Raw genomic sequence first — 56,687 nt, forward strand, 5'->3', positions numbered from 1 at the left:
CCTGCGCCGCGGCCGCGGCGCCGCCGAGGTCGCCCGGCTCCTGGCCGAGGCCGGCCGGGAGGACCGGCGCGCGGAGCTCCGGGCCACGCTGCGGCGGTACCCGGGGAGCGTGCACGTCATCGTGGGAGCCGGCGATCCGCTCACCGCCGAGGGCCGCATGCTGCTGGACACGCTCCCACAGGCCACGGTGACGGTCATCCCCGGGGCGCGCCACCATCCCCAGCTGACGCACCCGGCCGAGCTCGCCGATGCCATCCGGATCCCCTCGGCGAAGGCACGGGAGTCCAGCCCTCCCGTGATGCCTTCGTAGGCGGCGCGGGCGTGGTCAGCTCAGGCCGTGCCTGGCGGCCCATCCGGCGAGTTTGTCGCATTCGGCGCCGGGGCAGCGTACGAGGTCGCCGCTCCGGACGTACAGCCTGTTCTCGCTGTAGCCCTGCTGGCCCGCTTCCAGCAGCCGGTGGAAGGTCTCCCGGCGGCCACCCGACGTGACCTTGCTGTAGAAGGGCGTGGAGCTCGCGTCACCGGTAAGCCGGTCGTAGCGGAAGTCTCCCGCCAGGGTCCTGCCGATGCTGGTCAGGCAGGTGGCGTAGCCGATCTTCGCCGAGATCGGCTTCATCGCGAAGCCGGCCAGCAGGCCATAGTCCTGGTAGCGGTAGAGCTGCGCGCCTCCGACCTCCTTCACGCGGGCCTTGCAGCGCTGGACGGAGGGCGCGCCAGTGGCGCCCTGACGCATGAAAGACGGGGATGGCCTGACACCGCCTTGGAAGGTGTAGGTGAAGCTGGTGACCTTCGACGGTTTGGCGGCGTCGGCGCACTGCGGCGTGAGGTTGAGCGCCGGTCCGGAGCCCGCGTCGCCGATCATGCGCTGCGTGCTGCTCTCCCCCCGCTGCACCAGCACGAGGTGATACTCGCGGCCTTCGACGATGGCGGAGCGGTAGCCCCTGATGTCGGCCGACTTGCCGCCGGCCTGGACGAAGCGGCCGACCCAGTCGGCGCGGGAGGTCCCGCAGACGCCCGCGGCGGCGGCCGCGGAGGTGGTTGCCGGCCCGGCTGCCGCGAAGGTCGCGGCGAACGGCAGGGCGGCCAGGGCGGTGGTGAGGCGACGCTGCACGGCTCCCCAATCTCTGAGAGTGATTGTTCGACTACTCAGAGTATGTAGACGGCGGGGAGAACCATCAGTTCCGGCCAGGCGTGTCACGTCCGCCGTCGCGTCAGAGATCGCGTGAGTAATGACTTCTTTTCCCTTTACTAGTTTTCACCGAGACACTCCCCGAGCTCTGCTGGGAACGTGGTCCTTGTTGAATGAAAAGTTCTTCACGGGAGCGCCTCGCCGCTGTTGGTGCTCGTCCCGCCCCGAGGCGCCCCTGAAGGCATTTTCAGGAGGCCGTCATGGCTCGCTCGCGTATCGTCTTCTCGCTGTCACTCGTCGCGGCAATCGCATTGGTGGCGCTGGTGATCGGGGTGGTGGGCGGCCGGGCGACGAGTTCGGCGGGCCAGGCGGCGGGCGGAGGCTCGGGCGGGGCGGCGAGCGGCAAGAAGATCGACGTGGTCATCAAAGCGAGTGACTCCTCGTTCTGGCAGACGATGGTCGCCGGGGCGAAGCAGGCAGGCGGGGACTTCGGCATCAAGGTGAGCACCTTCGGCCCCACGTCCGAGACGAACGTCGACGAGCAGGTGCAACTGGTGGAGAACGCCATTTCCCGGGGCGTCGACGGGCTGGTCATCGCGCCCAACTCCTCCAGCGCCCTGAACTCGGCGATCGACCGGGCGCGCAAGGCGGGTCTGAAGGTCATCACCGTGGACAGCCGCGTGAGCACCGCCTCGGAGGGCTTCATCGGCACCGACAACCTCAAGGCCGGAATGCAGGCCGGCAAGCGCATGTGCGATCTGCTCAAGGCGCAGAACAAGACGAGCGGCGGCGTCCTGATCGAATCCTCCGTGGCCGGCATCCAGTCACTGGTCGCCCGGGACGCCGGCTTCAAGCAGGGGCTCGCACTCAATTGCCCGCAGGTCAAGGCGGTGCTGCAGCGCTACAACAACAACGACATCAACACCGCGGCGTCGCAGGTCAACGATGCGCTGACCGCCAACCCGGACCTGGCGGGGGTGTTCGCGGACAACAACACCTCGGGAGTCGGCGCGGCGCGGGCGATCCAGGACAACAAGGCGGCCGGCACCGTCCCGGTCGTGGCGTTCGACTCCGACCCGCAGGAGAACGCCGCGCTGGCCGCCGGCACCATCGACGCGCTGGTGGTGCAGAACCCTTACTTCTTCGGCTATCAAGGCGTTCTGGCGGCCGGAATGGCCACGGTCGATCGCATCCCACCGCGTGACATCGACCCGGGCGCCGTCGTGGCGGACAAGACGAACATGAACGAGCCCGATGTGCGGCAGTTGCTCAACCCGCCGACGATGAAGGCCGAATGATGAGCAGGCCGGTTGTCGAGCTACGCGACGTGTCCAAGGCATTCGGCCCCGTCCAGGCGCTCAGCAATGTCTCACTCCGTCTCGTACCCGGCCAGGTGAACTGCCTCGCGGGGGAGAACGGCGCGGGGAAGTCCACCCTGATCCGGGTGCTGACGGGCGCGCTGCGCCGAGACAGCGGCAGCTACGAGATCGATGGGCGACCGGTCACGACGCCGACCCCCGCACATATGCGCGCAGCCGGAATCCAGGCCGTCTACCAGGAGCTCAGCCTTCTCCCGCACCTGTCGGTCGCGGAAAACCTGTTCATGGGCCGCCTTCCCGCACGGAACGGGGTCATCGCGAAGGGTCGGCTGTGGGCCCGGGCCAGAAAGGCCCTCGACGAGATCGGTCTGACGGACATCAGCCCGAACACGGTCGTGGAACGGCTCCCGGCGGCCACGCGCCAGCTCGTGGAGATCGCCAAGGTGCTGAGCGCGGGCTCCGTCAAGGTCATCGTGTTCGACGAGCCGACCACAGCGCTCACCGAGACGGAGTCGGAGCGGTTTCTGGAGCACGTCAGGCGGCTGCGGGAGCGCGAGATCGCGATGCTCTACGTGACCCACCGGCTCGAGGAGATGTTCGAGATCGGCGACTGGGTGACAGTCCTGCGGGACGGGGGCCTGTCAGAGGAAGGGCCGATCGGCGACTATGACGAAGATCGCCTGATCACCGCGATGGTCGGCCGGGAGATCAGCTCGCTCTACCCGGAGGCCCACCGGCACGCCGGAGCACCCGCGCTGCGCGTTCGGGGACTGCGCCGCTTCGAGAACTCACCGGCCATCGACCTGCACGTCGGATCCGGAGAGATCCTCGGCATCGGCGGGCTGCTGGGGTCGGGGCGGAGCGGGCTGCTGCTGTCCATTTTCGGCGCGGCTCCTGTCGTCGCCGGTGAGGTGGAGATCGGTGGCAAGCGCATGAAACCGTCCGGACCGCGCACGATGATGAACGCCGGGGTAGGACTCCTCACCGAGGACCGCAAGGTGCTGGGGCTGCTGCCGGAGCTGTCGATCCGGGAGAACGTCACCATAGCCAGCCTGCGCGGCGGCTCCCGGCGCGGTCTCCTGCCCGGTCGCGAGCAGGTCGAGGAGGCGGACCGGCTGCTCGACAGCCTGCGGCTGCGGGCCGGTTCCTACGCCCAGCCGGTGTCGACACTGTCCGGCGGCAACCAGCAGAAGGTCCTGCTCGCCCGATGGCTGCTCACCAAGCCGAACGTCCTGATGTTCGATGAGCCCACGAAAGGCATCGACGTCGGGGCCAAGGGCGAGCTCTACACGATCATCGGGGACCTGGCCGCGAAGGGGCTGGGGATCGTCGTGGTCTCTTCGTATCTGCCGGAGCTGCTGGGGCTCGCAGATCGCATCCTGGTGCTGCGCGACGGGGCGGTCGCGGGCGAACTACCCGGATCCGCCACCGAGGAGGACGTGCTCCACCTGGCAAGCGGCACCAGAGGCCCGGAGGCGACAGAAGAGCCGCCGGCCTCGGGGACGGGAGCCTCGACGCCACCGACCCAGACGGCCCAGGAGGGGTGAGCCGGGATGCCCAAGCTGATCTGGCGTGAGCCGATCGAGACCACGACGATCGTCAGCAGGCCACCGGGCGGCGCGGAAGCGGGGCCGAAAACGGCGCCCGAGCCGACGATCGGGACCAGGCGACGGGTCCTCACGCTGGGGGACATCGCGGGACGGGAGAGCGGCGGTCTCGTCGTCCTGCTCGTGGCGGTCGGCGCTCTCACGCTCGCCAGCGACGAGTTCCTCACCGCCAACAACCTGGCCAACCTCGCCCGGCAGGTCGCGATCTTCGGGATCATCGCGGTGGGCCAGCTCCTGGTCATCCTGACCGCCGGAATCGACCTGTCGGTCGGATCGGTCCTCGGCCTGGCCGGCGCTTCCACCGCGCAGCTCCTGGTGGCCGGCCTGCCGATCCTGCCGTCGATCCTGCTCGGGGTGGGGATCGGCACCGGGCTCGGGCTCGTCAACGGCCTGCTGGTCACCCGAGCCCTGCTGCCACCGTTCATCGCGACCCTGGGCATGCTCGGCATCGCCCGCGGAATGGTCCTGCTCAGCACCGACGCCCAGACCATCCAGGGCGTGCCGGAGGCGTTCCAGATCATCGCCAACGGCACGATCCTGGGCATCCCCAACCTTCTCATCATCGCCGTCGCGGTCACCGCCGCGATGTGGTTCGTGCTCTCCCGGACGGTCTTCGGCCGCTACATCTACGCTGTCGGCTCCAACCCCGAGTCGGCCCGCCTCGCGGGCGTCCCCGTCCGCCTGGTGACGATCTCGGTCTACGTGATCTCGGGTACGCTCGCCGGTCTCGGCGGGGTGCTGCTGGCCTCACGGCTGGGAGCGGGCATCCCCACCGCCGGCACGGGCTTCGAGCTCAGCGCGATCGCCGCCTGTGTCATCGGGGGCGCGAGCCTCTTCGGAGCGAAGGGAAGCGCGATCGGCGCCTTCACCGGAGCGCTGATCATGGGTGTCCTCAACAACGGTGGCAACCTCCTGGCGATCAACGCCTTCTACCTGCAGATCGCCATCGGTGTGCTCATCCTCGTCGCGGTCGGGTTCGACCAGCTCAACACCAGGCGGTCCTCCGCCGGCGGTTGACGACGGATGTCGCTCGTCCACCGCCATGCCCGTCTGCTCGAAGCCGTCACGTGAGCGCTCAGCCGAGCCAGGCGGTGATCTGGGTCATGGCGGTGGCGGACCAGCCGAGCTTGAGGTGGTTGAGCGCGAGCGTCGCGGTCGCGGCCCGGTTCGCGATGCCGTCGCCCGCAGCGCAGCTCGCCACGAAGACGGCGCCGTCGGACGGTCCCGTGTGCTCGTTGTGCAGCAGCGCCATGTCCGGCAGGTTGCCGCACAGCTGGTAGACCGGCACGCTCGACGGAGTGCCCGCGTCGATGAGGGGCCGCACCAGCGAGCCCCTGTCGATGGCCCACTGGATCCCGCGGCCGACGGTGTAGAAGCCGGTGCCGCCGTAGTAGGTGGTGTACCAGTCCTGCTCGGTGGTGGGCAGCGGGTAGACGTCGTCCCAGCGATAGAGCATGTCGTCAGAGCCCGGGTAGGCATCGCCCTCGTAGCTCAGCTCGGGATGGTTGCGCCACAGGCCGTAACAGACCATCTGGGTGTGGGGCGCGGGCGCGTTCAACGACCCCCCACATTCCGGAAATATTGCGAAATCGTGGGTCCAGCCGTGCCGGTAACCCCAGTCGAAGCCCTTGTTCGGCCCGCCGAGGAGGATCAGCTTCCTGACGTCGCCCGCGTAGGCCGTGCCCCAGGGCTTGCGCAGCGACGAGACGTACATGCGCGCGTTGAACGCGCCCTTGGACCACCCGATCACGTCCACCTGCGCCGCACCGGTCTTCGCCCGGATCCTGGCGACGGCGTCGTGGATCTGCTCCGCCCAGTAGTGGCCGTCCCCTGTGACGTGCGGGAAGCCGATCGCGAACACCTTGTAACCCTGCCCGGTGAGGTGCTGCATGAGCCCCGTGGTCGGGCAACTGGCCTGGCCGCAGCCGTACGAGCCGCGGGCATTGGGATTGGCCCAGGCCAGATCGGCGGTCTGGTTGGCGCCGTGCACCAGCAGCACGGGGGTGGCCTTGGCGCCTGTCTGCCAGCCCGGGGCGTGGTACAGCAGAAACCGCGAGGAGTGCGGCCGGGCGACGTCACCGAACAGGCGCCTGGCCTGCCCCGTCTGATCACCACGCCCGTCGGGCGGATAGGTCTCGGCCTGGAACCCGGTGGAATTGTCCTTGAGGCGCTCGACCAGGGCCCAGCCGTTCTCCAGGCCCGAGGTGTAGGTGGCCTCCAGCGTCACCGACGCCGACGCGGTCGCGGCGGCGGGCGCCGTGAACAGTGCTCCGGCTACCAATGCGAGAGCCGTGACCACTCGGCTGCACGAACGTCGTCCCATCAGACCTCCCACGAAGCTCGGATGAGCCAAGTTCGCCCGATCCAGAGGTGCGGGTCAATGTGAGCCGCACCCATAGCCCTGTGTCGGTCGCATCGATCGTCCCTTCGTAGATAATCCGTTCCGGGATGACTTGGGTAGGCTGGCGGCATGACGGCAATGGCTCCCGCGCGTACTGAAACCGACCTGTCCTTCCTCCTCGACCACACCAGCCACGTGCTGCGGACCCGGATGGCGGCGGCGCTCGCCGAGATCGGGCTGACGGCGCGCATGCACTGCGTCCTGGTCCACGCGCTGGAGGAGGAGCGCACCCAGATCCAGCTCGCCGAGCTGGGCGACATGGACAAGACCACGATGGTGGTCACCGTGGACGCGCTGGAGAAGGCCGGCTACGCCGAGCGCCGCCCGTCGAGCACCGACCGGCGGGCACGGATCATCGCGGTCACGGACGCGGGCGCGGCCATAGCCAGGCGCAGCCAGGAGATCGTGGACGGTGTGCACCGGGCGGCGCTCGGCGCGCTTCCCGGCGACGAGCGCGAGGTCCTGGTGCGTGCCCTGAACCGCCTGGTCAACGGCCATCTCGCCACCCCCGCCGAAGGGCCCCAGCAGGCACGCCGGGCGCGGGAGCGCGGAAATTAGGTCCGAAGAGGATCGTCTATTACGGAACTATCTGCTACGGTCTCTCTTGTCGACTTGAGACGGGAGAGACCATGTCGTACGTGCGTAACTCGCGCTGGACCGCGCTGGGCGTGCTGTCCGCGACGGGACTGATGACGGTCCTGGACGGCAGCATCGTGACGGTGGCGATGCCCGCCATCCAGCAGGACCTCGGCTTCTCGGGCGCCGGGCTGAGCTGGATCGTCAACGCCTATCTGATCCCCTTCGGCGGGCTGTTGCTCCTGGCCGGGAGGTTGGGCGATCTGATCGGGCGCCGGACGATGTTCCTGGCCGGAAACGCGATCTTCACCGCCGCCTCCTTGCTGGCGGGCGCGGCCACCGGCCCCGGCCTGCTGATCGCCGCCAGGTTCCTGCAGGGGGTGGGCAGCGCGCTGGCCTCGGCCGTGGTCCTGGGCATCCTGGTGACGCTGTTCACCGACGCGGGGGAGCGGGGCAAGGCCATCGCGATCTTCAGCTTCACCGGGGCGGCCGGCGCGTCGATAGGCCAGGTCCTGGGCGGAGTGCTCACCGACGGCCTGAGCTGGCCGTGGATCTTCTTCGTCAACGTGCCGATCGGCGTGATCACCATCGCGCTCGCCCTGATGGTGCTGCCCGCCGACCGCGGGATCGGCCTGGCCGCCGGCGCGGACATCGCCGGTGCCGTGCTGGTGACCGCCGGCCTGATGCTGGGCATCTACACCGTCGTCAAGGTTGAGGAGTACGGCTGGCTCGCCGCCCACACCCTGGGCCTCGGCGCGGTGTCGCTGGCCCTGCTCGCCGGCTTCGTGGTGCGGCAGGCCACGGCCAGGGCCCCGCTCATGCCGCTGCGGATCCTGCGCTCGCGCAACGTGGTCGGCGCCAACCTCGCCCAGATGCTGGCCCTGTCGGGCATGTTCGCCTTCCAGGTCCTCGTCGCGCTCTACATGCAGCGGGTCCTGGGCTACGGGGCGCTGGAGACCGGGCTGGCGATGCTCCCGGCCGCGGTGGGCATCGGATCGATCTCGCTGTTCGTCTCGGCCCGGCTCAGCGCCCGCTTCGGCGCCCGTACCGTCCTGATCGCCGGCCTGGTGCTGCTCATCGCGGCGATGCTCCTGCTCACCCGGGTGACGGTGGACGCCGGTTACGTCACCCATCTGCTCCCGGTCATGCTGCTGATCTCGGGCGGCGGGCTGGTGCTCCCGGCGCTGGCCACGCTGGGCATGTCCGGCGCCCGGGAGAGCGACGCCGGGCTGGCCTCCGGCCTGTTCAACACCACCCAGCAGGTGGGGATGGCCATCGGCGTGGCGATGCTGTCCACGATGGCCGCCTCCCGCACCGGTGAGCTGCTGGCCGCCGGCGCGGGCCAGGCCGCCGCGCTGACCGGGGGATACCGGCTGGCGTTCGGCATCTCGGCCGGGCTGCTGGTCGCGGCGCTCGCCGTGGGGCTCGCCGTCCTGCGCCGGCCGGCCCCGGTCGCCGCCGACCTGCCCGTCGCAGAAGAGAAGGCGGCTGCGGTCTGAGACGGTTGTCCTCCGCCCGGCGTGCTACGGCGCGCCGGGCGGCTGGCGTATTCCTGAAGATGCCCGCGTCGGCCGGGTGCTTCAGAGGGGGCCGGCGGGCTGCCAGGAGGCGTGGATCATGGCCCGTTCCGTGGCGGCGAGGTGGGTGGCGGCGGCCACCCACGCCCACGCGTACCGGTCCGGCCCCGCGTCCGTCAACCGCCCGAACACGTCACGGCTGCGGCGATCCGCCTCCGCGGTAAGGCCCGTGACCAGGTCGGCGGCGGTCTGGAACCCGGCGTTGCGCAGCTGGGCGTACGACTCGCCGTTGCGGGCCGACTCGGCCACCGCCCGCCTCCCGCCGGACACGGCCAGCTCGATCAGCCTGCGTACCCGCCAGAGCGGGGCGCCGGCCACCGGGTCCACCTCGTCGCCGTCCGGAGGTGGCGGGCAGGCGTCCTGGGGCGGGAGGTGGGCTCCCTGGAGCCGGTCGTACCCGAGGTCGGCGTGCCCCTGCCAGTCGGGGGGCAGGCGCAGCGTCGCCTCCGTGCCCGGGACCGGGCCGACCGCCAGCGGGAGCAGCGTGGCCACCCGGTCCGGCTCCACCCGGCCCACCACCCGTAGGAGCAGGCCCGGGCGGGAGGCGAGGCGCCGCAGGTTCTCGACGTGGGCCAGCTCGGGATGGTGGCCGGCCGGGACGAGCCGGATCAACGGGCCGTAACCGCGCACGTCACCCACGGAATCGGGAAGCAGCGCGCGGGCCAGTACGTGGTCGCCGGCCGCGCCGACGATGACCAGGTCGCAGCCGACCGGTTCGCGGGCCTGTTCCGCCGTGTCCGACTCGCTCCACGCGTGACCGGAGAGCCGGGCCCCCGCCGCCTCCGCCAGCGGCCGGGCGAACAGGGCCGCCATCGGCCCCTCCGTCCACGGCATGCCGGAGACGGGGGTGGCTCGTACGCCCTTGCCCGCCCCGAGCCGCCCGTCCGGGGAGACGGTGGCACCGACGATCAGCAGTCCGGCACGGGACAGCTGGGAGTGGTTCAGCATGGCGGGGCCGATGGCGACGGGCGCTGTGGCGGCCCCGCGGGCACGGGCCGATCCGCCCGGCTTGACATCGGCCACCGAATACCAGCGGCCGTCCTCCGCGACCACGTGCGTCACCACGCCGCCGTACCCGGTGGCGCTGATCACCGGCTCCCTGAACACCCCGTACACCTTCAGGCTCCCGCCCGGCTGGTAGTCGCGCCGTACGGTACCGGCCAGCGCCGGGTCGGGGTCCGCCCCGGCCAGCCGGCCCGCGGTGAGCAGCAGCTCGCGCAGAGCGGAGACCAGGTCGGCGAGGCGGTGGCCGTCGTGGCGGGCGCGGGCGGCGCGCAGCCCCCGCACCACCCGCAGCGCGGCGGCCTCCGCTCCCGGCAACCCCGCGAGGCGGGCGGTGTGCGCGGCCCTCAGCAACTCGGCCTGGGGCACCGCGCCGGCGGCGGGCACCCCGGCGGACAGCACGGCCGCCGCAGCGGCCCACAGCCCGGTGGCGGCCGCGACCTGCGCCGCCGTGGGCCCCACCGCCTCGGGCGCCGCGACGGACCCGGCCCCGTCCGCGCCCTCGGCTCCACCGCCAGGTGCGCCGCTGCTCCCCGGCTCCGCGGCAGTCCGCTCGCCGCCGGAGCCGGCGAGCGCTGCTCCGTCGGGTGAGGGTGCGGGTGCGGGTTCGGCGTCGGAGGGGTCGCGGGAGTCGGCCTCCTCTTCGGCGGGGAACGCGTCCCCGATCGGGCAGGCGCCCAGTACGGCCGCACGATGCAGACAGCGCGGCGCCAGCAGGCAGCTGCACGACGCCTGGTCACCGTCGTCGATCACCCCGGACGGCCCCGGCGAGAGCGTGACGACCGCGTCCTCGCCGCAGGTGATCCGGACGCCCTCGTCGCCGGCCGTGACGGGCAGGGCGGCGTACTGTTCGATCGCCGCGTCCAGCTTCTTGCGCAGCCGCGAGGTCAGGCTCTCGACGGCGGCGGCGACCACCTCCGGCGTCACCGGTGGCAGCGGACCGCCGCTGGAGCCGGTCGGGGCCGTCTCCGGAGCGGCTTCGGGAGTGGTTGACGTGGAGGGGTTCACCGGTGTTCTCCGCGGAGGCGGTCGCCCACCCATCGGGCGAGGGCGAGCGGGCTGAGCGCGGCCACGGGCATCCCGGCCGCGACGAGTTGCTGGGCGACGGGGATCGAGTAGCGGGGTACGCCGTCGTCGTCCAGGGCGGCGCATCCCATCAGGTGCACGCCGGAGCCGGCCAGCGCGCGCACCTCGGCGAGCAGGCCGCCGATCGGGTAGCCCTCCTCGAAGTCGCTGACCACCACGACGAGCGTGCGGCTCGGGACCGTGACCAGCGTACGGGCCTGGGCGAGCCCGGCGGCGATGTGCGTGCCGCCGCCGACCCGTACCTCCAGCAGGAGGGAGAGCGGGTCGCTGACCCGGTCGGTCAGGTCGATCACCTGCGTGGAGAACGACAGGAAGTGCGTCGACAGCGTCGGCACCCCCGCCAGCACGGCGGCCGTCAGCGCCGACCAGACGACCGACGCCTCCATGGAGCCGGACACGTCCACCACCAGGATCAGCCGCCAGTCGGCCTCCCGACGGGAACGCGTGCTGAACACTGGCCGCTCCGGCACCACCACGAGCCTCCCGTCGTCCAGGCGGCGCGTGTACGGCAGATTGGCGCGCAGGGTGCGCGGCAGGTCCAGCCTGCCGCCCGGGCGGCGGGTCGGGCGCGGTGTGGCGACCCCGGTCATGGCGGGCCGCAGACGGGTGGCGAGCTCGCGGGTCAGCTCGTCCACCAGGCGGCGTACGAGCGGGCGCAGCTTGGCCACCTGCTGCTCCGGCAGGCCGCCGGCCAGGGACAGCACGGAGGTCAGCAGCTCCACGGACGGCCGGACGGAGGCGGGGTCGAGTTCGGTCAGCACGTCGTGGCGTCCGGCGTCGGCGGCGCGGGCCAGGACCTCCTCGCGAACCTCGGAGCCGAACAGCGCCTCCAGCTCCTCCGACCACTCGCGTGCCGTGGGGAACGGCGCCTCCCGGCCGCCTCCGTCCCCTGGAACGGGCTCGAAGCCGTTGGCGCCTTCGCCGCGGCCCGACCCGTACAGCTCGTCCAGGGCGCGGGCGTACGAGCGGGCGCCTGGGGGCAGCTGTTCGGACTCCCGCCCGAGCAGCAGGCGCCACCGGTCCGCGGGCCGCAGCCTGCGCCGGAGGTCGGTCACGGGGACGGCGACCGCCCCCGATTCCTCCGATGCCTCGGTCTGCGGTCCATCCGGCGGTGCCATGGCGCTCTCGATGGGGATGGGGAGCCGGAGCGCTTGGAGGGCCTCGAGCCCGGCCGCGTCGGCGGCGGTCCAGAGGGCCAGCAGCGACGGGGGAGCGTTCAGGGCCACGTCGAGCCGGTCGCCGAGCCGTTCGGACACCACCCCCAGCAACCGGCTGCGCCCGGCCGGGCTGAGCGTGTCGAACCCGCCGCGCAACGCCGGCAGCCGGTCCAGGAACTCCTTGTCCGTGAGCCCGTCCACCCGGTTCATGAGCGGGTCGAGCGCCGCGGGCGCCGACTGGAGCAGCGGACCGGCGGCCGTGAGCACGCCCGTCAGCAGCCGGCTCAGCCGCAGGCGGCCGTCGGGGCCGGTGGCGGTGTCGATCCAGCCGGCCGCCCGGTCTCCGAGCGAGGCCGGGCCGTCCAGGTCCAGCAGCACGCGGGCGGCCAGGGCCGCGCCCTGCATGAGGGGCGAGGCCGTACGCGCGAGCACCGCCAGGGCGTCGTCCATCCGCAGGCCCAGGCGCTCCTCGCCGGCCCGGGAGGCGAGGGCGACCAGGGCGACCGCGTCCTCCGGCTGGTCGCTGCCCGCCAGCCCCGGCAGGGCGCGTACCGCCGCCTCCAGGAGGGTGCCGGCCAGCTCGGCGGCGTGCTCGCGGCCCTCCGGCGTGGTGCCGGGCAGGTGCCGGCGGCGCAGTGCCTCCATGAGGTCGAGGGCCTGGAGCAGCTCGGCGAGGGTGGCGGTGGCGGGCAGCGTGACGGCGGCGTCGGCGAGGCGGTCGTCCACCAGGTCGGGCAGGTCGCAGCCGGCGGCGGTCCGCAGGCCGTCGAGGATGAGGGCGCAGGTCGGGCCGCCGTCCGCCGACTGGCGGCGGTACGTCTCGCGCAGCGTCCCGGCCGCGGCCTGGGCGAGGGTCACACCGCGTACGCCCGCCAGGTCCAGCAGGGCCGGGACCGCGGGGGTCCAGGACAGGCGCCACCTGGTGGTGAGCGCGGCTCCGTCGCCCGTGCCCATCACCTCGATCGGCTCGCCGTAGTTGACGCCGCAGACGAGCAGGCGCTGGAGGGCGACCTCGCGGCGGGCGTCGAGGTCGGAGCGGAGCGGATCGAGACGTACCTCCCGGGGTTCGGGATTGTCGGGACACGGGAGGCGCAGGGCGGCGAGCTCGGTCTCCACGGCAGGCCCGAGCCCGGAACGCGGCGTGCCGGGCGCGGTCCTGCCCCGCTCGGTGCCGACGAACACGGTGTCCAGCGCCCGCGCCAGGGCCCGTCCCCGGCCGAGCGGCTCGCCCTGGCCGAGCACGGTCGTCACCGCCTCCAGCAGCTCGCCGCGTCCGGGGGCGGGCAGCCCCCGCAGGCCGGCCAGGTCGCAGGCGAGCCGCAGCGCCTCGACGGCCTCGCCGGTGCCCGCGGTGTGCCCGGCCGCGCGCAGCTCCCGGCACAGGCTGGTGAGGGCGCGCGCGGCGCCGTCCCGGACCTTCCCGGGGTCGCCCCCGGCCGCGAACACCGCCTGCTGCCAGCGCGGGTCCCGGATGCCGGCCGGATAGCCGGACCGGGAGTCGAGCAGGTCGAACGCGTACGGCACGAGCGAGGTCACGGGCACCGGCCCCGCCACCCCGGCCGATCCCGCAGCGAGTCCGGCGATCTCCTCGGAGGGCGTCCCCGCGGCAGGGGCGGCGGTCTCGCCGGAGGGCGACGCCACGGCGGGTCCGGCGGTCTCGCCGGAGGGCAGGGGCAGGGCGGGGGCGTGGAAGGCGCCGATCACCGCCGCGACCCGACGGCCACCGGCCGCGGCGGCCGCGAGGACGCGGCGCATGTGAGCCTCGCGGGCCAGGTCCATCGCGGGCACCCCGCCCGCGGCCTCCGCGTCGCGGCGCAGGGCCCAGCCGACGCCGAGGGCGGCGCGGCGGACGGCCTCGGGCTCGCAGCCGGGAGCGAGCACCTCGACGGCGCGGTCCCACATGTCGTCGCCGTCGCGCCCGCTGCCGGCCCTGGCCAGCCCCTCGGCGAACGAGACGGCCCGCGGGCCCGCCTCCTCGGCGAGGGGAGCCTGCGCGGTGGCGTGCCAGCCGCGGTCGGACAGCGGAAGGTCGCAGCAGACCACCTCCGCCCCGCGCTTCCAGGCCCACCGGATGGCCACCAGCTCGGGCGAGAAGTCGGCGAACGGGTAGAACCCGAGCCCGCCGTCACCCCGCGCCCCCGCGAGCGCCACAGGGGCCTGCGTCCCCGGGTCGGCCAGGTGCACGAGCCAGGGCTGGAAGTCCGCCGGCAGCTCGACGCAGACCACCTCGGGATCGGCGGCGTCCAGCAGCGCGGGCAGCACCACGGCCAGGGCGGGGCTGTGGTGCCGCACCCCCAGCAGGTACGGCCGCGACGAGGCCGCCAGCGCGGCGACCGCCTCCCGGGGATCCACGTCCGGCACGGGCGGATTGAGGCTCTGAGCGGTCAACGGAGGTTCTCCCGCAGGTCCCACAGGCGGCGCCACATCGCCGACCCGTCCTCCGCGCGCCTGCGCACCGGCCCGTCCCAGTAGCCCAGCAGCCGCCCGTGATCGGCGGGGTCGTCCTTGCGCACGACGCCCAGCAGGTGACCGGGCACCAGGTCCAGCACGTCGCCGGTGGGCAGGTAAGCCGCCGCCACCCCCAGCGAGGCCGCCACCTGCACGGCCTCGGCCGTGGACATGACGGTGCCGGGGCGTTCGACGTCCCAGCCCTCGGCGGAGCGGCCGGAGCGCAGGTCGCGGAAGACGGTGACCAGCGCGTCGAGCACGGCGTCGTCCACGCCGAAGGCCGCGCCCGCGCGCTCGACGACGGCCGTGGCCTGGCGGCGCACCAGGGAGACCTCGGCGTCGGCGTCGGAGATGGGGCCGACGGTCTCGAAGTTGAAGCGCCGCTTGAGCGCCGCCGACATCTCCGAGACGCCGCGGTCGCGCAGGTTGGCCGTGGCGATGACGGTGAACCCGGGCGCCGCCGCGACCTGCGCGTCCTCGGTCCCGGCCAGCTCGGGCACGCTGACCCGCCGGTCGGACAGGATCGACACGAGCGCGTCCTGGACCTCGGGCAGGCAGCGGGTGATCTCCTCCACCCGGGCGACGCGGCCGGAGCGCATGGCGGTGAGCACGGGCGAGTCGACGAGCGCCGTCCGGCTGGGGCCCTGGGCGAGGAGCAGGGCGTAGTTCCAGCCGTAGCGGAAGGCGTCCTCGGTCGTGCCGGCGGTGCCCTGGACGGTGAGCGCGCTGGTGCCGCACACGGCGGCGGCCAGCAGCTCCGACAGCATCGACTTGGCGGTGCCGGGCTCGCCGACCAGGAGCAGGCCGCGCTCGCCGGCGAGGGTGACGACGCAGCGTTCGACGAGGGCGCGCTCGCCGACGAACTTGGGCGCGATCTTCATCCGGCCGCCCAGCGTCTCGTCGCCGCTGCCGCAGATGAAGGTGACGACCGCGCGCGGGGTCAGCGCCCAGCCGGGCGGGCGGGGGCCGGAGTCGTGGGCGGCGAGGAAGGCGAGTTCGGCGGCGTGGCGCTCCTCGGCGGGCAGCACCTGCCGGGCCGAGGGGGCGCGATCTTCGGTCAAGGTCATGAGAAGAGAAGTCCTCTGAGTCATCGGTGGATGGATGGGCGCGCCCCGGAGAAGGGGCGCGCCCCGAGCAGGGTCAGCGGCGGCGTCCGCGCTTCACCTTCAGCTCCTCGAAGCGGGGCGCGTCCCCGTCCCGCACCCGGCCCCAGGCCCTGGCGTACAGCTCGGCGGCGGGCTCGGCGGGGACGAGCGGCACCCCGGACGACCCCGCCACGTCGAACAGCCCCAGCTTCCACTGCTCCAGCGGCAGCCTGGGCGCGCTCTGCGCCGTCCACCCGCCGGGCAGGAACAGCGAGCGCCCCGCCCGCTCGCGGGTGGCCCGCACGACCAGGTCGGTGTCGGCCAGCTCGGCCTGGGCCGACTTGAGCCGGGCGGGCTTCCAGCCGGTCCACCGGGCCGCGTTGCGGTCGGTCGGGTCGGGCATGGCCAGCAGCATGAGGTACGCGGTCGCGGCGTCCTCGCCCAGCCCGAACTCCTTGGCCACCTCGACGACCAGATGGGGCACGGAACGGCTGGGGTCCTGCGGCCACCACGTGCCGTCGGCCCCGCGTTCCCCGGCGAGCGGGTCCCCGGGGTCGGCCAGCAGGGCCTCGAAGCGCGGGCCGCGGACGGTCGCCAGCGCGTCCATGACCGGGAACGGCTCCTCCGACCCGATGAGGGCCCGCAGGTAGGGGTCGTCACCGGCCTCGTCCAGGAGCGACATGCGCACGGCGGGCGCGGGCCGGTCGTCGTGGGTGGCCATGACGACGGCGCCGTACCTTTCGTACCCCTCGCCGGTCTCGGTGGGCGTGCCGGCCGCCTTGCGGAAGGCGGGCAGGTCGACGTACCGGCCGAGGTCGAGCAGCAGGCCGGGGGCGGCCAGCCGGTCGCGTACGGCGGCCAGCGCGCCGGGCAGCGCGGCCCGGATCGGGTCGCCCGCGGGCAGCCGGTGCGCGAGCCAGCGGGACATGACGATGACCGTGTAGAGGGTGTCGGCCGTGAAGCCGGTGGCGTTGTCGTCGGCGGGCCTGGCGCGGTCGCCCCGGATGGCCCAGACCAGGTCGCGGCCGAGCTCCGGCTCGCCGGCCGGGTTGATGAGGGCGCGCAGCGCGCGGCCGGTGTCCCAGCCGGTCCTGACCGCGCGGGACGCCTCGCCGAGCAGCCATTCGGGCACGGCCGTCCGGGGGCCGATCTTGCCGTTCCAGACGGCCGCGGCGGCGGCCACGTCGGGGCCGTCGCTCCAGAGCCGGGCGGGCTCCAGGGGCAGCAGCGCGGCGACGACCGCCCGCCGGATCCCGGCGCCGAGCTTGCGCAGCTCGTCGCGGGCGACGGCGGCGTCGGCCACCTTCACGCCGATCGTGGCGCGGGTCTCCTTGGCGAGGAAGGAGCGCTCGTACGAGTCGACGGCCGGCAGGCCCGCCACGACCAGCCGGGCCATCGTCAGGGAGACGCCGGTGAGCCGGGCGAACTCCTCGGCCGCCTCCGGCCGCCAGGGCGCGGGCCCGCGTTCGGCCAGCTCGGCGCGGAACGCCTCCAGCCACCCCTGCGGCCGGTCCACGCCGACCGGGTCGGAGGAGCTCAGCGTGTACGGCTGGGGCGCCTCGAACCGCCCGGACGGGTCGTGGAACAGCGCCCGCCACCGGGTCCCGGAGACCTCGGGCGAGTCGTGGCTGAGGAACACCAGGAACGCGCCGCCCTCCAGCGGCAGGACCCCGAGCCAGGTGCCGTCGCGCCACTCGCCGTCGGGCTTCTCCAGATACCGCTTGGGCAGGTGAACGCTGACGCGGCGCCACCGCGAGGGGCCGGCCGCCATGGGCAGCCCGGCCTCGGCCAGGGCCTGGAGCAGCCGCTCCGACGTGACGCGGTGCTCCTCCGGGATGGTCGCCGATCCCGTGCGGTAGGCCACCGCGGCCAGGTGGTCGAGCATCGGCTCCCAGTCCAGGCTGGAGTACGGCAGCTCCGGCAGGTCGAGGTGGATGCGGCCCACCCCGGCCGGAGCCTCGTCCGCCAGCGCCTGGATCCTCCGGATCTGCTGGAAGGCCCCGTCGGCTTCGTGGCGCCAGTAGTAGTAGGAGGAGGTGGAGACCTCCAGCCCGCTGAGCGCCTCCTGGAGCGCGTCGTCCGTGGGGCCCGCGGGAGCCTGCTCGCGATGCCCGCCGGCCAGGGACTCGGTGAGCCTGGCGGCGACGGCGTCCAGCGCGGCCTGCTGCGCGCCGGCGAACCGTACGATCCCGGCGATGCCCGCCACCAGCCCGTCGTGGCTGACCTGGGGCAGCAGCTCCCGGATCCGCGCCGGCAGGTCCTCCTCACGGGCCGCGGCCAGCAGCCGCGAAGCGGTCTCCGGGCCGAGCTCGCGCAGGGCGGCCGACCCCTCGGGGTCCCTCGGCCGCAGGTGGTGCCAGTAGCGCAGCGGCGGCAGGATGATCGTGCCCTCGCCGAACGTGCCGGGGGCGGCGTCGGTCTTGGCGGTGGCGACGCACACGCCGTCGGCATCGACCAGTTCGACCCGGTAGCTCCCCTTAAGGACGGCCACGGGCCGGTCGGTGCCGGGGAAGGTCAGGATGCGCGCCGGCTTGCCGCCGCCGGGCGGGAGGGTGATCGCGCGGCCGGACAGGTCCTCGCCGCGCAGCGAACCGTCGGACAGCCGCGTCACCCGCCACCCGAACAGCCCGCCCACGGGCACGCCCCCCGGGGTCGCCTCCTCGGACGGGGCGGGCAGCAGCCAGCCGCTCTCGAACGTCGTGCCGGCGGGGATGTCGGTGAGGAAGGCAGGCATGCTCTTCCTGCCGTGCTGCCCGCTGACCGGGTCGTACTCGTGCCAGCCGAGGGTGTCGTGGTCGGACCCGTCCCAGGTCCACACCCAGTAGGAGGTGCCGTCGGTGATCACGGACCGTTCGGCGGGGACGGCGGTGTCGCCGGGGTGCAGCACGCCGAGCCCGGTGGTGCGGCCGCCGCCGGGCAGCGCCAGGGTGACCGGGTCGTCGCCGCGGTACCAGTCCAGGCGCGTGCCCCGGGTGCTGCCGCTCTGGCTCTCGACGGCGTGGACGCGGTCGGCCGAGGTGTGCCAGTAGCCGCGCAAGGCGTTGTCGGCGGCACGGGACGGCCAGTAGACGAGCAGGTCGCCGTCGACGTAGTGGTAGCCGATGTCGCTCCACGTGTCGTTGGGCGGGACGCGCAGGTCGTGGGTGAGTAGGGTGCCCTCCCGCCCCAGCACGCGGACCTGCCGGGCGCCCGCCGCGATCAGGTACGGCCAGGCGTCGGCGACCACGATGTCGTCGACGTCCTTCCTCGGCACGAGGGTCGCGGCGGCCTCGTCCCAGGCCGGCCAGCCCAGCTCGTCGAAGATCCCGGTCCGCAGCGTACGGGCGAGCACGGGGGAGACGTCGGCCGTGGCGGCCCGGCGTACCTCGTCCTCGGCCAGGACCAGGGCCTCGCCCGGCAGCCAGGACAGCCGTCGCAGCGCGTCGGGCAGCGCGGGCAGCCCGGCGGATGCCGACCGCGCGCAGACCTTGCGCACCCACTCGGCCAGCAGCGGCCGGCCGCCGTCGGAGGCGGCCAGCAGGCGGACGGCGCGCAGCCCGTCGGAGTCGCCGGTGAACGAGTCCGCCGCCCGCTGGAAGGACGGCGTGAACCGGCCGTCGGCGGCTAGCGCGGTCAGGTCGCGCTGCCCCTCGCCCTTCGCCCAGTGCTCCAGCCGCAGGTAGTCGCTCTCGCCGGGGTCGGCCACGGGCAGGCCGAGCGCGAGGAACAGGTCGAGCAGGTCGACGTCGTACGGGTCCGTCAGCCGGGTCGTGGTCCCGGCGAGCTCGGCGCGCAGCCGGCCGGCGGCCCGCTCGACGAGCGAGTAGAGGACCGGCAGCCGCGGAGGCAGGCCCCAGGTGGCGTTGCGGGTGGTGAGGAAGCGCCGGAGCCAGCCGGACACGCCGTCCTCCGGCACCTGGCCCGAGACGAGCTCGTCGACGGCGCCGGCCGTCTCGAGGATGTCCAGCCACACACCGGGCACGTCGTTGTCGTGGCTCTGCGGCATGACGGCGAGCAGCGTCGCGCGCACCTCGGGCTCGCGCGCGGCCAGCGCCCCGATCACCGCGCGGTGGGCCTTCCACCAGCCGGTGGCGGCCCGCAGGGTGGCGGGCAGGGCGAGCAGCTCGCGCAGGTACGCCTGCTCGGTCGCGTCGGCGTCCACGCCGGCCGCCCTGGCCAGGCGGCGCAGGTCGGTGGCCATCTGGGCGGAGGGGGGCATCCCGCCCGCCGTGCGCCGCACGCACAGCTGGGAGAAGCGGCGCAGCGCCTCCTCGGCGGACACCCGGCCGGCCAGCTCCTTGGCGTAACCGGACAGCACCTTGACCGGCAGCGCCCCCGCCAGCGCGAACTCCAGGAACACCGAGTCGAGCCGGTCCTCGTCGATCGCCAGCCCGTGCTCGGCCTCCGACTTGCGCGCGCTGGAGAACATCTGGGCGGCGTAGGTGGCGTTCTCCACGCCGGTGAACACCCGTCCGGCCTGCTCGTAGAACGTGGGCAGGAAGTGCGGCACGGACGCGCCGAGCCGGCGGGCCAGCTCGTGGTAGCCGTCGAGCGCGTTCTTCGGCTTGGACTTGGCCTGGCGGGCGATCCGCTCCAGCTCCGGCACGACGGCGAGCGCGTGCTGCCCGTCGCCGGGGTGGTGCACCAGCACCCACTCGGGGAAGCCGAGCGAACGCCGTAACCCGAGCCCGACCACCGCGGGCTCCCCTTCGGGCTCCAGGCCCAGGAACCCGGCCGCCAGGTCCTCGGCCGCGCCCAGCTCGCCCGCGACCAGGCGCACGACCACGCGGTCGTCGAGCGCGGGGTGACGGTAGCGGCGGACGGTCATCGGCACGGCGCCCTCGACCGCGCTCTCGGTGTCCGGCGGCAGGATCGCCCCGGCCTTCAACAACTGCTCGCTCATGCGCCCTCCTTCGTCGGTCGCATGAGCGAGCCTCGGCTGTGTTCGATTGGTCGCTCGCTCATGCGTCCTTGCCCTCCTCGACCTTGCGCCCCGCGTACAGCGCCGCGGCCATCCGCATCCCCTCCGACCAGGCCACCGGGCCGACCTCGCGTAGCGGCAACGTCCTGCCGTCGAGGTCCTGCCAGGTCAGACCGCCCGTGCTCACCTCGTCGTCCCAGTACGGCTCGCCGATCCAGACGCTCGCCTCGGTGATGGCCCCCGCGTCGCGGACGCGGCAGGTGGCGTAGCCGCCGGTGACCCGGTAGCCGAGCGTGGTGGCCCGGGCGGCCAGGCCGAAGCGGGAGTCGTACGTGCCGCCGGAGAACTCCGTCACGGTCGTCGCCCTGCCGTCCAGGTCGGCGGGCTTGCGCCAGGTGGCGCGGTGGATCTGCTCGACCTTCTGGACCACGCCCAGCTCGGCGGCGAACTCCCGCAGGTCGTCGAGGTCGGGCAGCAGCACCGGGTGGGGCAGCGTCACCGTGCGCGGCGACAGCCGTACGGTCTCGCCGTCGAGGTTGACCACCCGCAGCTCGCCCGTCTCGGTGGCGTCGCGCAGGAAGCCCACCTCGTCGGGGTCGTCGCCGACCACGGCCAGGTCGCGCAGCGCCGACTGCCACGCCTCGTCCGGCCACACCCGGGCCAGCAGCCCGGTCGGCACGGGCAGCGACGACACCATCCACAGGTCCGCCTGCGCCACGCAGGCGGCGGCGTGGCGGTCGAGCCACTCGGCGAACCGGCGCAGCCGGCCCACCTCAGGGTGATCGCGCAGCGCCTTCGGCAGCGATTTCAGCTGCCGTCCCGCCGACCGGCCGGAGGTGGCTCGCGCCGCCACCCGGCCCTCTATCAGGGCAACCTCGTACCCTTCGCCTGCTGCCAGCCAACCCAAGGGGGTTCCCGCCTTCCAGAAGCCCGAATCCGGGCATGAAATGTCGAATGAGCAGGGATTTTCGTGCCCCTGCCGCTGTTGTTGCGCCGAACCTAGCGGCACTGACCGACAAATGCGCGGATCTCGCAAATTATCGGGCGCGTGCCCTTGTCGCGGCCGCGCCTGCCCGTCGATCTGCACGGCCCCGGCCCCTGCCCGTCCGTCACCCGCATGCGGCGGTCGTGACCCCTGACCGGCGGCTCGGCCGTGACGGGACTCCCGATAGTCTGGCGACATGATCTTAGTGACCGGGGCCACCGGCAACGTCGGCTCCGAACTTGTCGCCGCGCTGGCCTCGGCCGGCCGGCCGGTCCGGGCGCTCGTCCGCGACCCGCGCCGCGCCGCCCTCCCGGCCGGCGCCGAGCCCGTGACCGGGGACCTCAACCAGCCGGAGAGCCTGGCCGCGGCACTCGACGGCGTCCAGGGGCTCTACCTCATGCCGGGCTACGCGGACATGCCCGGCCTGCTGGCCCGCGCCCGCGACGCCGGCGTGCGGCACGTCGTGCTCCTGTCCGGCGGCTCGGCCGCGCTGGAGGACCTGAGCAACGCCGTCTCCCGCTACATGACGCTCTCGGAGCGGGCCGTGCGCGAGTCGGGGCTGCCCTGGACGTTCCTGCGGCCCAGGTCGTTCATGTCCAACGCGCTGCGCTGGCTCCCGCAGCTCGAGGCCGGCGACGTGGTCCGGGTGCCGTTCGCCGACGTGCCGGTCGCGGCCGTCGACCCGTACGACATCGCGGCCGTCGCGGCCCGCGCGCTGCTGAGCGGCGAGCACGAGGGCCGGATCCACGAGCTGACCGGCTCCCGCGCGCTGCTGCCCGCCGACCAGGTGGCCGTTCTCGCCCGGGTGCTGGGCCGGGACCTGCGGTGCGAAGGGCTGACGAACAGCCAGGCGCGGGCCGAGATGGAAGCGGGCATGCCGGTCGAGTACGTGGACGCCTTCTTCCAGTTCTTCGTGGACGGCACGCTCGACGAGGCGACCGTCCATCCGACCGTGGAGGAGGTGCTCGGACGGCCGCCGCGCACGTTCGAGGAGTGGGCGCGCGACCACGCGGACGCCTTCCGCAAGAGCTAGCTCGTCAGGTGGGTGGGGGCGAACATGCGCAGGGTCGCGGGCAGCACGACGACGCTCGGCCCCGGCGTCCGCAGCGCCCGCGCGAGGTCGCTCTCCAGGTCCTCCGGAGTGGTGTGCCAGGCGGGCACGCCGAAGGACGCCGCGAGGGCGACGAAGTCCGGTCTGGCCAGCTCGGTCCCCGTGGCGGCGCCGAACGCGTCCGTCATGTACTCGCGCAGGATGCCGTAGCCGCCGTCGTCCACGATCAGCCAGGTCACGTCGAGCCGGTGCTGGCGCAGCGTGGCCAGCTCGGCCAGGCCGTACATCGCCCCACCGTCGCCGCTGACGGCCAGCACCGGCCCGCCGGTGGCGGCGGCCGCGCCGAGCGCGGCGGGCAGGGCGTGGCCGAGCCCGCCCGCGCCCTGCGCCGACTCCATCGGCCGCGGCCAGGCGGACCAGGCCCAGTACGCCAGGATCGTCATGTCCCAGAAGCTCGGCGCCTGCTCCGGTAGCGCGCGGTCGATGGCCGCGAGCACCGACCGTTCGAGCGCGAGGTCCTGCGTGTCGAGCCGCGCGGCGACGCGCGCGAGCACGTCGCGGACCGCCGACCGGGTACCCGACCGTGCCGCCGGCTGGGCCCCCGGCAGGGGTGCCGCCCCGTCCCCGCCGGTACGCGCGCCCTTCACGGCGCGCGCCAGCTCCTCCAGCGCCAGGCGGGCGTCCGCGTGGACGGCCAGCCCCGGATGGTTGGACTCGAGCTTGCCGAGATCGGCCTCGATCTGCACGACCCGGCCCCGCGGCCGCATCGTGTGGTAGTTGCTGGACAGTTCCCCCAGCCCCGAGCCCACGACCAGCAGCACGTCGGCCTCCTCCAGGAACGCCGTCAGGTGCCGGTCCTCCAGCCACGACTGGAGCGAGAGCGGGTGCTCCCAGGGGAAGGCGCCCTTCGCGCCGAACGTGGTGGCGACCGGCGCGTCCAGCTCCTCGGCCAGCTCCAGCAGGGCCGCCTGGGCGCCGGCGCGCACCACTCCGCCGCCGGCCAGGATTACCGGGTTCGCCGCCCGTACCAGCAGGTCCGCCGCCGCGGCGACGAGCTCGGCCCGCGGGACGAGCGGTCTCGGCGCCACCCGCAGCTCGCTCACCGCCGGGATCCCGGTCTCGGCGAGCAGCACGTCCTGCGGGATCTCGACCAGGACCGGGCCCGTGGGCGCGGTGAGCGCCATCTCCCACGCCTCGGCCAGCGCCGGCGCGATCTGCCCGGCCGTCCGCACCACGCGCACCGACTTCACGACGTCCCTGAAGGACGTGGCCTGGTCCGGCAGCTCGTGCAGGTAGCCCTTGCGCCGCCCGCCCAGCCCGTCCGCCGGGATCTGGCTGCTGACGGCCAGCACGGGGACGGAGGCCGCGCGGGACTCCATGAGCGCGGGGAGGGTGCCCAGCGCGCCCGGGCCGGTCGAGACCAGGAAGGGGGTGACCGAACGGGTCGCGCGGGCGTGGCCGTCGGCCGCGAACGCGACGCTCAGCTCGGTACGGCACCCGACATAGCGCAGGTCCGAGCGGCGCAGCGCGTCGAACAGGCCGAGCGCGTGCTGCCCCGGCTCGCCGAAGACCGTGGTGGCGCCGAGCGCGGCCAGCGACTCGACGACCAGGTCGCCGCCCGTCCGCACGACTTGTCCCCGTGACATGGTCGGATCCTCTCGTCTACAGGACCTTGGCCAGGAAGGCCCTGGTCCGCTCGTGCCGGGGCCGGGCGATCAGCTCGGCGGCCGGTCCCGCCTCGACGACCAGCCCGTCGTCCATGAAGACGACCTGGTCGGCCACCTCGCGGGCGAACCCGATCTCGTGCGTCACCACGACCATCGTCATGCCCGCTCCGGCCAGGTCCTTCATCACGTCGAGGACCTCGCCGACGAGCTCGGGGTCGAGCGCGCTGGTCGGCTCGTCGAACAGCATCAGCTTGGGCTTCATCGCCAGGGCCCGGGCGATCGCGACGCGCTGCTGCTGGCCGCCGGACAGCTGGGCGGGGTGGTGGCCGGCCCGCTCCTCCAGGCCGACCCGCCGCAGCAGGTCGAGCGCCTCCTGCCGGACGGCCTCGCGGGGCCGGCCGAGCACGTGCGTGGGCGCCTCCATGACGTTCTCGAGCGCGGTGCGGTGCGGGAAGAGGTTGAAGCGCTGGAACACCATGCCGATGTCCCGCCGCTGGTCGGCCACCTCGCGCGGGCGCATCTCGTACTTCTTCCCGCCCGAGCGGCGGTAGCCGACCAGGTGGCCGTCGACCCAGATCTCCCCGGCGTCGAGCCGTTCGAGGTGGTTGACGCAGCGCAGGAAGGTCGACTTGCCCGAGCCCGACGGGCCGAGCAGGCACACCACCTGTCCGGCGTGGACCGTCAGGTCGATGCCCTTGAGCACCTCGACCTTGCCGAAGCTCTTGCGCACGCCTCTCGCGACGAGCAGTTCGTTCACGATCGGCCTCCGAACCGTCGTTCGAGCCGGGACTGGGCCAGGGTCAGCAGCGTGGTCAGGACGAGGTACCAGAGGCTGGCGACGATCAGCAGCGGGATCTGCTGGAAGTTGCGCCCGTAGATGAGCTGGGCGCTGGTCAGCAGGTCAGGCAGGCCGATGACCAGCACCAGGGAGGTGAGCTTGAGCATCGAGATCGTCTCGTTGGCGGTCGGCGGCACGATCACCCGGGCCGCCTGGGGCAGGATGACGCGCCGGTAGACCAGCGCGGGCCGCATGCCCAGCGCCTCGGCGGCCTCCCGCTGCCCGTGGTCGACCGAGCCGATGCCCGCCCTGACGATCTCGGCCATGTACGCCGCCTCGTTCAGCCCGAGGCCGAGGACGGCCGCGGTGAACGGGGTGATCAGCGCGTTGACCGGCGCGGAGAAGAATTCGGGGCCGAAGGGGACGCCGAGGCTGATCCGCGGCATCACGGCGCCCAGGAAGAACCAGAACAGCAGCTGGACCAGGATGGGCGTGCCGCGGAAGAGCCAGACGTAGGCGGCGGCGACCCGGCGCAGCAGCGGATTGTCCGACAGCCGCATGATCGCCAGCGCGGTGCCGAGTGCGGCGCCCGCCAGCATGGCCAGCGCCGTCAGCTCGACCGTGAGCAGCAGCCCGCGCATGATCGACCGCTCGAAGAGGTAGCCGGCCACCAGGTCGAGCCGGAGCGCCGGGGTGGTCAGCACGAAGTTGACCGCCATCGCGGCCAGCACCGCGAGCACCGCGGCGGCCACCCACCGGCCGGGCCGCCGCAGCGGCACGATCGGCTCCGTCATGAGCCCGCGTTGATCGCGGCGTCCTTGAACGCCTGCGCCTGCAGGTTCCACTTGGCCAGGAGCTGGTCGTAGGTCCCGTTCTCGATGACCTTCTTCAGCGCGGCCTGGACGGCGTCACGCAACTGCGGCTTGCTCTTCGGGACCGGGATGCCGACGGGCAGCGGGTCGATCGCGCTCACCGCGACCTCGAACTGCTGCGGAGCCTGCTTCACGCTGTAGGCCAGGGTCAGGTCGAGCGCGGCGACCATGTCGGCCCGCTTGGACTGCAGGGCCTGCACGGCGCTCGCCTGATCGGGGAAGGGGACCTTCTCCACGGCCGGTTTGCCGGCCCCGGCGCACTTCTTCGTGACGTCGTCCACGAGCAGGTCGCCGGTCGCGGCCTTCTCGACCGCGACCTTCTTGCCGCACATGTCGAGGGTCTCCTTGACGCCCTGCGGGTTGCCCTTGGACACCATGAGCGCCGACCCGGACTTGAGGTAGTCGACGAAGTCCACCTGCTGCTGGCGTTCCTTCTTGTCGAGCATGCTGGTCAGGCCGAGGTCGTAGCGGCCCGCGTTGAGGCCGCCGATGATGCCGTCGAAGCTGACGTTCTCGAAGGCGAACTCCACGCCCAGCACCTCGCCGAGCGCCTTGCCCAGGTCGGCGTCGAACCCGAGCACGGTCTTGTTGTCGGTGTCGAAGAACTCCATGGGCGGGAAGGAGACGCCGGAGGCCACCCGCACCTTGCCGGCCTGCCGGAGGTCGGCCGGGAGCAGCTTGGCGACCGCCTCGTCCTTCGCGCCCGCCGCGATCTCGGTCTTGGGCGCCGCCGTGGTGGTCTCCTCGGGCGCGGCGCAGCCGGTGAGGGTCAATCCGGTGAGCATAGTGATGGCAAGTGCTCTTCTCATGTGCAGCCGTGCCTTCCCGAACAGGGGCGAATGACTACAGAGTGTGGATGCCGCACCCCCAACCTTCAATCGGGGCAGCACTGAAGGCCCGCCATATCCTTTGTGGGTGACCACAAAGGTGTCCGTGGAGGACCTGCTGCGCTCTCCCGCCCTCCAGCTGCGGCTCCTGGCCGGTGAGGCCGGGCTGGGACGGTCGGTGTCGTGGGCGCACGTCAGCGAGCTCGACGACCCCACGCCCTGGCTGCTCGGCGCGGAGGTCATCATGACGACGGGAATCGCGATCCCGCGCCAGGCCGCCAAGCAGCGCGCCTACCTCGAACGGCTCGACGACGCGGGCGTGTCCGCGCTCGCCCTGTCGGCGCAGCTGCACGTGCCGCCGCTGCACGACGCGTTCATCCAGGCCGCCGAGGAGCGGGGGATGCCCGTGCTCGAGGTGCCGCTGGCCGTGCCGTTCATCGCGATCGCCCAGGAGGTGGCCGCGGCCGTGCAGGAGGACGCCAGGCAGCGCCTGGGCGCGCAGCTGCAGGTGTTCGGGGCGCTGCGCTGGCTGGCGGCCGAGGATCTCGACAGCGCGACGCTGTTCAAGCGGCTGGAGCGGCTGTCCGGCTACGAGGTCTATCTGTGCACCCCGCAGGGGCGGCCGCTGCTGCCGGGGGTGCCGGTGCCCGACGTCGCGGTGCTGCCTTCCGAGCCGGAGGCGCCGCCCACCATTCCGGGTGGTTTCGTCCTGCCCGTCCCCGCTCCGGGAGGCCCGGCGGGCTTCCTCGTCGCCTTCGAGCGTCAGGGGGCCAGGCCCGCCGGGCTGGCCGTGGTGCAGCACATCGCCACGGTGGCCGCCCTGCAGGTGGCCATGGCCCGCAACGAGCGCGAGACGCTGCGCCGCCAGGGCGCCGAGACCCTGTCCGAGCTGCTCCAGGACGTCCTCGATCCGGCCGCGGCGCGGCGGCGCCTGGTCAGGCTGGGCATCCCCGTGGACGCGGAGCTGGCCCTCGCCGTGATCAGGAACGTGCCCGACGAGGCCATCCACCGGGCGCTCGACGACGAGCCGCACCTGATGCTCCGCCGGGGCGACGACCGCTACGTGCTCGGCTCGCCCGCCCTCGGCCCGGCGATCGCCGCGCTGCCGGGCGTCGCGGCGGGCATGAGCAGGTCTTTCCCGCCGGGGGAGTCCATGCAGATCCCCAAGCGGGAGGCGGTCTGGGCGGCCTCCACGGCGGCCGAGTCGGGGCGCGCGCTGATCCACTACGGCGACGACACCACCGGCCGGTGGCTGCCCGACGACCCCTGGGCGCTCACCGCGCTGGTCGAGAACGTGCTCGGCCAGGCGCTCGCCTACGACTCCGCGCACGGGTCGCAGCTCCTGACGTCCGTGCGGACCTGGATGGAGCGCGACCGGCGCACCGAGGACGCCGCGGCCGCGCTGCACATCCATCCCAACACCCTGGCCTACCGCCTGCGCAGGTTCGCCGAGCTGACGGGCCGCGACCTGACGTCCACCGCCGCGTTCGCCGAGGTCTGGCTGGCGCTGCGGGCCGGCCGCCAGCTCGGTCTCATGGACTGACGCCGTGACAGCGCCGTGTCAGCGGCGGATCAGCGGCGGCGGCCATCGTCATGCGCACACCAAAGGGACGGCGGCGCCAAGCCCCGGCCTGACGAGAAAGGACACGCATGAGCGGCACGATCGACGCCTCGGTCTATCAGAACGCCGAACGGCTGCATGGGGCCCACCGGCAGGGCCTGATCCCGGGCGGGCAGGTGCGGCCGAGGTGGATCGACGGCAGGGCCCTGCTGGAAGGCGAGTCGCTCCTGATCCACGGCGGCATGGACGACAACGTCTCGCCGCAGCACACGCTGCGGCCGGCCGATCGGCTCCTGGCCGCGGACAAGGACTTCGACCTGCTCATCGTCCCGCCCGAGGGCTACCGCCTCAAGCCGACCCCGCTCGACATGGACCTCATCTCCGGGTTCTTAGGGTGAGCTACCCGGACATGATCCGCTGGCGAGCCCGTGCCGCGGCCGCCACGTTGACGGGCATGCGCCCGAAGACCAGGCCGTGGAAGGGAGAGATCGCCCACCAGTAGAGGTGGCCGAGCAGGCCGCGCGGGTGGAAGATCGCCCGCTGACGGTAGTAGGTGCGGCCGTCGGAACTGGAGACGCCGAGCTCCAGCCAGGCCAGGCCAGGCAGCCGCATCTCGGCGCGCAGGCGCAGCAGGCGGCCGGGCAGCACCTCCTCCACTCGCCAGAAGTCGACGGCGTCCCCCACTCGCAGCCGGTGCTCGTCACGCCGCCCGCGGCGCAGTCCCACACCGCCGGACAACCTGTCCAGCAGGCCACGCAGGCACCACGCGACCGGCAGGGAGTACCAGCCGTTACGCCCGCCGATGCCCTCGATCACCTGCCACAACGCCTCCGGGCCCGCGGCCACCCGGATGACACGGCAGTCGGTGTACAGGCTGCCGCCCGCCCAGTCGGGGTCGGTGGGCAGCGGATCGCTCGGGGCGCCCGGCGTGGAGGCCGACGACCAGCGGGTGGCCACGTCGGCCTCCTTGATCTTCTTGAGGGCCAGCGACACGGCCTCGCGGAAACCGATCAGCCCCTCCTCGGAGTCGGGCACGTACCGGACGATGTCGTGCTCGCCGCACACCGCCTCGTTGCGCAGCGACTCGACCAGCGGCCGCGCGATCCCCGAGGGGACCGGGGTGACCAGGCCCACCCACAGGCTCGACAACCTCGGGGTGAGCACCCGCACCGGAATGATCAACCGGTGGGGCAGGCCGGCCACGGACGCGTACCCCTGCATCATGTCGCCATAGGTCAGCACGTCCGGGCCGCCGATGTCGAACCCGCGGTTGACCTCGCAGGGCACCTCCGCCCAGGCGGTGAGATACCGCAGCACGTCCCGTACGGCGATGGGCTGCGTACGGCTCCGCACCCAGCGAGGCGTCGTCATGACCGGCAGCCGTTCGGTGAGGTGGCGCAGCATCTCGAAGGACGCCGAACCCGAGCCGATGATCACCGCGGCCCGCAGCACCACCGCGGGCACGCCCGACCCGAGGAAGATCTCACCCACCTCGGTCCTGGACCGCAGATGCGGCGAGAGCCGCTCGCCCGGAACCAGCCCGCCGAGGTAGACGATGCGGCGCACCCCGGCCTCCTCGGCCGCCGCCGCGAAGGTCCGGGCCGCCCTGCGGTCGTTCGCGGCGAACTGCCCTGACCCGCCCATCGCGTGGATCAGGTAGTAGGCCACGTCGACGCCGTCCAGGGCCGCCCGCGTCCGTCCGGGATCGGTGGCGTCGGCCGCGACCACCTCCGTCCGCGCCACCCACGGCAGATCCCGCAGCCTGCCGGGCGAGCGCGCCATGCAGCGGACCTCATGCCCGGCCGCGAGCAGCTCGGGGACCAACCGGCCGCCGATGTAGCCGGTGGCCCCGGTGACCAGGCAACGCGCCATCTCCGTGCCCTCCACTGCCGGTGACCCTCTAATGCCCGTTCCATCCGGCGTCGCGGCGAATCGGAAATCGGCGTAAAGATGGCTTTGCCGTGGACCGCCGCCCGGCCTGCTGATCGGCCCGCTGCCGCTGCAGCCGGTCGGCCAGCACGCTCAGACGACGCTGGATGGCGGCCGAGCGGGCACGCCCGCGTGATGGGCACTCGCGCACCCGCGGTCGAATCCGCACTGTGGCGATGACGTAACCAGACCCACATCGTGCACCTTCATGCACACTCAAAGCCCGACGGCTCCAAACCCCTCTGACCGCGCCCGCCCGGGGCCGGCGCGGTCAGGGCTCAGGCGTCCTCGTCCACCTGGATGGCGGCCGCAGGGCAGACGGCGGCCGCCTCACGTACGGCGGCGTGCCGGTCCGCGGCGGGCTCGGCCTCCAGCAGGATGACGATGCCGTCGTCCTCGTTCTGGTCGAACACGTCCGGGGCGATCAGCACACACTGGCCCGCGCCGCAGCACTTGGCCTCGTCCACGACGATCTTCATCCGATTCTCCTCCTCACCAGCGGACCGGGACCTGGCGCAGGCCGCCGACCACGAGGCCCTCGACCCGGTGCAGCTCCTCCACCGGCACCGCCAGCTCCAGGGTGGGCAGCTTGCGCAGCAGCACCTCCAGCACGACCTGCAGCTCGGTACGGGCCAGGGACTGGCCGAGGCAGGAGTGGGAGCCGGAGCCGAAGGCCAGGTGCGGGTTCGGGCTGCGGGTCAGGTCCATCTCGGCGGCCGCGTCGAAGACGCTCTCGTCGCGGTTGGCGGCGGCCATGCTGCAGATCACGGTCGTGCCGCGGGGCAGCACCGTGCCGCTGACCTCGGTCTCCTCCTTCAGGTAGCGGGGCAGGCCGAAGCCGGAGTTGGCGTCGAAGCGCAGCACCTCCTCCACCGCCGTGCGCACCAGCGAGGGGTCGGCCAGCAGCCGCTCCCAGCGGGTGCGGTCGGACAGCAGCATCCCCACCATCTTGCCGATCATGTTGGCGGTGGTCTCGTGGCCGGCCACGAGCAGCCCCATCCCGGTGGCCAGCAGCTCGACGTCCGACAGGCCCTCGCCCTCGGCGGCGCTCGCCTCGATCAGCTCGCTGAGCAGGTCGTCGCCCGGCGTCACCCGCTTGGCGGCCACGTGCTCGGACATGTACTGGATGAACTCGGCCAGCGAGGCGTCGGTCTCCGCCTGGGTGAACTTGGTCAGGTTGAGCAGGCTGTCCGACCAGTGGGCGAAGCGGTCCCGGTCGGACGCGGGCACGCCGAGCAGGTCACAGATCACGTACACGGGCAGCGGGAAGCCAAGGGAGGCCTTGAGGTCGCCGGGGGCGCCGCGCTCGACCATGTCGTCGATGAGCTGCTCGGCCATCTGTGCCATGACGGGGCGCAGGGCGGCCATGCGCTTGGCGGTGAAGTACTTGCCGACCAGGCGCCGCCACCGCTGGTGCGGCTCGCCGCTGTCCGGGATGACCGCCGCCATCTCGCTGCTGAACAGCCCGCCGTCGTCGTTGGCCGACAGCCGGGCCGCGTCGGGCGCGTTCAGCAGGCGGGTGAAGCGCGGGTCGGCCAGCACCTGCTTGACGTCCTCGTACCGGGTGAGCAGCGTGGCCTCGTCGCCGCTGGGGAGCGTGACCCGCGCGACCGGGCACTTCCCCCGCAGCTCCGCCCACTCGGCGGGCGGCTCCAGCGCCGCCTCGCTCGGGATCGGATAGTTCAGGACCTGCTCGCTCTGCGTCATGCGGTATCTCCTCAAAGGGGTACGGAAACAGCGACGTCGCGCTCTGGCGATGCGAGGTCAGGCCGTGGGGGTGAGCTGCGGCGGTAACCGGACTGCATCGTCCGGTTGTAACCGTAGCCCCACCCCCGGCATGTGTCGAGTGGGCGGGGTCGATTACGACCGGAATACCGGACGACGTCGTCCGGTTGCTACCGTACTGCTATGGCCAACACGCGTCGACCCAACAGAGGCCCCAGCGCCGCCGCCGAGAACCGCGCGGCGCTGATCGCGGCGGCCCGAGATTTGTTCGCCACCGACGGCTTCGACGCGCCCCTCACCTCGATCGCGCGGGCGGCCGGCGTCGGCCAGGGCAGCCTCTACCGGCACTTCCCCGACCGCGTGAGCCTCGCGCTGGCCGTGTTCGACGACGGCATCAGGGCGCTGGAGGAGCTGGCCACCGACCCGGCCGCCACGCTCGACGACGTGCTGGCGCTGACGACCGAGCAGGCCATCGCCTCGACGGCGTTCATCGCGATGGTCAGCGCCACCGATCCGCGCATCATGCGCCTGCGCTACCAGGTGGAGGCGCTGCTGGAGGGCCCGCTGGCGCGGGCGCGGGAGGCCGGCCGCGTACGCGAGCACGTCACCGCCGAGGACCTGGTGACGGCCCTGGGCATGATCGCGGGCCTGCTCGCCAAGATACCGGCTGGCCTCCGGCGCGAGACCGCCGACCGCGCGTGGCTGCTGCTCCGCAAGGGCCTGGAGCCCTGATCGGTCCGGTGCTCGCGGGCGGTCAGGGGCGGGGGAGCAGGGCGTCCAGCAGGAGCTCGGCCAACCGGCCGGCGGGGCGGTCGCCGTCGCCGTCGCCGTCGCCGTCGCCGTCGCTGTTGCGGGCGTGGGCGTGGGCGTGGGCGCGGTCGCTGTCGCTGTTGCGGCCGTGGGCGCGGGCGTGGCGCTCCATGGCGAGCGCCCCCGCCAGCAGGGCCCGCAGGTCGGAGACGTCGACGTCGGCGCGGACGGTGCCGGCGCGCTGGGCGGCGCCGAGCAGGGAGCCCAAGGACTCCCACACGTCGCGCTGTACACCGTCGGAAGACTTGACCGGCGATCCGGCGGCCTCCAGGGCGTCGCACAGCGCCTTGTTGAGCATCGCCTGATCGATCATCCGGCCCAGGAGCGCGAAGAACTCCTCGCCGGGCCGCTCGGCCGCCGAGAGCGTGCGGGCATCGTCGGCGAACTGCCCGATCCGCTCGTGGATCACGGCCTCGAACAGCGCCTCCTTGGACGGGAAGTGCCGGTAGATCGTGCCGGCGCCGACGCCCGCGCGCCGGGCGATCTCGTCCAGCGGCACCGCCATGCCCTCCGCCGAGAACGCGGCCTCGGCCGCTTGCAGCACCCGGGCGCGGTTGCGGCGGGCGTCGGCGCGCAGCGGCTTGTCCGGCGTCATCGATGGCTCCCTTCTAGACAAACGGGGCGCGCGTTCCGTATCGTCCGAACATGAAACGGGGCGTGCGTTCCGATTCTATTCCGTCTCTCCGAGGGGATTCACCCGTGTCCGAGAACCTTCAGGCGATCGTCGAGCACCTGCGCCAGGCCCTGGCGAGCAAGGACGCCGAGGCCTTCACCGACGTGTTCGCCGACGACGGCGTCTATGAGCTGCGGTTCGGCATGCCGGGGCGGCCGCGCCGGTTCGAAGGCGTACACGTCATCCGTGAGCACATGAAACAGGGCGCCTCCGGCGGGATCGCGCGGCTGCTGAGCTTCGACGACGTCCATGCCACCGTCTACGAGACCACCGACCCGGAGGTGGTCGTCGTCGAGTTCGAGCCGGAGGGAAGCGCCGGCGGCGCGCCGTTCCGGTTCGCCTCCTCCCTCGGCGTCATCCGCGTCCGCGACGGCGCCGTGGTCTCCTACCTCGACTATCCCAACGCCGTGGGCGCCGCCGAGGCCGCCGGCATGCTGCCCGAGCTGGCGGCCGTGCTCGCGCCCGCACGGCCCGGGAGCGCCAAGGAGGTCGCCGCGCGGCTGATCGAGGCCTCGGCGGCCGGTGACCACGACGCGATGCTCGCCCTGTACGCGCCGGACGTGGTCATCGAGATCCCGTTCGCCCCGCCGGGCGTGCCCACGCGCTCGGTCGGCAGCGACCTCCTGCGCGCCCGGGTCGCGGCGGTGAAGGGGCTGTGGCGATTCGACCGCGCGGACGGGGTCAACCTGCTGGAGACCGCGGACCCGGACGTGGTGGTGGCCGAGTTCACCCTGCACGGGTCCGTCACGGCCACCGGCAGGCCGTTCGCCTCCACGTACGTCATGATCGTGACGGTGCGGGACGGGCTCATCGTGCACTCGCGCGACTACGGCAACCCCATGGTCTCGGCCGAGCTGATGCGCGAGGTGGCCGGCGCCTGAGGGCTCCGGTCAGGGGGCGGTGAGCGCCTCGATCAGCTGCTTGGCGAACTCCTCGGGGGCGTCGGTGAAGCTGTGCCCGCCCGGGAACTCGTCCAGCCCGAGCCCGAGCCGCTCCGCCAGCACCGCGGCGGGCCGGTACGGCAGATGGCCCCTGGTCTCGCGCCCGGCGGCCAGGACCAGCCGGTCGGCGACGCGGCCGAGCGCGTCCAGGTCGGGGACATAGGACGTGAACTGCCGCAACTCATGCTCCATCATGATCGGCGCGTTGTTCATCAGCCGGGTCATCATCTCGGCGGCCCGGGGCGGCAGCGAGGCCGGGTCCGGCAGCGGGCGGAGGGTGCCGCCGATGCCCTCCATGAACCGGGCGGACGCGGCCGCGAGCCCCTCCTCGCGGAAGAGCCGGTGAACCTCCTCGACGAAGGCCAGCTGCGCGGGGGCGTCGGGGAGGACGGCGAAGCACGGCGGCTCGTGGGCGACCAGGCGGCGCACCCGCTCGGGGTGCCGGGCGAGCAGGTCGAGGCCGACGATGGCGCCGCTGCTGCCGCCGAAGACGTAGGCGGGCCGGTCGGGGGTGACGGCGTCGAGCAGCCGGCGGGCGTCCTCGCTCTGCACCTCGACCCGCTGGTCCACGGCCGGGCCGTCGAGCCGGCTGCGCGAGTAGCCGCGCGGGTCGAGGGCGATGAGCGTGAAGTGCTCGGCGAGCGGGCCGGCCAGTGCGTCGAAGATCGCCGCGTCACCGCCGCCGCCCGGCAGCAGCAGGAGCGCGGGTCCGCCGCCGCTGACCTCGTAGTAAAGCCTGGCGCCTGGTGCGTCCAGCGTGGCCATGATGATCCCCTTTCGGTCGTTCCTAGGAATATTAGCCTACTTCCTAGGAACTCTAGGTTTGGTGGGCGCGCGAAACGGGATACCGGGCGTCTGGACGTACCGAGGGGGCTAGTGAGGGGTGAAGGGGAGGTAGACGGTGCGGGCGTCCTTGCGCGCCTGCCGTGCCGCCGGGATGCGGGCGGTGGTGGTGGCGGGGAGCAGTCGCGCCGCCTCGTCCCAGGGAAAGAAGCCGAAGTCGTCGAGCTCCGAGACCTGCAGGACGATCTGGCCCGGGTCCGTGACGGTGCCGCCGTCGAACACGAAGTTGACCATGCTCTGCGGCCTGTCGCCCATCGGCAGCACCCAGTCGACCACCAGGAGCCCGGTCACCGCCACGCGCAGCCCGAGCTCCTCGTCGACCTCGCGGACGGCGCACTCGTGGGGGTGCTCGTCGGCCTCCATGATGCCGCCGGGGATCGCCCAGTAGGGCCGGTAGTTGGGCTTGACCATGAGGACCCGGTCCTCGGCATCGGTGAGCAGCACGCACGCCGAGGCGTAGAAGGCCGGAAGCGTCGCATACCACTCCGCCGGCTCCAGGAACGACTTGCTCATCCGTCCACGCTACCCGTTGCGCCCCCGAGATCCCGGTAGCGCCGGGCCGTCTCTCAGCGCGCCGGCCCGGCCGCCACGCCGGCCGCGCGCTCGGGGCGCCCTTTCCCCGATCAGGATCGCGGTGGCCGCCCCCGTCCCGGCATTGACTCTCCGGCAACGACAGCATCAGGGCGCCGGGGGAGGACGCGAGCACCTCGGCGGGCAGGTGGTCGTGGAACCCGCCGCCGGCCTGCCCGCGCCGGACGACGGCGACGGCGTCGCGCCGCGCCGGGTCCGTCGGCTCCGCGAACCAGGCGTCGCCGAAGCACTGGCGCACTCATCGTTTCCGTCTCCGCGACATTCACCCCGAGCTGCGGCTCCGGCTCGACGAACGCCCCAATTCCTCAGTGTCAAGGGCGGGTGGCTGACCGCCTGGGGCCGGACCCGCTTCTTAAAGAGACTCAAGGGCCGCCGGGCCCGGGTGGGTGGGGCCCGGCGGGTTCGAAACCTGTGTGGAGATACGGCGGGCAAAAGTTGTGGTGTACGGCTTTTGTGGCATTTTGGGCTAAATGTAACTCCCGTGTTCTCAATGGCTGCCCACACTGGAGAGGCAGCCGGGGTGCGAGCCCGGGGCTGCGTTCGAGCCGTGGCGGGTTCGCCCGCCTCGGCACTCCGAACTCGGGGGGATCACAGTGAAACGAGTGCTTCTCGCGGCGGCGCTGGCGCTGGCCGCCGGTGCCACTGGTACCGCCGGCGCAGCTGTCCACACGCGTACGCCGGTGCCGTCGCCGGAGGAAACAACCTCCATGCCGGAGATGTCGCCCTCAACCCCGGAGATGTCGCCGTCTTCGCCAGAGATGTCGCCCTCTCCTCCGGAAATGTCGCCCTCGCCGACCGCCACCGTCAGCCCGTCCGGACCCGGTTGCTCCGCGATCGAGGGCAACCTGGCCGAGGTCTCGGACCAGCCGGTCGGCACCGCCCTCTCCCAGCTCTCCGAGCTCTCCAAGCTGTCGGAGGCGGTGAAGAAGGCCGGGCTCGAGGAGAAGCTGGACTCCGCCACGGACATCACGGTGTTCGCGCCGGACAACAAGGCGTTCGACGCGATCCCGAAGGAGGCCCAGGACAAGCTGATGGCCAACAAGGAAGCGCTGACCAAGCTGCTGTCCTACCACGTGGTGACGGGTAAGAAGGCGCCGTCCGACCTGGTCGAGGGCGCCACGCTCAAGACCATGCAGGGCGGCTCCCTGACCGTGAAGGGCTCCGGGGACAACCTCACCGTCAACGACGCCAAGATCGTCTGCGGCGGCGTGATGACGAGCAACGCCACCGTCTACATCGTCGACAAGATCCTGCTGCCCCACTGACGGGATCTGACCTATCGGGGAGCGCGGTCACCACGGCCGCGCTCCCCGCCGGCTCCCACCACAGCCCATCGAGGCACCCGCCCGGTCGCGCCCGGGTGCCGCGCGGGCTGCCGATGCGTGCGAGCCCCAGGCGGTGCGCCCATCGAGGCGGTTGAGCGATCGCTTAAATCGGTCTATGGTCTGATTAAGCAGTCGCTCAAAAGGGATGTCGGGGGTGCGGGTCGTGCCTGCTGCGGTCGTGGTCGGCGGGGGGATCGGAGGGCTGGCGGCGGCGGTCGCGCTGCACCGGATCGGGTGGCAGGTGACGGTGCTGGAGCGGGCCGGCGAGTTCGGTGAGATCGGGGCGGGGCTGGCGCTCTGGCCGAACGCCACGCGTGCCCTCGCCGCGTTGGGCCTGGCCGAGCAGGTACGGGCGATCGCCGGGGTGGAGACCGTGGGCGGGGTGCGGGACCGGGCCGGGCGATGGCTGTCCAGGACGGACAACGCCGACGTCGCGCGGCGGCACGGCTGGCCGCTGCTCATGGTGCACCGGGCCGAGCTGGTACGGCTGCTCGTGGCCGCCCTGCCGTCGCACGTGCTGCGACCAGGCATCGAGGTCCGGGCCGTCCGGGCGGACGGCGACGGGTCGATGGTCGAGCATCAGATCGGGCAGGTGCGAGCGGATCTGGTGGTGGGAGCCGACGGGATCCGCAGCCGGATGCGGGGGCAGGGGTGGCCGGAGGCGAGGGCGCCCCGGTATGCCGGGTGCACGGCGTGGCGGATGGTGACCGAGCCGCTGGGCGGGCGAGGCGCCGAAGGGGCGCTGTTCTGGGGGCGAGGGGAGCGCATCGGGTTCGCCGCGCTGCCGGGCGGGCGGTTCTACTGCTTCGCGGCGGCCCGGGTGCCCCAAGGCGGTGAGGAGGACGCGTACGCCGGGCTCATGCGCAGGTTCGGCGGCTGGCCCGATCCCGTGCCCGAGATGCTGGCGGCCGTTCCCGAGGGCGCCGTGCTCCGGCACGACGTGTACACGACGCCGCCGCTGGCCACGTACGTACGGGGGAGGGTGGCGCTGCTGGGGGACGCGGCGCACGCGATGGACCCGACGCTGGGGCAGGGGGCGGGCACGGCGCTGGAGGACGCGGTCACGCTGGCCGCCTGCCTGCGTTCGGACCCGGACGTGGACGCGGCGCTCGCGTGGTACGACCGGGCGCGGCGGCCCCGTACCCAGGCGATCGTGCGCCGGTCGGCCCGGCTGGGGACGGCGTCCCTGATGGCGTGGCGGCCGGCGGCGTGGTCACGGAACCTCGCCGCCCGCCTGGTGCCGCCCGGTCTGCTGCTGCGGTCGATGGATCCCGTCCTGGGATGGACGCCGCCTGAGCCGGCGGAACGGGGTGCCGAAGCGGTGCCTGGGCTCGGTGGAAGGCCGGGGAGCGATGCCTGACTGGACGTACCAGCCGCTGCGGGGGATCGCGGGGGCGCTGCTGGGCGTACGGCGGTCGCGGCGGATGGCGCTGCGGACGCTGGCCTGGACGGGGTCGCTGCCCGGCGGCGGTCGCGCGGTCGCGCGGCTGCTCGGGCACCGGCACCGGCACCCGCCCGCGCACCTGTCGGGCACCGTGGGCGGGGTGGCGGTGCACAGCCGGCTGGGCGCGGCGGTGCCGCCGGAGGTGGCCCGGGACGCCGTACGCGCGCTGCCGCCGCTCGGGGCGGGGCTCATCCTGGTGGAGCCGGTCGGGCTCGCGGACGTGCCGCTGGTACGGGAAGCGGCGGCGGCCAGGCGGGTTCCGCTGCTGGTCCGCACGGAGGACCCGGCCGTGGCCGCCGCCCTGGCGGCACACGTGGACGCGATCCTGTCGACGGACGACGAGAAGCAGCACCAGCCGAAGCACGACGTGACGCAGACCGTCCCAGCGCACGCCACGGAGCAGGGCGCATCCGAGCGCCACGTGGGGGAGTGCGTGCACGGGCGTGGCGCGTCGGCGGGACGGTCGGCGTGCGGTGGGGGCATCGTGCGGCCCGCTTCGCCAGCCGTCCGCGCGGCGTGCGGCGGGGACATCGTGCGGCCCGCTTCGCCTGGTGTCCGCGCGGCGGCCCGTATTCTCGCCGATCCCACCACAATCGTGCTCGCCACGCCGGCGCTGCTGATCGAGGCCGGGCCCGGGTGGTTCGGGCGGGTGATGGAGGCGGCGACCCCCACCGCGCCAGCCCCCTCCCTGCGGGCCGCCGGTCGCGACCCCCGCCGGTGGCCCGCCTGGTGGTGGGGGCTGGTGACCGGCGCCGTCATCGCGGTCGCCGGGCTCGTGGCCGCGGCGGTCGCGCTCGGGCCAGTGCTGCTCTGGTACGACCGCGCCTTCCTCGACATGGACCAGGAGGCGTTACACGCGGTCAACCACCACCTGGTCCACTTCCTACGCCATGACCGGATCACGCTGGCGGGCACCATGGTGGCCGTCGGCGTCCTCTACATCGGACTCACCGCCGGGGGCATGCGCCGCGGATGGCCGTGGGCGCGCGAGGCGTACCTGGTCTCCGGAGCGGTCGGGTTCGCCGCCGTGCCCTACCTCTTCACCCACGGGTACGTGGAGCCGCTGCACACGGCGCTGGCCGTCGCGCTCCTGCCCATGTTCCTGGCCGCGGCCCGGCGGCCCCTGGAGCGCCCTCGCTGGATTTCCCGCCCGGACGGACCCGAACGCGAACGCCGCCGGGCGCTCACCGGCCAGCTCCTCATGGTGATCACCGGGATGGGGCTGTTCGTCGGCGGCGTGGCCGTGTCGGCCGTCGGTCTCGGCGGCGTCTTCGTCCCGAGCGACCTGGAGTACCTCGGAACCGGGCCGGACACGTTGCGGGCGGCCGGGACGCGGCTGCTGCCGTTCATCGCCCACGACAGGGCCGGGTTCGGCGGGGCGCTGCTGGCCGCCGCGGCGGCGATCACCCTGCTGAGCGCCTGGGGATGGCGGCGCGGTGAGTCGTGGGTGTGGTGGACGCTGACGCTAGCGGCCGTCGCCGGGTTCGTGCCCGCCGTCGTCACCCACCTGGCCATCGGGTACGTCGATCTGTGGCACCTCGCGCCGGTCCTGTTCGGGATGGCCCTCACCGCGATCGCCCTGACGCTCTCCCGCCCGTACCTGTGCTCCGCATAGACCGCTGCGTCACGGAGAATGGACGGCCGAGGCCGAGGCCGAGAAGAGCAGGGTGGAGAGCGACGGCAAGCCGGGCGGGGAGGTCGCGGAGTTTCTCGCCGCCGACGAGACGCACGGGCCGGAAGAGCTCGCCGACGTGCTCGAGGTGGTCCGCGCGCCGGCCGCGGCTCCGCGACAGGACGCCGCCGCCTCCCTGACCCCCGTTCACTACCCTGACGTGTACGTTTCCCAGACCATCTCGGGCGTGAAGCGGTTGTCGCTGCAATCCTTGAGTCTGAGGAACTCCGGATTTCCCGTCGTGCTCTTGCTCAGACACATAGGGTGCGCCGGGGCGTTCGCGCGGGAGCGGAAGGCGTACTTGTGGGGGCCCATCGGAATGGCCATCCAGACGGTGTTGCTACTGCACGGCCCCAGACCCGCCGCGGTGCCCCCGCCGTCCTGCATGCGCCCGCCGCCGAACAGGATGCACCGTCCCGTCAGTTTGTTCTCCAGTTTGACCTCGCCGATTTTTCCGGTGCTGGGAAACCTCACCTTCCATAGCTGCGAATCCTTGGCGAACGTGCTCGCGTTCAACCGGACCAATCCAGTGATCTTGCCATCGGGGGCCCATTGCACGTCCATGGCGCGAAGGGCGAAGGGAGCAGTCTTGTCCTTCGTGGTGCCCCGCAGATGGAACCATCCGGCGGGCATGGCGTTGGCGGGCGTCGCCGTGAGGGGAACGAGTCCTGCCGCCAGAATCGTGGCACCGATCAGAGCGGTGAATGTTGCGCGACGCACGGGAGTCTCCTCGCACCAGTGGTCCAGCGGGGGCACGCCTTTGTATGGCGGATTGCTTTCATGCGGACTGGGCGGCTTGCGATCTGACTTCCGAGACCGATGCCGCCGGCCGTCAATGACAGGTTCAGTAGACGGCGCAGCCGACACGGACCGCGACCTTGGGCGACCAGCGGCCCGAGGTGACGTCCTGGGCGCGGGCGTAGGCGTTGGCGGGCTTGCCCGGGGCCGAGCAGTCGAACTTGCCGGTCTGCATGCCCCAGCTGCCACCGGGGTACGCGCCGTTCTGGGCGGCTTTGACCGTGCCGCTCCAGAAGAGCTTGCCGGTGTTGTAGTAGATGAACAGTCTCACCTGGCCGACGTTGTAGTGGCTGCCGTTCAGTTTCAGCCGCTCGATGTCATCGGTCGAGGTGGTGGTGGCGGTGCCGTCGCCGTTGTCCTGCGGCCCGAGGCGGTATGTGGTGATCCACAGCTTGGCCGTGACCCTGCGATCGGCGGCCTCGGCGTTGTCCCGCAGCGCCTCGTTGCGGCTTTTCTGGTTGACACAGACGTCGTCACCGGCGAAGGCTTCCCGCCACACCATCCCCTTCACACAGGTGTGCGGGCCGTACGCGCCCGGTATCCAGTTCATGTACTTGAGCCGGTTCTCCAGCGCGGTCCGGTCGCGAACCTTCGGGGTCACACAGACCCGGTCGGTGGGACGCGCCTCCCGCCACACGTAGCCGACCAGGCAGGTGTCCGGGTCCGGTGCGGTGGACGCGGGCGCCAAGGCGATGGTCAGACCGGCGGCCGCCAGCGCGGCCGTGCCGAAGGTGACGTACTTCATGATCTTCTCCTTGGGTCAGCAGTGCTTGCTCAGGGACACGTGCTCGACCAGGTCGAACAGGTCGGAATCGAACCGGCCACTGGCGAGCCAGCGGTACCTACGGAACTGGACGGGCAGATTCTTGACGAACTTCGTGCTGCTACTTCCGGCCACCCGTATCTCACCGAGCACGGCACGGTCCTCATCGAGCAGCCGCGCCCACATCAGCCAGACGTCATCGCCGTCCACGCTGAACACCGTGGCGTCCAGCCGCGCGGTGCCGTTCGAGTACAGCGTCCACGTCGCGCCGGGGGAGATCTCGCAGTCGCCCGCCCTCATGGGGCGGTTCCAGGTGAACGTCTTCTCGTCGAGGGTGGCGGCGCTCGCCCTTTCGGTGGTCGGTAACGCGAGGCCGAGGGTGAGGGCGATCGCGGCTACGGCCGTGCCAATCGTTCTGCGTGCGCTTCTCATGAAACGTTCCTTTCCGTGGGTTTCTGCGGGGAGATCAGGTTGAGCTCGGGGCGGACTGCGGGCGTGCGTGGGTGCCAGTCCGGCTCTGAACGCCGCGGTCCTGCGGAGTCAGCGGCTGCTGAGCGCGGTACGAGGCCCGTACCAGCCGATGGCGGCGACGAGCGACCTGCATGCCGGCCGAGATGGTGATCTGGGTGCCGACGATCGCCAGGTGATCGTGGCGGCACCTGTGGCCCGGCGGGTTTCGTTCACGGAGAGTTCTCTTCGAGGATCTGGTAGCCGTGGCGGGCGGCCACCTCTGTGAGCCGGGCGGGGTCGGGTGGGCCGGCGCCGAGGGCGGCGACGTCGGCGGCGAAGCGCTCGAACCCGGTCGGCCAGGTCAGCTGGAGGAGTCGCAGGGGGTGGTCCTGGCGGTTGGCGAAGGCGTGGGGCCGCCCGCGGGGCAGCAGGACGAAGGCACCGGGGCCGGCCGGCCACGTCCTGTCGCCGCAGGAGACCTGCATGGTTCCCGACAGCACGTAGAAGGCCTCATCGTCGTGTTGGTGAAGGTGCAGGGGAGTGGCGAAGCCGGGCGGGCACTCCTGCTCCATGAGGGTCAGGGTCCCGCCGGTTTCCCGTTCACCCACCTTCACCGTCATGGTGGTGCCGAGGAACAGATGGACGGTGCCGGAGCCGGCGGGCAGGTGCAACGCGCTCATGGCCGCTCCTGGAACGTGTAGAGCCGGATCTCGATGCCGTCGGGGTCGGTGATGCCGCTGATCAGCCACCCCACGCTGCCCTCGGCAATCCCGGAGTGCGCCACGCCCAGCGCCTCAAGGCGGTCGGACCAGGCGTGTAACAGATGAAGGGTCGGCACGCCGAGCGCGACCGGGTCGAATCCGCTCAGGGCGGCGGCTCGCTCGGGCTCCTCGCGGAGCGCGAGCATGAGGCTCTGGCCGGCGTCGCGCAAGGCGGCGCCGCGCAGCGTGCCGTCCTCGACGAATTCGATCGCCACCTCAAGGCCGAGCACGCGCCTGTACCACTCCAGACTCTTGTGGATGTCGGAGACGGGGAGCTTGACGTGGTGGAACCCACTGAGCGCGGTCATGAACCACTCCTCGTTTTTGTAGTGAGACTATAGAGTGACACTATAAAGTGGTACTCTAAATCAATGCCTGACGTCAAGAACCCCAAAGGGCGCTCCGCGCAGACCAAAGGCCGCATCGTGCGGGCGGCGTACGAGCTGTTCGTGGTGCGGGGATATGCCGGGACGACCTTCCAGCAGGTCGCCGATACGGCCGAGGTGTCGGTGCAGACCGTGTACTTCCACTACGGGAGCAAGAGTCAGCTGCTCAAGCACGTGGTCGATGCAGCGTCCGCCGGAGACGACGAGCCCGTGCCGCTCCTGGACCGGCCCTGGTTCGCGGCCCTGCAGGCGGAGCGGGACCCGGTGGCGGTCGTCAGGGGGTGGACCCACGCGAGCGGCATCATCCTCGATCGGGTCGCCCCCGTGCTGGCGGTCGTCCGTGACGCGGCAGCCGTCGATGCCGACATGGCGGCCCAATGGGCGGCCAACAGCGAGCAGCGGCAGACCGCGCACGGGGCGTTCGTCGCCATCCTCTCCGGGCTGCGCGCCTTGCGGCCCCGCCTGACCAAACGGCGAGCCACCGACATCACCGTCGGGCTGCTGTCTCCGGACCTGTTTCTCGTGATGATCCGCGAATGCGGATGGACGACAGGGCAGTGGGAGAGCTGGGCCGCGGACCAACTGGCGCACGCCCTGCTGCCGCACTGACGATCAGGGACCGTTCCCGCCGCCAGGACGCTCTCGTGGGCGGCGGTGGTCTCCACCCCAGGAGAACCACGGTTGCGAGCCGCCCGATACGAGAGGCTCAAGAAGCGTGGGTCAGCGGTGCGACTCCACGTGCTCAAGGAGGCGTTTGAGCAGCCCGTCCAGCGTCTCCTGCTCCTGCGCGTCCAGCACATAGACCATCTCCGCCTCCACCTCCCCCCGAATCCGCATAGCCTCCAGCCACAGCTCATGGCCTTTGTCGGTCAGCTCCACGTCCACCCGCCGCCGGTCCTCCGCGCTGCGCAGCCGCCGTACCAGCCCGGACTTCTCCAGCGTGTCCAGCCGCCCGGTCATCCCGGCGGGCGAGAGCATCAGCTCGGCCGCCAGCTCGGACGGCGTCGCGGCCCCGCCGTGGGCGACGAGCCGGTGCAGCGTCTCGAACTCGAAGTCCTGCATCCCCACCTGCGCCAGCGCCGCCTCCTTCGTCTGGCGCAGGTGCTTGACGAGGAACTGCATCCGCGTCACGACCGCCTCGACCCGCTCGTCGTACGGCGCCTTGCCCCGCCAGCGGGCGAGATGGCGATCCACTGAGTCCACAGGGAGCAACGATACGCCGACGAGTATTTTGTTGACGAAATATTAGCTGGCGAAATACTCTGGCGGACCATGAGACTGCTGATCGGCCGGGCCGTGTCCGCCCTGGCCACCGCGTTGATCCCGACCACGATCACCCTCGCCGTGCTGCGCGCCACCAGTGACGCCGGGGCCGTCGGCACGGTGCTGGCGTGTGAGGCGATTCCGCTGCTGGTGTTCCTGCCGGTGGGCGGGGTGGTGGCCGACAGGGTCAGACCCGAGCGATTGGCGCTGGTCACCGACCTGGCGCGCGGCCTGACGCAGGCCGCCATCGCGATCGAGCTGCTGACCGGTGCCGCCGGCGTGCCTCACCTGGCCCTGCTGGCCGTGCTGGCGGGAGTCGCGGTCGCGTTCGGGCTGCCGGCGGGACCGCGGCTGGTGGCGGCCTCGGTGCCGGGGCCGGAGCGGCTGCGTGTGAACGCCCGGCTCGGCGTCGCGACCAGCCTGGCCGCCGTGCTGGCTCCCGCCCTGGCGGGCGGCGTGGTGCTGCTGGCCGGTCCCGGCTGGGCGGCGCTGCTCACGGCGGCGCTGTTCGCCTGCTCGGCGCTCACCCTGGGCGGAGTACGTACGGCCAAGCGCCCCAGCGCCCAGAACACCACGTTCCTCAAGGACCTGAGAGAGGGATGGGGCGAAGTACGGCGGCGGCCGTGGTTCCTGGCGGCGGTCCTGGCCCACGGCGTGTGGCACTTCATGGCCGGGCTGTTCCTCACGCTCGGCCCGCTGGCGGCGGTCAAGGAGCTGGGCGGTGAGGCCAGCTGGGTGCTGATCGTGCAGAGCGGCACCGTGGGGCTGGTCGCGGGGGTGTTCTCGGCGCCGAGGCTGCCCATCCGGCGGCCGCTGGTGGCCGTGCAGGTGGGCGCGGCGCTGTACGTGCTGCCGATGGCGGCCCTGGCGCTGCCGGCGAGCGCGTGGGTGATCGCGGGGGCGTACTTCGTGGCGATGTTCGGGCTCGGCGTGCTCAGCCCGCTGTGGGAGACCGTGGTCGCCGAGGAGATCCCCGAGGCCGCGCTGGGCCGGGTGCGGTCGTTCGACCAGCTCATCTCGTTCGCGACGCGGCCGTTCGGGCTGGCCATGGCGGCGCCGCTGGCCGGGCTGGCCGGTGCGCGGGGGCTGCTGCTGACCGGCGCCGTAGCCGTCGCGGTCGCGAACCTGGCCGCGATCGCCACCTTCCCCCGCCGCCGCGGCCAGGCGGCGACCCCGGAGCATCCGAAGCGGGTAGCCACGTGACCGTTGGCCCTCCGCCGCGCCCCGCGATGGGAGGCGGGGTGAGCCGGCGCATGCCGTTCACCGAGTGATCAGGCGCATCCGCTGGATGTCGAGCCCGACGGGGGAGATCGTGGCCTGCAGGCCGTCCTCGGGCACGTGCCAGCGGCCGGGGAAGGCCTCGCGCAGCGCCCGGATCGCGACGGCCGCCTGGGTGGCGGCCAGTCGCAGGCCCAGGCAGACATGGATGCCCGTGCCGAAGGACAGGTGCGGGTTGGGATCGCGCGTGGCGTCGAACGCGTCGGGGGCGGCGAACACCACCGGGTCCCGGTTGGCGCGGCGGATCGAGGTCATCACCCGCGCCCCGGGCGGAAGCGTGACGCCGTCCACGTCCACCCGGGTGGTGGTGAAGCGTTCGGTGCCGCCCACCGGCGGCAGGTAGCGCAGCACCTCCTCCACCAGGCCGGGCGTCGGGGCCGCGGGGAAGCGTTCCAGGCACAGGACCGCGTGGTAGATCAGCCTGGTCGTCGTCTCGTGGCCCATGACGATGAGCGTGGTGACCAGATCGAACAGTTCGCTCTCGTCGAGCGCCGCCGCCAGGTCCGGGATCATGCCGCCCCTCGGCTTGGCGACCACCTCGCGGAGGCAGCTGCGTAGTTCGGCCAGGTCCTGGTGGAAGCGCGCCTGCCGTACGGGGTCCGCGGCGTTGGCGCCGGCGAACTCGGAAATCGTGACCGTCCAGCGGACGAAGTCGGATCCGCGTTCTGGTGAGATGCCGAGCAGCCCCGCGAGCGTGGCGACCGTCAGCGGTGAAGCGAACCCGTCCACCACCTCACCGGACCCCTCGGCCAGCAGCTTCCTGGCGGTCTCGGCGATGGAGGGCCGCAGGGCCGACACCGCGCGGGGAGTGAAGACCCTGGCCACCAGGCGGCGCAGCTCGTGATGGCGGGGCGGATCCAGCGACGGAAGGCTGCGCAGCACGGGATTGTCGTGGTGAGGGGCCGGATGTGCGCCGTGGGTCAGTTCATCGGAGGAGAAGGCGCCGTGGTCGCTGAGGATCCTGCGGACATCGGCGTGCCGGGAGGCCACCCACGCCTCGAACCGCTCATCGAACTCGACCGGGCCGGGCGCGGGTGGACGGGCGAAGATACGTTGCTTGACGGACATGCGCCCACGATGCGCGTACGGCCTGGCAAACCGCTGCCAGATCGCTGCCGGCGCCCCCAGGGCGGTGGCGTTCACGCGCTCGTGAGCTCCCGGTCGTAGGCGTCCTGGGCGGCCACGATGTCCCCGGCGTGGTGGTGGCGCAGGCGCCGGCGCGGCGTTCCGTCCTCGGCAGGATGCTCGAACCCGAGGACGTGGCTGCCGTGACCGCGGAATGCCGAATATGGCGGAATCCCTTGAGCTATGCATACTCAATATGCATACTGTGTATCCATGTCGATCAGGCACGGCTTGCTGGCTCTGCTCAGTAAGGGGCCTCGGCACGGCTACCAATTGCGGTTGGAGTTCGAGGCGTCGACGGGGGCGACCTGGCCGCTCAACATCGGCCAGGTCTACACGACGCTGTCCCGAATGGAGCGCGACGGCCTGGTCGAGCCGGGCGAGTCGGACGAGCAGGGCCGGGTCGCCTACACGCTCACCGCGGCCGGCCGGGCGGAGCTGGCGCGATGGTTCAGCACCCCCATCGTCCAGTCCGACCGGCCGCGGGACGAGCTGGTCATCAAGCTGGCCATGGCCGTCGAGGCCAAGGAGGTGGACGTCGCCGAGGTCATCCGCCGGCAGCGTACGGCGACCATGCGCGCCCTCCAGCAGCTGACCAAGGCCAAGCGAGCCGCGACGGGAGGCGCGGCTCAGCGGTTGGTGCTCGATTCGATGATTTTCCGGGCCGAGGCCGAGCAGCGGTGGCTGGACCACTGCGAGGCCGTTCTCAAGGAGGAAAGATGACGGTCGTACGGCTGGCCGAGGTGGCCAGAGTCCATGGCGAAGGGGCGACGGCCGTACACGCTCTCAAAGGCGTGAGCCTGGAGGTCGACGCGGGGGAGCTGGTCGCGGTCATGGGGCCGTCCGGGTCCGGCAAGTCGACCCTGCTCAACCTCGCGGGCGGGCTGGAGCGGCCCACGTCGGGGACCGTGCACGTCGACGATCAGGACCTGGCCGCCGTACGCGACCTGGCGGCGTTACGGCGCCGCAGCGTCGGCTACGTCTTCCAGGACCTCAATCTGATCCCGTCGCTGACAGCGGCGGAGAACGTGATGCTGCCGCGCGAGCTCGACGGCGTGCGCCCACGCCTCGCCCGCGAGCAGGCCACGGCCGTGCTGGCGGAGGTCGGGGTGGAAGACCTGGCCGACCGCTTCCCCGACGAGCTGTCCGGTGGCCAGCGCCAGCGGGTGGCGATCGCCCGCGCTCTGGTCGGCGAGCGGCGCCTGCTGCTGGCGGACGAGCCGACCGGTGCGCTCGACACCCGCACCGGCGATGAGATCCTGCAGGTCCTGCGCGCCCGCTGTGACGTGGGCGCGGCGGTCCTGCTCGTCACCCACGAGCCGCGCTACGCCGCCTGGGCGGATCGGGTGGTGTTCCTGCGCGACGGGATGATCGCCGATTCCACGGACGGGTCGCTGGTGAGCGCCCGATGAGCGCCGTTCGTGTCGCGCTGCGCATCGCCCGCCGCAACGCGTGGCGCTCTCGGGGGCGAAGCGCGCTCATCATGGTGATGATCGGCTTACCCGTGTTGGTGATCACGACGGTTCTCACCCTCATCGAGACCATGAACGTCAACCCGCAAGAGGGGCTGGTGGCCCAGCTCGGCGCGGCCGACGCCCGCCTCATGCAGGCGCCCGAGGGTACGGTGCTCCGCCAGGAGCCGAACGGGACGAGCTGGAGCTCGGGTGGCGGACACCCGGCCGTGGCCAGGCGCAGCGCCGCCGAAGTAGGGGCGCTGCTCGGCCCGGGCACCCGGGTGATCCCCTTCGACACCGGTGTGCTCCAGCTGGGCACCGAGCGGGTCGAGGCGCTGAGGACCGACCTGCGCGATCCCCTCACCAAGGGGATGCTGCCGCTGAGCGAGGGCAGGTTCGCCTCGGCCGCCCGCGAGGTCGTGGTGACCTCCGCGTTCGGCCGGCGGCCGGGCGATCTCCTGCGGCCGTCCGGCGCGGCGCCGCTGACGGTGGTGGGCGTGGTCGAGCACCCCTACCGGCCCGCTCTTCGACAGGTCGTGGGTCCCGATCTCCCGCTGGCGTCGGTGGATGAGTTCTGGTCTCCGGGCGAACACGGCACCGGATGGCTCGCCGACACCGCCGAGCCCGTGTCCTGGACCCGCGTGACCACGCTGAACGGCGCCGGCCTGCACGTCACCTCGCGCGCCATGGTGACGGACCCTCGCTCCTGGGCTCGGGCCTCGGCCTTCGACGTCCAGTACACGGTCGGGATCGGCGCGATGGTGATCATGGTGGTGCTGGAGACCGTGCTGCTGGCCGGGCCCGCCTTCGCGGTCGGGTTCAGGAGGCGGCGCCGGGAACTGGCCGAGATCGCGGCTCAGGGCGGCTCGGCCGGGCAGCTGCGGACGATCGTGGTGGCCGACGGCCTGGTGCTCGGCGGCGCCGCCACCCTCGTGGCGGCGGTGCTGGGCATCGCGGCCGGAACGCTCGGCGCCCATGCCGTGGCCCGCTGGGGAGCGGGAGCCGGAGCGCGCTGGGGTCCGACGGCCGGCCCGCCGGACGTGCCGTGGCCGCCGGTCCTGGCCGTCGCCGCGCTGGGCCTGCTCGCCGGGATCGTGGCAGCGCTGGTGCCCGCCGTACAGGCGGCTCGCCAGGACACCGCGACAGTGCTGGCCGGCCGGGCGCCCGCGGTGGCCGACCGGCCGGGATGGCCGGTGGTGGGGGCGGTGCTGGTGGTGGCCGGACTGGGGGCGACCGTGGTGGCGCGGCGCCAGCCGGGCTCGGTGTGGGTGCTCGCCTCCGCGGTGCTGGTCCTGCTCGGGCTGGTGGTGCTGACGCCCTGGCTGGTCCGCCGCACGGGGCGACTGGCCGCGCGGCTGCGGCTCCCGCTGCGGATGTCCGTACGTGACGCGGTCCGTCACCGATCCCGTACGGCCAGCGCCGTGGCGGCCGTCATGGCGGTTACGGCCACAGTCGTGGCGGTGGGCATCGGCACTTACAGCGAGTACATGGACCGGCGCAACGCCTACACCTCGGCCCGCCCGGCCGGCATGCTGGCGATCTGGGCCGGCAACATCGGCGACGAGGCCTGGACCAGGCTCCGCGCCAAAGCCGCCCGCCAACTGCCGGGCGTGCCGCTGGCCGCCGGCTATCAAGCGAAGGACACCCAGGGCCACCGCTACGCGTTGCGGTACACGGTGCGATGGAACGGCACCCGTACACGTCGCACGGCCGCCATCGGGGACCAGACCCTGCTCAGGCTCCTGCAGGGACGCGATGATCCGCAGGCGGCCGCGGCGCTGGCGAGCGGCAAGGCCGTGGTGTTCGACGCGGCCGCGGTGCGGAACGGCAAGCTCGCGCTGCGGGCGAGCTCCACGGCCGGCCCCGCGCGCAAGCTCGAAGTGCCCGCGGTGCTGGCCACCCCCGCCGGCGAACACCAGGGCGGCGCCCTGCTGCCGCGAGCCCTCGTCGAGCAGGCCGGCTTCGCGACGGCGGAGCGCCAGCTCTACGCCATGTACCGGCCGTCGGCGAACTCGACGCTGGGGCGCGACCTGGCCAAGGTCACCCCGCGCGTCACGGTCGCCTCCGAGGAGGGCTATGGCAACGTGCCCGATCCCAGCCTGTGGGGCTGGCTCGGCGGCGCTCTCGTCCTCGTCGTCGGCGGCACGCTGGCCGCCACCCGCCTGGCAGCCGCCGACATGCGGCCCGAGCAGGCGACGATGGTGGCCATCGGTGCCCCGTCCAGGACGTTGCGGGCGGTCGTGGCCGGCCAGGCTTTCTACATCTCCGGGCTCGGCGCGCTGGTGGGGCTGGTCGCGGGAACGGTGACGGGCCTGGCGGTGACTCGGCCGATGACGACGTACGGCGCCGGAGATCCCGCCACGATCGCCATACCGTGGCTCTTCCTCGTCGCCGTGGTGGTCGGGCTGCCCGTTCTGGCGACTGCGGCGGCGCTGATCAATCGGACCGGGCTGCCCGTCGCCCGCCGGCTCCAGTGACGTCTTCCACGGCCTGGACCGGCCGGCCACCGTCCCCGCTGCCGGCCGCGTGACCGGGGGCGCAGCGTCCATGGCACGCTTTCCACCTGAGTGCCTGTTGGAGGAGAGCCATGGAAGACGACCTGAACCCGCGCGCGAGCGGTCGTGGCGTCCGGATGTCGCAACGTGCGCGGGCCGTCGCTCCGTTCTACGCGATGGAGTTCGGCAAGCATGCCGCGACGCTGGAGTCCGAGGGGCGTCACGTCATCAAGCTCAGCATCGGTGAGCCGGACTTCGGCGCGCCCCCGGCCGTCCTGAACGCGATGCGCGAGGCCATGGACGGCAGGCCGATGCCTTACACGGCGGCACTCGGGCTGCCCGAGCTGAGGCAGGCGATCGCGCAGTTCTATCGGAACGAGCACGGTGTCGAGGTCGACCCTGCCCGGGTCGTCGTGACCGCCGGAGCCTCGGCCGCCCTGGTGCTGGCCACCGCCGCACTCGTCGACACGGGCGACGAGGTGCTGATCGGGGACCCGTCGTACCCGTGCAACCGGCAGATCGTCGAGAGCTTCGGCGCCCGCGTCACGCTCATCCCCGCCACCGCCGGGACGCGCTTCCAGCTGGACGCGGCATCGGTGAAGTCGAGTTGGACGGACGGGACGCGCGGGATCATGATCGCTACCCCGTCGAACCCGACGGGCACCTCGGTTCCGGCCGACGAGCTGGCAACGATCTGCGAACTCGCACGCGAGCGGGACGCCTGGCGCATGGTCGACGAGATCTACCTCAACCTGAGCGACCACGACGACCGGGGCCGGCCACCCCGGAGCGTCCTGTCGTCCGACCCCGACGCCGTCGTCATCAACAGCTTCTCCAAGTACTTCGGCATGACCGGCTGGAGACTCGGGATGGTGCGTCGTCCCGGAGCTCCTCGTGCCGGCGATGGAGCGTCTGGCCCAGAACTACTTCCTCTGCGCCTCCGCTCCCGCGCAGCATGCCGCGCTGGCCTGCTTCACCCCCGAGTCCCTCGAGGTCTGCGAGGCACGCCGCGCCGAGTTCGCCAAGCGGCGGGCGCTCGTCCTGGAGGGCCTGGCGCGCATCGGACTGCCGGTTCCCGTCCCGCCCGACGGCGCGTTCTACGTCTACTTCGACGTCAGCCACACCGGACTGACCTCCTGGCGGTTCTGCGAGCGAGCGCTGCACGAGGCGCACGTCGCCCTCACCCCGGGCCGGGATTTCGGCGTGCACACCGCCGAGACCCACGTGCGGCTCTCGTACGCGGCGTCAATGGATGATCTTCGCGAAGGGATCACCCGGCTCGGGAGGTTCGTGGCCACCCTTCGATGAGCTGCGCGGCGGCCCGCCGGCGGGTCGAACGACCCGGGCCGACGCTCTGTCGCCCTGCATCGCTTCCGCCGCTCAAGGAGTCGCCGGCCGGGCGGATGGCTCAGCTCAGGGCGGCGGCGGTCCGCTCCCGGAGCAGGGCCTCGTGGGCGGGCTCGGTGCTCAGGGTCGCGGTCAGCCCGGCTTCGGCGGCGTCGGAGAGGACCGCCAGCAGGGTGGCGAACTGCTCGGGAGGCTCGTCGCCGAGCAGCTGCTCGGCGTGCGCCACGAAGAGGGCGACGGCGCCGGTGTCGCGCAGCGAGTCGGTGAGCGCGTCCCAGTTGCGGCCGAAGTAGGCGGGCAGGCGCAGGGCGCGCGCCACCTCCTCGAAGAAGGCGGCGCGGGTCCGGCAGGCCCGCCCGTCGACCACCGCCGGCGCCGGGCCGGCGGACACCGTGAGCCAGGGCGGCAGCGGACGTTCGGCGGAGGTCATGGGCGTGCGTCCCTACAGGCGGTAGAAGTCGGTGTAGTGGTTGGGCGAGAACCACACCACGCCGGTGCTGCGGTTCACGACGATCCGGTACGCGTCACGCGCGGCCCCGCGTGCCCGGGAGTACACGTCGTACTCATAGTAGGTGGCGCCGCTGGGCAGCTGGCCCTCGCGGTTGTAGAAGCGCCCGCCGGTGTAGTTGTAGCGGCCGTCCGGCTGCTTCCGCTATCCACACAGAGGAAGCGGGCACCATGGAAGACATGCTCACGACGGACTACGACGGGTGCGGGCGCTGCTTGGTGGGGGTGCGGCGGCTGAGCAGGAAGACCGACGCCACCAACAGCCCAGAGCGCCAGGCAGACCAGATCCTACGGGCCACAGAGGACGTCGGAGGGCACATCGTGGCATGGGCGGATGACTGGGAAGTCTCCGGTGCCACGGACCCGCTGACGCGGCGGGGGTTCGGGCCGTGGCTGCGAGGAGAGATGGGGCCGTACGACGGTATCGCGGCGGCCACCGTCGATCGCGTCGGGCGCAACGTTCGGGACACGTTGAATACGCAGGCTCTACTGACCAGTCAAGATCGCGTTATCGTGACAGCCGATCACGTCGGAGTGTGGGATTTCAGCGACCCGAACCAGGAAAACGAATGGCTGATAAAGGCGTGGGGATCGCAAATGGAACTGCGTGCGATCCAGAAACGCAACCGCGACGAGGCGGTACGCGCACGCGCAGCAGGAGAACCCAAACAACGCCCGTCGTATGGATACACGTATGTCCGTCTCGCCCCCAAGGCAAAGATCGATCACGTAGCGATCGATCCAGTAGCCGCACAGGTTATCCGGGAAGTGGCGCAGCGGATTCTCTCGGATGAGACGGGAAAAATTACATGTGCGACAGAGGCGGCACGCCTGACACGCGAAGGGATTCCTTGCCCGTCCGATCGGCTCCGCCAACTGTATAGCCGTCCAATGAAGGGCGGACCGTGGACCGCGAAAGCCGTCAAGCATATTTTGTGCAGCGAAGCTGCCCTTGGGTACCTGATGCACGACGGAAGGCCGGTTATTGGTTCTGGCGGGCGGCCAGTCCACATTGCCGATCCGTTGTGGGATCGCGCGACGCATGACGCTCTCGTCAAGAAAACTGCGCCGAAACGCAACGGAAGCCGAGCGCCGAAGAGCACGCAATTGCTGTCAGGTATCGCTTTTTGCGGCAACTGTGGAGTGCGGCTCCACGTCACTGGTCGGTACGGATGTATCGCGCGGGTACGTGGGATACCCGCGTCGGCGCATTGCAAGCCCGCCCCCATCATGGGAATCACGGCACTGGATGCCCTCGTAAGCGAATGGTTCCTCTCCCGCTACGGTGCCGGAGAGGTCATGCGAAAAGTCTACGATCCCGGTACTGGCCACGCTGCGCAGATCGCGGAGTTGACGGCTACACGCACGCGGTTGCGTGAGGACCGTCAGGCCGGGCTATACGACGATCCGGAGGAAGCGGAATGGTTCCGCACCGAATATCGGCGTATCGGAGAGGAGATCGCGACACTGAAGGCACTACCGGAACGCAAGCCGGGAATGCGAATGGTGCCCACCGGTCGGACGATTGCCCAGGAATGGAGTGCAGGAGATTCCGTTAAGCGGCGGGAAATGCTCGCAGAGTTTGAGGTCCGTGTGGTGTTGCACCCCACCGGACACGACCCGCGCGTAGCGATTACCGGCATGGAGATCAGCACGGATGGGATCGAACTGACCGGCTAAGGTGGCACACACGCAAAGAAACCGCCCGGTACCTACGTGGGATAGGTCCGGGCGGTTTCGTCTTCTCACGTTCCCCTGATGCGCCGAAAGCGGACCCTCCCTTCTTGGAACGGGTGTCAGGCGGGGGTGAACACGGGAACCAGGTAGCGCACTGTGCGCCCCATGCGTGTGGTCACTCGTACGTCGTGCATTGATAGCCGCCCCCGTATCGGTAATGCGGTCCTGGGGCATCTCAGCACGGTGGCGACTGACCATGGCGCATATGCCAGGGCGAGGAGACAAGAACCGGAATGCTCGGTGTCGAGACGGCACCAGAGCGTTTCGGTATCCGCCTCCACGACCACGACTGTCAGGGCCGCTTGCGGAATACAGATCTGCCATTCGTCTTTTGCGTGGGAGTGGGTGATTCCGTCGGAAATGGTGGCTACGACGTGGGACAGTCGGCCAGATGGGCTAGTGATCTGCCATCCTGCGCCAGTCGCCGCGTGGACCCAAGGGAGTAGATGTCCATCGCATAGATTGCGCGCGGGCGTCTCCGAGTGACTGGCCGGGGGTACTCTCACCTTCTTTCCACTTTCTTGATTCGATGCTTTTGATCTGCTCGTCGGGTATCACCTCCTTCCGGCCGAGCGTTCCGAACCGCTTCCCGATCTTCTGGTGTCGTTGCGGTACCACCTACGGTCTTGGCTACGCTCCGTGTTCGTCTCACCGTCTCGTCTCAGTGCGCGTGTGCCGCCTATGTACGCGCAGACGTGCGGGAGACTGAGACATTGAGACGATGAGACGACTACCGAGAGTCGGTGACTACGCGGGGTCGGGGTTGGGGTCGAGGCGCGCACGCCACCGTCCCCGGCTGACCTGACGCACTCTCCCGTCGTTTTCGAGCTGAGCCAATCGCCGGTAAATGGTCGGGCGGCTCATTCCCGTTGCGGTTTTCAGCTCGTCTACGGTTATTCCGTTCTCGGGGGCGTCGCGCAGGACGGTCCACAACACGCTGTCGCCGCGTTTGGGTGCGATTTGGCGGGCGTGTCGTGGCGATGTCCGCTCCTCGTCTATCGAGGCGTCTGCGTGCCTCTCAGCCCTCGATGTGGCCTCGTCCAGAGCGGCCAGAGACACCGCGTCGAGGGGTGGGCGGTGTTCGGCGTGCCGTTCGGCGGTGGCCTGTACTCCCTCGTCGTCGAGGAGGTAGGTGCGGGCACGGCGGGGAATGTCGTGTTCCGGAGAGCTGATCAGGAACTTGCCGGGGGCGTCGAGCTTGTGCGGGTGCCATCCGGCCTTGACCATGCCCTGTCCCAGGATTAGGTCACCGTCGCGGGGTTCCCGGACACGGAAGCACAGCCGGACATCCATCTGGGAGCGGACCGCGCTCTTGCCCATCGCGTCCTTGGAGGGGCGTTGCGTGGCGGCGATCAGGTTCACCGCTGGTGCGCGACCCCGTCGGGCGATCGAGTCGGCGTGGTCGATCGCACGTGGGGCTTCGCTGGCCAGCTCGGCATACTCATCGACGATGATGATCAGTGCCGGTCTGTCCGGCGATGGTTCCCACACGCGTTCGCCGCGCCTGGTGAGGTCGTCGGCCCGTCCGTCGAGGATGACCACGGCATCGGCGAGTAGGCTCTCCGCCTCCTGTGGGGTGGTGGCCAGCCGGTCGATGCACGATACCCAGGGCATCAGCTCCATGCCGCGCTTGAGGTCGACCGCCCAAAGGATCACATCCTCGCAGGCGGTCAGGTCCCCGAGCAGGACGTTCACGCCGCCCGACTTGCCCGCCCCCGACATGCCCGCGAACAGCCCATGCCGCCGCAGCAGGGGGACGCGGACGGGTGCGCCGTCCTCGAACAGCCCCAGCTTGGCCGGTTGCGTGATCGAGGTGATGGACGGGCCTGGCCAGGTGATGGCGTCGGCGTGCGGGTCGGTCTCGATTACCCGTACGTCGGCGCGGTTGGCCTTCTTGCTGGCCACCGGCTGGACGCGGACGCCTCCGCGTGTGGTGCTCAGCGCCGATTCCAGGCGGGGAACGGCGCTGAGGGCGTCTTCGACGGTCTGGCCGAGCCCCAGCCCGAGCCGGAAGCGGTAGCCCCACAGATCCACGATCGCGGACTGAACGCGGGATCCGGCCAGGCCGACCGCTTGGGCGATGTCCGGCCAGGCGGCCAGCGTGCGCTCTACGCGCACGCGGGCACGCCTGCGGCGGTGCGCCCACCAGGGCACGGCCAGCACGAGTGTGCCGATGCCGAGCACGGCGGGCAGGGGTGCCGTGAACGGCCCCAGGTAGGCGGCCAGGGTGAGCCACGCTCCGGCGAACGCCGTGGTGACGGCGGCGTAACCGCGTTCGATCGGACGGGGCAGGTTGACCCATCGGCCCCAGATGGCCACCGCGCCAGCCACGATGACAGTGG

At 72.1% G+C, this 56,687-nt stretch carries 46 protein-coding genes and 3 pseudogenes (1 of these 49 cut by a window edge); 22 read left to right on the forward strand and 27 right to left on the reverse strand.

Going from position 1 to position 56,687, the window contains the following annotated elements; all coding sequences use genetic code 11:
* On the forward strand, positions 1 to 310 hold a 310-nt coding region (locus ACFKCF_RS23965), incomplete at its 5' end, for an alpha/beta fold hydrolase (RefSeq protein WP_394496806.1).
* A gap of 15 nt (positions 311 to 325) precedes the next feature.
* Here ACFKCF_RS23965 and ACFKCF_RS23970 read toward each other — a convergent pair.
* On the reverse strand, positions 326 to 1,111 hold the full coding sequence (locus ACFKCF_RS23970) for a hypothetical protein (protein WP_394496808.1): 786 nt from the start codon (positions 1,109 to 1,111) through the stop codon (positions 326 to 328).
* Between the two features lie 278 nt (positions 1,112 to 1,389).
* Between ACFKCF_RS23970 and ACFKCF_RS23975 the strand changes: the two genes are divergently transcribed.
* From ACFKCF_RS23975 to ACFKCF_RS23985, 3 genes are read left to right on the forward strand one after another with little or no spacing between them, the layout of a single operon-like run.
* A complete protein-coding gene (locus ACFKCF_RS23975) occupies positions 1,390 to 2,427 on the forward strand; it encodes an ABC transporter substrate-binding protein (protein ID WP_394496810.1) in 1,038 nt (345 codons plus the stop codon).
* Positions 2,427 to 3,995, forward strand: a complete 1,569-nt coding sequence (locus ACFKCF_RS23980) for a sugar ABC transporter ATP-binding protein (RefSeq protein ID WP_394496812.1) — start codon at positions 2,427 to 2,429, stop codon at positions 3,993 to 3,995. Before ACFKCF_RS23975 ends, ACFKCF_RS23980 begins: the two co-directional genes overlap by 1 nt.
* Before the next feature lie 6 nt (positions 3,996 to 4,001).
* Positions 4,002 to 5,072 carry an ABC transporter permease gene (locus tag ACFKCF_RS23985; RefSeq protein WP_394496814.1) on the forward strand — a complete coding sequence of 357 codons (1,071 nt, stop codon included), beginning with the start codon at positions 4,002 to 4,004 and terminating at the stop codon, positions 5,070 to 5,072.
* A 58-nt stretch (positions 5,073 to 5,130) separates the two neighbouring features.
* Here ACFKCF_RS23985 and ACFKCF_RS23990 read toward each other — a convergent pair whose 3' ends face one another.
* A complete protein-coding gene (locus ACFKCF_RS23990; RefSeq protein ID WP_394496816.1) occupies positions 5,131 to 6,378 on the reverse strand; it encodes an esterase/lipase family protein in 1,248 nt (415 codons plus the stop codon).
* Positions 6,379 to 6,525: 147 nt separating this feature from the next.
* On the opposite strand from ACFKCF_RS23990, the gene ACFKCF_RS23995 reads away from it, so the two are divergent.
* Positions 6,526 to 7,014 (forward strand): MarR family winged helix-turn-helix transcriptional regulator, encoded by a 489-nt coding sequence (locus ACFKCF_RS23995; protein ID WP_394496818.1) that lies wholly within the window; start codon positions 6,526 to 6,528, stop codon positions 7,012 to 7,014.
* 71 nt (positions 7,015 to 7,085) lie between these two features.
* Positions 7,086 to 8,531, forward strand: coding sequence for an MFS transporter (locus tag ACFKCF_RS24000; RefSeq protein ID WP_394496819.1), 1,446 nt, complete (start codon positions 7,086 to 7,088; stop codon positions 8,529 to 8,531).
* 81 nt (positions 8,532 to 8,612) lie between these two features.
* Here ACFKCF_RS24000 and ACFKCF_RS24005 read toward each other — a convergent pair whose 3' ends face one another.
* From ACFKCF_RS24005 to ACFKCF_RS24025, 5 genes are all read right to left on the reverse strand, one after another.
* The gene (locus ACFKCF_RS24005; protein WP_394496821.1) at positions 8,613 to 10,619 is read right to left on the reverse strand and encodes an SWIM zinc finger family protein; all 2,007 of its coding nucleotides are present in this window, start codon (positions 10,617 to 10,619) and stop codon (positions 8,613 to 8,615) included.
* Positions 10,616 to 14,242: a DUF5682 family protein gene (locus tag ACFKCF_RS24010; RefSeq protein ID WP_394496823.1), complete on the reverse strand. Its 3,627-nt coding sequence runs from the start codon at positions 14,240 to 14,242 to the stop codon at positions 10,616 to 10,618. The genes ACFKCF_RS24005 and ACFKCF_RS24010 overlap by 4 nt, the downstream gene beginning before the upstream one ends.
* On the reverse strand, positions 14,239 to 15,369 hold the full coding sequence (locus ACFKCF_RS24015) for an AAA family ATPase (protein WP_394496825.1): 1,131 nt from the start codon (positions 15,367 to 15,369) through the stop codon (positions 14,239 to 14,241). The genes ACFKCF_RS24010 and ACFKCF_RS24015 overlap by 4 nt, the downstream gene beginning before the upstream one ends.
* 73 nt (positions 15,370 to 15,442) lie before the next feature.
* Complete coding sequence (locus ACFKCF_RS24020) at positions 15,443 to 20,269, reverse strand: DNA-binding protein (RefSeq protein ID WP_394496827.1); 4,827 nt, start codon at positions 20,267 to 20,269, stop codon at positions 15,443 to 15,445.
* 58 nt (positions 20,270 to 20,327) lie between these two features.
* On the reverse strand, positions 20,328 to 21,140 hold the full coding sequence (locus tag ACFKCF_RS24025; protein ID WP_394496829.1) for a DUF4132 domain-containing protein: 813 nt from the start codon (positions 21,138 to 21,140) through the stop codon (positions 20,328 to 20,330).
* Between the two features lie 328 nt (positions 21,141 to 21,468).
* Between ACFKCF_RS24025 and ACFKCF_RS24030 the strand changes: the two genes are divergently transcribed.
* A complete protein-coding gene (locus tag ACFKCF_RS24030) occupies positions 21,469 to 22,305 on the forward strand; it encodes an NmrA family NAD(P)-binding protein (RefSeq protein ID WP_394496831.1) in 837 nt (278 codons plus the stop codon).
* Here ACFKCF_RS24030 and ACFKCF_RS24035 read toward each other — a convergent pair.
* Genes ACFKCF_RS24035 through ACFKCF_RS24050 form a run of 4 tightly spaced genes read right to left on the reverse strand, consistent with a single transcriptional unit; the run spans position 22,302 to position 26,425 of the window.
* On the reverse strand, positions 22,302 to 23,969 hold the full coding sequence (locus ACFKCF_RS24035) for a thiamine pyrophosphate-binding protein (protein WP_394496833.1): 1,668 nt from the start codon (positions 23,967 to 23,969) through the stop codon (positions 22,302 to 22,304). The genes ACFKCF_RS24030 and ACFKCF_RS24035 overlap by 4 nt on opposite strands.
* A gap of 16 nt (positions 23,970 to 23,985) precedes the next feature.
* The gene (locus tag ACFKCF_RS24040) at positions 23,986 to 24,747 is read right to left on the reverse strand and encodes an amino acid ABC transporter ATP-binding protein (RefSeq protein WP_394496835.1); all 762 of its coding nucleotides are present in this window, start codon (positions 24,745 to 24,747) and stop codon (positions 23,986 to 23,988) included.
* The gene (locus ACFKCF_RS24045; RefSeq protein WP_394496837.1) at positions 24,744 to 25,562 is read right to left on the reverse strand and encodes an amino acid ABC transporter permease; all 819 of its coding nucleotides are present in this window, start codon (positions 25,560 to 25,562) and stop codon (positions 24,744 to 24,746) included. The genes ACFKCF_RS24040 and ACFKCF_RS24045 overlap by 4 nt, the downstream gene beginning before the upstream one ends.
* On the reverse strand, positions 25,559 to 26,425 hold the full coding sequence (locus ACFKCF_RS24050) for an ABC transporter substrate-binding protein (protein WP_394496839.1): 867 nt from the start codon (positions 26,423 to 26,425) through the stop codon (positions 25,559 to 25,561). Before ACFKCF_RS24050 ends, ACFKCF_RS24045 begins: the two co-directional genes overlap by 4 nt.
* A 130-nt stretch (positions 26,426 to 26,555) precedes the next feature.
* Between ACFKCF_RS24050 and ACFKCF_RS24055 the strand changes: the two genes are divergently transcribed.
* Positions 26,556 to 28,010, forward strand: coding sequence for a PucR family transcriptional regulator (locus ACFKCF_RS24055; protein WP_394496841.1), 1,455 nt, complete (start codon positions 26,556 to 26,558; stop codon positions 28,008 to 28,010).
* Between the two features lie 107 nt (positions 28,011 to 28,117).
* Entirely contained in the window at positions 28,118 to 28,426 is a 309-nt protein-coding gene (locus ACFKCF_RS24060) for a prolyl oligopeptidase family serine peptidase (protein WP_394496843.1), read from the forward strand.
* 1 nt (position 28,427) lies between these two features.
* On the opposite strand, the gene ACFKCF_RS24065 is transcribed toward ACFKCF_RS24060, so the two are convergent.
* The 3 genes from ACFKCF_RS24065 to ACFKCF_RS24075 form a co-directional block, all read right to left on the reverse strand.
* Positions 28,428 to 29,900, reverse strand: coding sequence for an SDR family oxidoreductase (locus tag ACFKCF_RS24065; protein WP_394496845.1), 1,473 nt, complete (start codon positions 29,898 to 29,900; stop codon positions 28,428 to 28,430).
* A 335-nt stretch (positions 29,901 to 30,235) separates the two neighbouring features.
* Positions 30,236 to 30,436, reverse strand: coding sequence for a 4Fe-4S domain-containing protein (locus tag ACFKCF_RS24070; RefSeq protein ID WP_364860098.1), 201 nt, complete (start codon positions 30,434 to 30,436; stop codon positions 30,236 to 30,238).
* A gap of 13 nt (positions 30,437 to 30,449) precedes the next feature.
* Complete coding sequence (locus ACFKCF_RS24075; protein ID WP_394496847.1) at positions 30,450 to 31,664, reverse strand: cytochrome P450; 1,215 nt, start codon at positions 31,662 to 31,664, stop codon at positions 30,450 to 30,452.
* A gap of 201 nt (positions 31,665 to 31,865) precedes the next feature.
* On the opposite strand from ACFKCF_RS24075, the gene ACFKCF_RS24080 reads away from it, so the two are divergent.
* Complete coding sequence (locus tag ACFKCF_RS24080) at positions 31,866 to 32,414, forward strand: TetR family transcriptional regulator (protein ID WP_394496848.1); 549 nt, start codon at positions 31,866 to 31,868, stop codon at positions 32,412 to 32,414.
* 22 nt (positions 32,415 to 32,436) lie between these two features.
* On the opposite strand, the gene ACFKCF_RS24085 is transcribed toward ACFKCF_RS24080, so the two are convergent.
* Positions 32,437 to 33,087, reverse strand: coding sequence for a TetR/AcrR family transcriptional regulator (locus ACFKCF_RS24085; protein WP_394496850.1), 651 nt, complete (start codon positions 33,085 to 33,087; stop codon positions 32,437 to 32,439).
* A 104-nt stretch (positions 33,088 to 33,191) separates the two neighbouring features.
* On the opposite strand from ACFKCF_RS24085, the gene ACFKCF_RS24090 reads away from it, so the two are divergent.
* The gene (locus tag ACFKCF_RS24090; RefSeq protein ID WP_394496853.1) at positions 33,192 to 34,046 is read left to right on the forward strand and encodes a nuclear transport factor 2 family protein; all 855 of its coding nucleotides are present in this window, start codon (positions 33,192 to 33,194) and stop codon (positions 34,044 to 34,046) included.
* Between the two features lie 9 nt (positions 34,047 to 34,055).
* Here the strand turns inward: ACFKCF_RS24090 and ACFKCF_RS24095 are convergent, their stop codons facing one another.
* Positions 34,056 to 34,871, reverse strand: a complete 816-nt coding sequence (locus tag ACFKCF_RS24095; protein ID WP_394496855.1) for an alpha/beta fold hydrolase — start codon at positions 34,869 to 34,871, stop codon at positions 34,056 to 34,058.
* Between the two features lie 108 nt (positions 34,872 to 34,979).
* Positions 34,980 to 35,462: an NUDIX domain-containing protein gene (locus ACFKCF_RS24100; protein ID WP_394496857.1), complete on the reverse strand. Its 483-nt coding sequence runs from the start codon at positions 35,460 to 35,462 to the stop codon at positions 34,980 to 34,982.
* 857 nt (positions 35,463 to 36,319) lie between these two features.
* Between ACFKCF_RS24100 and ACFKCF_RS24105 the strand changes: the two genes are divergently transcribed.
* The 3 genes from ACFKCF_RS24105 (at position 36,320) to ACFKCF_RS24115 (ending at position 39,924) form a co-directional block, all read left to right on the forward strand.
* Positions 36,320 to 36,805, forward strand: a complete 486-nt coding sequence (locus tag ACFKCF_RS24105; protein WP_394496859.1) for a fasciclin domain-containing protein — start codon at positions 36,320 to 36,322, stop codon at positions 36,803 to 36,805.
* A gap of 223 nt (positions 36,806 to 37,028) precedes the next feature.
* A complete protein-coding gene (locus ACFKCF_RS24110) occupies positions 37,029 to 38,225 on the forward strand; it encodes an FAD-dependent monooxygenase (RefSeq protein ID WP_394496861.1) in 1,197 nt (398 codons plus the stop codon).
* A complete protein-coding gene (locus ACFKCF_RS24115) occupies positions 38,218 to 39,924 on the forward strand; it encodes a hypothetical protein (protein ID WP_394496863.1) in 1,707 nt (568 codons plus the stop codon). Before ACFKCF_RS24110 ends, ACFKCF_RS24115 begins: the two co-directional genes overlap by 8 nt.
* 207 nt (positions 39,925 to 40,131) lie before the next feature.
* Here the strand turns inward: ACFKCF_RS24115 and ACFKCF_RS24120 are convergent, their stop codons facing one another.
* The 5 genes from ACFKCF_RS24120 to ACFKCF_RS24140 all read right to left on the reverse strand — a co-directional run bounded on the left by ACFKCF_RS24120 (position 40,132) and on the right by ACFKCF_RS24140 (position 43,061).
* A complete protein-coding gene (locus ACFKCF_RS24120; protein ID WP_394496866.1) occupies positions 40,132 to 40,701 on the reverse strand; it encodes a hypothetical protein in 570 nt (189 codons plus the stop codon).
* Positions 40,702 to 40,825: 124 nt separating this feature from the next.
* A complete protein-coding gene (locus tag ACFKCF_RS24125; protein ID WP_394496868.1) occupies positions 40,826 to 41,524 on the reverse strand; it encodes a hypothetical protein in 699 nt (232 codons plus the stop codon).
* Between the two features lie 15 nt (positions 41,525 to 41,539).
* Positions 41,540 to 41,974: a DUF6294 family protein gene (locus ACFKCF_RS24130; RefSeq protein ID WP_394496869.1), complete on the reverse strand. Its 435-nt coding sequence runs from the start codon at positions 41,972 to 41,974 to the stop codon at positions 41,540 to 41,542.
* 248 nt (positions 41,975 to 42,222) lie between these two features.
* Complete coding sequence (locus tag ACFKCF_RS24135; protein ID WP_394496870.1) at positions 42,223 to 42,672, reverse strand: cupin domain-containing protein; 450 nt, start codon at positions 42,670 to 42,672, stop codon at positions 42,223 to 42,225.
* On the reverse strand, positions 42,669 to 43,061 hold the full coding sequence (locus ACFKCF_RS24140) for a VOC family protein (protein ID WP_394496872.1): 393 nt from the start codon (positions 43,059 to 43,061) through the stop codon (positions 42,669 to 42,671). The genes ACFKCF_RS24135 and ACFKCF_RS24140 overlap by 4 nt, the downstream gene beginning before the upstream one ends.
* Positions 43,062 to 43,124: 63 nt before the next feature.
* Between ACFKCF_RS24140 and ACFKCF_RS24145 the strand changes: the two genes are divergently transcribed.
* Positions 43,125 to 43,748, forward strand: a complete 624-nt coding sequence (locus ACFKCF_RS24145) for a TetR/AcrR family transcriptional regulator (RefSeq protein WP_394496874.1) — start codon at positions 43,125 to 43,127, stop codon at positions 43,746 to 43,748.
* Positions 43,749 to 43,859: 111 nt separating this feature from the next.
* Here ACFKCF_RS24145 and ACFKCF_RS24150 read toward each other — a convergent pair whose 3' ends face one another.
* Positions 43,860 to 44,342 carry a MarR family winged helix-turn-helix transcriptional regulator gene (locus ACFKCF_RS24150; protein ID WP_394496876.1) on the reverse strand — a complete coding sequence of 161 codons (483 nt, stop codon included), beginning with the start codon at positions 44,340 to 44,342 and terminating at the stop codon, positions 43,860 to 43,862.
* A gap of 69 nt (positions 44,343 to 44,411) precedes the next feature.
* On the opposite strand from ACFKCF_RS24150, the gene ACFKCF_RS24155 reads away from it, so the two are divergent.
* Entirely contained in the window at positions 44,412 to 45,605 is a 1,194-nt protein-coding gene (locus ACFKCF_RS24155; RefSeq protein WP_394496878.1) for an MFS transporter, read from the forward strand.
* Positions 45,606 to 45,662: 57 nt separating this feature from the next.
* On the opposite strand, the gene ACFKCF_RS24160 is transcribed toward ACFKCF_RS24155, so the two are convergent.
* Positions 45,663 to 46,748 carry a cytochrome P450 gene (locus tag ACFKCF_RS24160; protein WP_394496880.1) on the reverse strand — a complete coding sequence of 362 codons (1,086 nt, stop codon included), beginning with the start codon at positions 46,746 to 46,748 and terminating at the stop codon, positions 45,663 to 45,665.
* Positions 46,749 to 47,018: 270 nt separating this feature from the next.
* Here ACFKCF_RS24160 and ACFKCF_RS24165 point away from each other — a divergent pair, with 270 nt between their 5' ends.
* The 5 genes and pseudogenes from ACFKCF_RS24165 to ACFKCF_RS24185 form a co-directional block, all read left to right on the forward strand.
* Positions 47,019 to 47,528 carry a PadR family transcriptional regulator gene (locus tag ACFKCF_RS24165; RefSeq protein WP_394496881.1) on the forward strand — a complete coding sequence of 170 codons (510 nt, stop codon included), beginning with the start codon at positions 47,019 to 47,021 and terminating at the stop codon, positions 47,526 to 47,528.
* Positions 47,525 to 48,217: an ABC transporter ATP-binding protein gene (locus ACFKCF_RS24170; protein ID WP_394496882.1), complete on the forward strand. Its 693-nt coding sequence runs from the start codon at positions 47,525 to 47,527 to the stop codon at positions 48,215 to 48,217. Before ACFKCF_RS24165 ends, ACFKCF_RS24170 begins: the two co-directional genes overlap by 4 nt.
* On the forward strand, positions 48,214 to 50,736 hold the full coding sequence (locus ACFKCF_RS24175) for an FtsX-like permease family protein (protein WP_394496883.1): 2,523 nt from the start codon (positions 48,214 to 48,216) through the stop codon (positions 50,734 to 50,736). The genes ACFKCF_RS24170 and ACFKCF_RS24175 overlap by 4 nt, the downstream gene beginning before the upstream one ends.
* Positions 50,737 to 50,930: 194 nt before the next feature.
* A pseudogene (locus ACFKCF_RS24180) lies at positions 50,931 to 51,560 on the forward strand (aminotransferase class I/II-fold pyridoxal phosphate-dependent enzyme); the annotation flags it as partial.
* A gap of 73 nt (positions 51,561 to 51,633) precedes the next feature.
* A pseudogene (locus ACFKCF_RS24185) lies at positions 51,634 to 52,062 on the forward strand (aminotransferase class I/II-fold pyridoxal phosphate-dependent enzyme); the annotation flags it as partial.
* A 100-nt stretch (positions 52,063 to 52,162) separates the two neighbouring features.
* On the opposite strand, the gene ACFKCF_RS24190 reads toward ACFKCF_RS24185, so the two are convergent.
* The gene (locus tag ACFKCF_RS24190; protein WP_394496885.1) at positions 52,163 to 52,531 is read right to left on the reverse strand and encodes a barstar family protein; all 369 of its coding nucleotides are present in this window, start codon (positions 52,529 to 52,531) and stop codon (positions 52,163 to 52,165) included.
* A gap of 12 nt (positions 52,532 to 52,543) precedes the next feature.
* Positions 52,544 to 52,726, reverse strand: a pseudogene (locus ACFKCF_RS24195) (ribonuclease domain-containing protein); the annotation flags it as partial.
* A 53-nt stretch (positions 52,727 to 52,779) separates the two neighbouring features.
* On the opposite strand from ACFKCF_RS24195, the gene ACFKCF_RS24200 reads away from it, so the two are divergent.
* A complete protein-coding gene (locus ACFKCF_RS24200) occupies positions 52,780 to 54,288 on the forward strand; it encodes a recombinase family protein (RefSeq protein ID WP_394496886.1) in 1,509 nt (502 codons plus the stop codon).
* An 804-nt stretch (positions 54,289 to 55,092) separates the two neighbouring features.
* Here the strand turns inward: ACFKCF_RS24200 and ACFKCF_RS24205 are convergent.
* On the reverse strand, positions 55,093 to 56,687 hold the 3' portion of the coding sequence (locus tag ACFKCF_RS24205) for a cell division protein FtsK (protein WP_394496887.1). The gene runs 253 nt beyond the window's last position; the window shows 1,595 of its 1,848 coding nt (coding positions 254-1,848); its start codon lies off the right edge, out of view; its stop codon occupies positions 55,093 to 55,095.

The sequence above is a fragment of the Nonomuraea sp. JJY05 genome, from assembly GCF_043496855.1.
Classification (GTDB): domain Bacteria; phylum Actinomycetota; class Actinomycetes; order Streptosporangiales; family Streptosporangiaceae; genus Nonomuraea.

Coding starts and splice junctions, on each gene's coding strand:
- ACFKCF_RS24095 (WP_394496855.1), bottom strand. CDS start 34,871: ATGGCCACGCTGGACGCACCAGGCGCCAGGCTTTACTACGAGGTCAGC.
- ACFKCF_RS24200 (WP_394496886.1), top strand. CDS start 52,780: ATGGAAGACATGCTCACGACGGACTACGACGGGTGCGGGCGCTGCTTG.
- ACFKCF_RS23985 (WP_394496814.1), top strand. CDS start 4,002: ATGCCCAAGCTGATCTGGCGTGAGCCGATCGAGACCACGACGATCGTC.
- ACFKCF_RS24085 (WP_394496850.1), bottom strand. CDS start 33,087: ATGACGCCGGACAAGCCGCTGCGCGCCGACGCCCGCCGCAACCGCGCC.
- ACFKCF_RS24130 (WP_394496869.1), bottom strand. CDS start 41,974: ATGAGAAGCGCACGCAGAACGATTGGCACGGCCGTAGCCGCGATCGCC.
- ACFKCF_RS24125 (WP_394496868.1), bottom strand. CDS start 41,524: ATGAAGTACGTCACCTTCGGCACGGCCGCGCTGGCGGCCGCCGGTCTG.
- ACFKCF_RS24115 (WP_394496863.1), top strand. CDS start 38,218: ATGCCTGACTGGACGTACCAGCCGCTGCGGGGGATCGCGGGGGCGCTG.
- ACFKCF_RS24145 (WP_394496874.1), top strand. CDS start 43,125: ATGCCTGACGTCAAGAACCCCAAAGGGCGCTCCGCGCAGACCAAAGGC.
- ACFKCF_RS24035 (WP_394496833.1), bottom strand. CDS start 23,969: ATGTCACGGGGACAAGTCGTGCGGACGGGCGGCGACCTGGTCGTCGAG.
- ACFKCF_RS24170 (WP_394496882.1), top strand. CDS start 47,525: ATGACGGTCGTACGGCTGGCCGAGGTGGCCAGAGTCCATGGCGAAGGG.
- ACFKCF_RS24140 (WP_394496872.1), bottom strand. CDS start 43,061: ATGACCGCGCTCAGTGGGTTCCACCACGTCAAGCTCCCCGTCTCCGAC.
- ACFKCF_RS24135 (WP_394496870.1), bottom strand. CDS start 42,672: ATGAGCGCGTTGCACCTGCCCGCCGGCTCCGGCACCGTCCATCTGTTC.
- ACFKCF_RS24100 (WP_394496857.1), bottom strand. CDS start 35,462: ATGAGCAAGTCGTTCCTGGAGCCGGCGGAGTGGTATGCGACGCTTCCG.
- ACFKCF_RS24080 (WP_394496848.1), top strand. CDS start 31,866: ATGGCCAACACGCGTCGACCCAACAGAGGCCCCAGCGCCGCCGCCGAG.
- ACFKCF_RS24075 (WP_394496847.1), bottom strand. CDS start 31,664: ATGACGCAGAGCGAGCAGGTCCTGAACTATCCGATCCCGAGCGAGGCG.
- ACFKCF_RS24050 (WP_394496839.1), bottom strand. CDS start 26,425: ATGCTCACCGGATTGACCCTCACCGGCTGCGCCGCGCCCGAGGAGACC.
- ACFKCF_RS23990 (WP_394496816.1), bottom strand. CDS start 6,378: ATGGGACGACGTTCGTGCAGCCGAGTGGTCACGGCTCTCGCATTGGTA.
- ACFKCF_RS24070 (WP_364860098.1), bottom strand. CDS start 30,436: ATGAAGATCGTCGTGGACGAGGCCAAGTGCTGCGGCGCGGGCCAGTGT.
- ACFKCF_RS23980 (WP_394496812.1), top strand. CDS start 2,427: ATGAGCAGGCCGGTTGTCGAGCTACGCGACGTGTCCAAGGCATTCGGC.
- ACFKCF_RS24000 (WP_394496819.1), top strand. CDS start 7,086: ATGTCGTACGTGCGTAACTCGCGCTGGACCGCGCTGGGCGTGCTGTCC.
- ACFKCF_RS24060 (WP_394496843.1), top strand. CDS start 28,118: ATGAGCGGCACGATCGACGCCTCGGTCTATCAGAACGCCGAACGGCTG.
- ACFKCF_RS24190 (WP_394496885.1), bottom strand. CDS start 52,531: ATGACCTCCGCCGAACGTCCGCTGCCGCCCTGGCTCACGGTGTCCGCC.
- ACFKCF_RS23995 (WP_394496818.1), top strand. CDS start 6,526: ATGACGGCAATGGCTCCCGCGCGTACTGAAACCGACCTGTCCTTCCTC.
- ACFKCF_RS24175 (WP_394496883.1), top strand. CDS start 48,214: ATGAGCGCCGTTCGTGTCGCGCTGCGCATCGCCCGCCGCAACGCGTGG.
- ACFKCF_RS24165 (WP_394496881.1), top strand. CDS start 47,019: ATGTCGATCAGGCACGGCTTGCTGGCTCTGCTCAGTAAGGGGCCTCGG.
- ACFKCF_RS24105 (WP_394496859.1), top strand. CDS start 36,320: ATGTCGCCCTCGCCGACCGCCACCGTCAGCCCGTCCGGACCCGGTTGC.
- ACFKCF_RS24045 (WP_394496837.1), bottom strand. CDS start 25,562: ATGACGGAGCCGATCGTGCCGCTGCGGCGGCCCGGCCGGTGGGTGGCC.
- ACFKCF_RS24015 (WP_394496825.1), bottom strand. CDS start 15,369: ATGACCTTGACCGAAGATCGCGCCCCCTCGGCCCGGCAGGTGCTGCCC.
- ACFKCF_RS24030 (WP_394496831.1), top strand. CDS start 21,469: ATGATCTTAGTGACCGGGGCCACCGGCAACGTCGGCTCCGAACTTGTC.
- ACFKCF_RS23975 (WP_394496810.1), top strand. CDS start 1,390: ATGGCTCGCTCGCGTATCGTCTTCTCGCTGTCACTCGTCGCGGCAATC.
- ACFKCF_RS24155 (WP_394496878.1), top strand. CDS start 44,412: ATGAGACTGCTGATCGGCCGGGCCGTGTCCGCCCTGGCCACCGCGTTG.
- ACFKCF_RS24065 (WP_394496845.1), bottom strand. CDS start 29,900: ATGGCGCGTTGCCTGGTCACCGGGGCCACCGGCTACATCGGCGGCCGG.
- ACFKCF_RS24160 (WP_394496880.1), bottom strand. CDS start 46,748: ATGTCCGTCAAGCAACGTATCTTCGCCCGTCCACCCGCGCCCGGCCCG.
- ACFKCF_RS24020 (WP_394496827.1), bottom strand. CDS start 20,269: ATGAGCGAGCAGTTGTTGAAGGCCGGGGCGATCCTGCCGCCGGACACC.